Below are 57,671 nucleotides of genomic sequence, written 5' to 3'. Positions count from 1 at the left end.
TTTCAGAATTACAGGGAGTGTCTTTTCGTTTTTAGCACGTAACTCACTCACTTTCTTATAGTATTCCTGAACCTCTGCATCTTGAGGCAGCACGCTGACAGCAAACTTCATATTCCCTAAAGTGTATTCATGTGCGCAACAAATCACCGTGTCATCGGGAAGGGCGTTAATTTTACAGAAGGATTGATACATCTGCGTTGCCGTCCCTTCGAATAATCTTCCACAGCCGCCAGAGAAGAGCGTATCGCCGCAAAAAAGGTAAGGAAAACTGAAGAAACAGATATGTCCTAAAGTGTGACCTGGGGTGGCGAAGACCGAGAAATCCTCGCCTAAAACGGTGACCGTATCGCCTTCGGCCACAACCTGGGTCGTGCCCTTATGTTGTGTCTCCGCTGGCCCATAAACCACTACATCAGGGAAAGCGTCGCGCAGCGCCTGCACACCGCCGACATGATCGTTATGATGATGCGTCAGCAGAATAGCTTCGGGTTGCCACTGGTGCTCTTCAATAGCACGCAGCACCGGGGCGGCCTCGCCCGGATCGACAATCAGGCAGCGCCCCTCATCCTCACTCAACACCCAGATGTAGTTGTCCTGAAACGCGGGAATACTGTTAAGATTCATAAATTACCTCTCAAAGCGTAGCGGAAGGTTGTAATGAAGCCGGCAAGGACTCCCCGAAAATTCGTCGCGCCCGTAAATTGGGGCGCGCTCCCAAAAGGTGTTTATTACCGTCAGGCGCTGGAGGAGGAGCTCAAGCCGTGGCTGGCGAAAATGTATGGTTTTCACCTGCTTAAGATTGGCAACCTCAGCGCGGAAATCAACCTTGAAAGCTGCGCGATCTCCCACCAGGTCAATGTCTCGCTGGCAGGCGAACCGGCGCAGGTACGCGCGGATCCGCTCTCTTTACCGTTTGCGGAAAAGTCCGTCGATGCCTGCCTGCTGGCCCATACGCTGCCATGGTGCCCCGATCCTCACCGGCTGCTGCAGGAGGTCGATCGCGTGCTGATTGACGACGGCTGGCTGGTGATGAGCGGGTTTAACCCCATCAGCTTATTAGGCGCCTGCAAAGCGGTGCCGTTTGCGCGCCGCTCGTCAGCGGTCAAAAGCCGAATGTTCACTCTTACGCGACAGTTTGACTGGCTCGCGCTGCTCAATTTTGAAGTGCTTCATTATAGCCGCTTTCGCGTGTTGCCCTGGACGAAGCAGGGCGGAAAGCTGCTGAGCGCGCATCTGCCGGCGTTGGGCTGTATGCAGCTGATCGTGGCCCGTAAACGCACCATTCCGCTGACGCTCAACCCGTTAAAACAGAGTCGCTCACGGGCGCGCGTGCCGCAGGCCGTTGGCGCGACACGGCAGTCTTAAGCCAGGGTTTCCGGCTGGTAACCGACATCTTCCTGGGTGGGATTCATCGCCGCCGCGCGCGCCAGCTCATCGCAGCGTTCGTTTTCCGGATGCCCGGCGTGGCCTTTTACCCACTCCCAGCGGATTTGATGCTGGCTAAGCGCCGCATCGAGCCGCTTCCACAGGTCGACATTTTTAACCGGCTTCTTATCCGCCGTTTTCCAGCCGCGTTTTTTCCAGTTGTGGATCCACTGGGTGATACCCTGGCGCACGTACTGGCTGTCGGTGCTGAGCACCACTTCGCAGTGCTCTTTCAGCGCTTCAAGGGAGACAATCGCCGCCATCAGCTCCATGCGATTGTTGGTGGTTAAACGGTAGCCTTCGCTGAAGGTCCGTTCATGTCCGCGATAACGTAAAATGGCGCCATATCCACCCGGTCCCGGATTGCCGAGGCACGATCCGTCGGTGAAAATTTCTACCTGTTTGAGCATCTCTGGTAGACTTCCTGAGTTGAAAACGACAAGTCTGACATAAATGGCCGCTATGAGCACTGCAATTACACGACAGATCGTCCTCGATACCGAAACCACCGGTATGAACCAAATCGGTGCGCACTACGAAGGGCATAAGATCATTGAGATCGGTGCGGTAGAGGTGATAAACCGCCGCCTGACCGGCAATAACTATCACGTCTACCTGAAGCCCGATCGGCTGGTGGACCCGGAAGCGTTTGGCGTTCACGGCATCGCCGATGAGTTCCTGCTCGATAAACCGACCTTCGGCGATATTGCCGATGAGTTTATCGACTATATCCGCGGCGCGGAGTTGGTGATCCATAACGCCTCGTTTGATATCGGCTTTATGGATTATGAGTTCAGCAAGCTGAACCGTGGGATTCCGAAAACCGAGACCTTCTGCAAAATTACCGACAGCCTTGCGCTGGCGCGCAGGATGTTCCCGGGCAAGCGTAACAGCCTTGATGCGCTCTGCTCGCGTTACGAAATAGATAACAGCAAGCGAACGCTGCACGGCGCACTTCTCGACTCCCAAATTCTTGCCGACGTCTATCTGATGATGACCGGGGGCCAGACATCGATAAAATTTTCGATGGAGGGCGAGAACCAGAATCAGTCAGGCGAAGCGGGGATCCAGCGCGTTGTGCGGCAGGCAAACAAACTGCGCGTTGTTTTAGCCAGTGATGAAGAGCTGATGGCCCATGAATCGCGCCTCGATTTAGTACAGAAAAAGGGCGGAAGTTGCCTCTGGCGGGGCTAAATTCATTTATTAACCGTGAAAAATCAGCCAGTGGGCGATTTTTGCAGCAAACGATTCAAAACAAGAGAAAAAGCGTTGACGGCACCAGGCGCAATACGTAATATGCGCCTCGTTCCCTAACAGGAACACAACGCGGAGCGGTAGTTCAGTCGGTTAGAATACCTGCCTGTCACGCAGGGGGTCGCGGGTTCGAGTCCCGTCCGTTCCGCCACTATTCAGAAGGCCTGAATCAGCAATGATTCAGGCCTTCGTCGTTTCTACTCCTTCACCACCGCGCGCTGCGCGATAAATCCGCTCTCCACGCCCGCGCGCTCATGACGCGCCAGCCAGCAGTAGCAGCCCGCCCCGAGAAAGACGCCGATAAACCAGCTGAAGTTTGCCACTTCGTGCAGCGCCGGAATAAAGCTGATCACCAGGCCTACCATCACCGACGGCAGCAGCGCAGCAATCGCTTTAGGGTTAAAGCCGTTTTTGTACCAGTAACGCCCGTTCGGGGAGACGGTAAAGAGATCGTCGACAAACACCTTGCCGCGTTTAATCAGGTAGAAGTCCGCCAGCAGAATGCCAAACAGCGGGCCAATGCAGGCACCGAGCACATCCAGCGTGTAGTGGATCAACTCCGGCGACTGGAACAGGTTCCACGGCGTCAGCAGTACGGAGCCGACCGCGGCAATCATCCCCCCGGTACGGAAGCTGATCTTCTGCGGCGCGCAGTTAGAGAAATCAAACGCCGGTGAGACGAAGTTCGCCACGATATTAATGCCGATGGTGGCAGTAATCATGGTCAGCAGGCCAATCGCCATCGCCAGATCGCTGCCGACGTGGCTGACCGTTTCAATCGGGTCGGTGATCATTTTGCCAAACAGCGATTGCGTTCCCGAGACAATCACCACCGTCACAATCGAGAAGAGCAGGAAGTTAAAGGGCAGTCCCCAACGGTTGCCGCGGCGGATCGCCTGCATGCTTTTGCCGTAGCGGGAGAAGTCGCCAAAGTTGAGCAGCGGGCCGGAGAAGTAGGAGACTACCAGCGCCGTGGCGGTGATCATCTGCCACGCCTGCTCGCCCGGTGTCAGCGTTTTGCTGGCAAGGGTAAAGGAGATGCCGTCAAAACCGGTCTGGTAGAGGATCCAGCCCGCCAGCGCCATCATCACCACATAGACCGCCGGTCCGGCGACATCAATAAAGCGTTTGATCGCGCTCATTCCGTGCCAGAAAACCAGCGCCTGTAGCGCCCACATAATGCCGAAGCAGATCCAGCCCAGCGTCGACAGCCCCAGAAAGTGGCTGCTTGTCAGCGCGCCCAGCGAAGGCCAGAATTTCAGCGCCACCAGCATCAGAGCATTGGCGGCGAGATAGGTTTGAATACCGTACCAGGCAAAGGCGATAAGCCCGCGGATCACCGCCGGAATGTTGGCACCGAAGACGCCAAATGCCTGACGGCAAATCACCGCATAGGGCACGCCGGTCATCTGGCTCGGCTTCGCCACCAGGTTTGCACAGAGCTGCACAATACAGATCCCCACCAACAGGCAGAGCAGCACCTGCCAGCTGGCGAGCCCTAAGGCAAAGAAGCTGGCGGCGACCACATAGCCGCCCATGCTGTGCACATCGGACATCCAGAACGAGAAGATGTTGTACCAGGTCCAGTTTTGCTGGCGAGTCGGCGCGAGATCCTCGTTGGTCAATCTTGGGCTATAACGAGCATCGTACTGCGGTTCAGGGTTTGGCATGGATTCTGCTCCTTTAGATAGCGATAGCGTTCATAGGTCTGCTATCGGCTATTGCATTAACCAGGCCAGGTTTGGATTTTTTGTATACAAGATGGCTAAAAAACGTATACAAAAAAGGCAATGCTGCGTCACACAGGAATCAGGTTATGAACCATTACACCGGGCTACAGGCGCCTGCGGATCGGGAAGAGAGGGAGCATTTCATCTGGCAATCGCTGTTAACGGCCATTGTTGAGCACCAGTTGCCGCCGGGCAGTAAGCTGCCGGAAGAGGCGTTGGCGGAGGTATTTGGCGTCAGCCGCACCGGCATTCGCAAAGTGCTCACGCGCCTTGCAACGGTGCAAATGATCACCATCGCGCCCAGGCGCGGTGCATTTGTCGCGAATCCTGGCATCGACGAGTCAAAAGAGATCTTCGCCACGCGCAAAATGATCGAGTGTGGCAACCTGCCGCAGGTGCTGGCGCATCTGCAACCGCCGCATCTGGCGGCGCTGGAGGCGATCATTGCCGAGGAGGAGGCGGCACACCAGCAGCATGATGGCGCGGCGGCCATTCGCCACTCGGCGGCTTTCCACATTCAATTACAGGCGATATCGGGCAATGCGGTGGTGACCGACATTATCACCACTCTGACGCAGCGCTCCTCGCTGGTGATTGCCGCCTGGGGCGCGCCGTGGCAGCAGGGCTGCCGCTGTCACGATCACGATGCGTTAATCGAACTGTTACGTAACAAAGACCTGGCGGGCCTTGAGCATGCCATGGCGCACCACTTTGACCACATTGTTTCCAGCCTGCGCTTTGAGCGCAGCGGCGAAACGCTGCCCGATTTTACCCGCCTGTTTGGCACCCGAGGAGAGCCGCAATGAGTGCATTTTGTATACAAGTCATCAACCCCAACACCAGCCCGGAGATGACCGGAACCATAGCCAGCGCCGCGCGCCGCATCGCCTCGCCGGGCACAACTATCCTCGCCAGCTGCCCGACGCAGGGCGTGGAGTCGATTGAGGGGCATTTCGACGAAGCGATTGCCGCCATCGGCGTGCTGGAGCAGGTAAAGCAGGGCAAAGCACAAGGCGCGCAAGGGCACGTAATCGCCTGCTTTGGCGACCCGGGATTACTGGCGGCGCGGGAGCTGGCGAGCGGCCCGGTTATCGGCATTGCCGAAGCGGCGATGCATATGGCGACGCTGGTGGCGACGCGCTTCTCGATTGTCACCACGCTGCCGCGCACGGTGATCATCGCCCGCCATTTACTGCGCCAGTATGGCTTTGAACATCACTGCGCCGCGCTGCACGCCATCGATTTACCGGTGCTGGCTTTGGAAGATGGCACGGGTCTTGCTCAGCACAAGGTACGCGAGCGTTGTATACAAGCCAAACGCGAGGATGGAAGCGGGGCGATTGTGCTGGGGTGCGGCGGCATGGCGAATCTTGCCAGTGAGCTGACGCAGGAGTTGGGCTTCCCGGTGATCGACGGCGTAACGGCGGCGGTCAAAATGGTTGAATCCCTGCTCGCCCTCGGTTTCGGCACCAGTAAATATGGCGATCTCGCGTATCCCAATAAAAAGCCGCTTTCAGGATGCTTTGATATGCTCAGCTGAAGGCGGCCCCGGTTAAGAGGTCGAATCAGCATGCAAGCAGCAACCGAGACTCCCTTCTGGCACTTTACTGCCGACTACCCGCGCGATATGGCGGGCTACGCCGGTAAGCCGCCGCACGCACAGTGGCCGGGCGGCGCGCGCATCGCCGTGCAGTTTGTGCTGAATTTTGAAGAGGGCGGCGAGAACCATGTTCTGCACGGCGACAGCGGCTCGGAGCAGTTTCTCTCCGACATCATCGGCGCGGCCAGCTACCCGGCGCGCCATATGTCGATGGACTCCCTCTATGAATACGGTTCGCGCGCCGGTTTCTGGCGCATCCATCAGGAGTTTCAGCAGCGCAGCCTGCCGTTAACGGTGTTTGGCGTGGCGATGGCGCTGGTGCGCAATCCGGCAATCGTCGAGGCGATCAGGGCGGCGGATTATGACGTGGTGAGCCACGGCTGGCGCTGGATCCACTACCAGGATCTCGATATCCAGACCGAGCGCCAGCATATGCAGCAGGCGGTTGAGATCCTGCAAACGCTGTTCGGCAAACGCCCGCTCGGCTGGTATACCGGGCGCGACAGCCCCAACACCCGCGCGCTGGTGGTGGAGCAGGGTGATTTTCTCTATGACAGCGACTACTACGGCGACGATCTGCCCTTCTGGACTACCGTCGGCGAGAAACCGCATCTGATTGTGCCCTACACGCTGGATGCCAACGACATGCGCTTTGCCACCGCCCAGGGGTTCAACACCGCCGAGCAGTTTTATACCTATCTGAAAGATAGCTTCGATGTGCTCTATGCCGAGGGCGAAACGGCACCGAAGATGATGTCGATTGGCATGCACTGCCGTCTGCTGGGGCGACCGGGGCGGTTTCGCGCCCTGCAGCGTTTTCTTGATTACGTGCAAAGCCACGACAAGGTGTGGATCTGCCGCCGCCAGGAGATCGCCGAGCACTGGCTGAAACATCACCCCTATAAAGCGTAACCGGCCCGCTGCCCGCCTGTGCGCGGGCGAAGGTTAGCGCGTCAGGCGCAGCTGCTGCAGGTTGCCATCAAGCTGTAGATCCGTTTGCAAACGCGCCACATCCCGGCAGATAAAGGCCATCTCGCGGTGCGCCTCCAGCTTATGCCGCCACTTCTCTGGCACCTCGGCAAGATTGTCATACAGCGCTTCCAGCGTGGGAAAAGTGCTGAGCAATTGGGTGGCGCTTTTCGGCCCGATCCCGGCGACCCCTGGCACTTTTGAACTGCTGATGCCCGCCAGCCCCCAGTAATCCGGCAACTGCTGCGGCGTTACGCCATACTCCTGGTCGATAAACGGCGCATCGAGCCAGCGTTTCTGGAAGTAGTCGCGGATGCGGATGGTGGGCGAGAGCAGCTGGCAGTAGCCTTTGTCCGTCGAGACAATCGTCGCCTCTTGCCCCGCCTGCGCCATTTTTACCGCCAGCGTGGCGGCGAGATCGTCGGCTTCATTGCCCGGCGTCGCCCAGCAGCGAATGCCGCGCTGCTCAAACGCCGCGCGCAGTGCGGGCATCTCCTGATGCAGCGGCTCCGGCATCGGCGGTCTGCCCGCTTTATAGTCCGGCAGCAGCTGATGACGCCAGCCCTGATTGCGCGCTTCATCATCGAACACCGCCACTGCGTGAGTCGGCTGGCTGTGCACAATCAGCTGCTCCAGCGCGTGCAGGCAGGTCTCCGCGCAGGGTGAACCCTGCACCGCATGAATACGGCGGATAAGATTGAGTGCGTCGACAATAAGCAGATGAGCCACGGATACCCTCCTTGTAAGCGAGCGCTAAGGGTAACATTGCCCGCTTTATGAGGCTATGAAACGGTGACTATTCAGGAAGATGCCTCGCAAAACGAGGCATCTGTCACGCAGGTTAATCGCAGGTAACGACCTTCATCGCCAGCCCGCCGCGCGAGGTTTCGCGGTACTTGGCGTTCATATCTTTGCCGGTTTCGTACATCGTCTCGATCACCTTATCGAGGCAGACGCGCGGCTCGCTGGTGCGGCGCAGCGCCATACGCGCGGCGTTGACCGCTTTAACCGAGGCAATGGCATTACGCTCAATACAGGGCACCTGCACCTGGCCGGCGACGGGATCGCAGGTCAGACCGAGGTTGTGCTCCATACCGATTTCCGCCGCAATGCACACCTGCGCCGGGCTTGCGCCGAGCAGTTCAGCCAGACCGGCAGCTGCCATTGAGCAGGCGACGCCCACTTCCCCCTGGCAGCCCACTTCCGCGCCGGAAATTGAGGCGTTCATCTTATAGAGCGAGCCGATGGCGCTGGCGACCAGCAGATAGCGCGCCAGCGAGTTAGCATTCACTTCGCGGATAAACTTTTCGTAATAGGCCAATACCGCCGGGACGATGCCGCAGGCACCGTTGGTCGGTGCGGTCACTACGCGGCCACCGGCAGCGTTCTCTTCATTGACCGCCAGCGCAAACATATTGATCCAGTCGACAACCGCCATTGGATCGGTGGTGGTTTTATCACTGCTGACCAGCATGCGGCGCAGCGCGGCGGCACGACGCGGCACGCGCAGTCGGCCCGGCAGCACGCCTTCGGTGTTGATGCCACGCTCAATGCCGCCGTGCATCACTTCCCAGACACGCGCCAGGTGCTGCTCCAGCTCCTCTTTGCTGTGCAGCGCCAGCTCGTTTTTCATCATCAGGCCGGAGAGGGAAAGCCCGCTTTCCTGGCAGTGACGCTGCAAATCGGCTGCGTTTTTATAGGGGTAAGGCACCTCAACCGGCGCGCTGGTGGTCTGGCCGAAGTGCGCTTCGTCGACAATAAAGCCGCCGCCAATCGAGTAGTAGGTCTGGCTGTAGAGCACCGTTTCGCCCGCCAGCGCGGTGATGCGCATACCGTTCTCATGCAGCGAGAGGTTGTCGGCATGGAAATTCATGCAGTGATCGACCGGGAACTCCACTTCGTGCTCGCCGTTCGCCAGCAGCAGGCGGCCGTGCGTGTTCACATCCTGAATAAAGCCCGGGATCGCATCAATATCGACGCTATCCGGCAGGTTACCGGCCAGCCCCATAATAATGGCGATATCTGTATGGTGACCTTTGCCGGTCAGGGAGAGCGAGCCGTAAACGTCGACCACCACGCGGGTAACGTCGCGCAGCAGGCCGCGGGCAATCAAATCATCGGTGAACTGTTTGCCGGCTTTCATGGGGCCGACGGTGTGCGAGCTGGAGGGACCGATACCGATCTTAAAAATATCGAATACGCTGATCATAACGCGTTATCCATGACAAAGAGGGATCGCGCCGCCCGGCTGGACGGCGCGCAGAGATTAGCTGAACAGGGAGTAGAAAATCGCGGAGATAGCGATGAGACCCATAATCACAATGAAGACGTTGCTGATGTGACCGCTGTATTTACGCATCGCCGGAACACGGGCAATCGCGTACATCGGCATCAGGAAGAGGATCATGGCGATAATCGGGCCGCCCAGCGTTTCGATCATGCCGAGGATGCTCGGGTTCCAGGTCGCAACAGCCCAGGTGGTCAGCAGCATGAACAGCGCGGTAATGCGGTTCAGCTTGTTGATTTCGATGGTTTTGCCTTTGCCGCGCAGTGATTTAATCACCATACCGTTGAAACCTTCACGTGCGCCGAGGTAGTGGCCAAGGAAGGATTTAGTGATGGCGATCATCGCGATGATCGGCGCCATCCAGGCGATGACCGGCGCATTAAAGTGGTTAGCCAGGTAGGAGAGAATCGAGATGTTCTGCTCTTTCGCCGAGGCCAGATCGGCCGGTGCCAGGCTCAGCACGCAGCTGAAGACAAAGAACATCACCGTCAGCACCATCATGATGTGGGCGAAGGCCAGAATGCGTGAGCATTTACGTTCTGCTTCTGCGCCGTACTCTTCACGTTTCGCCACGGCGAAGGAGGAGATGATCGGTGAGTGGTTAAAGGAGAAGACCATTACCGGGATCGCCAGCCACAGGGTCATCCACAGGCCATTACCGGTAGCAGACGCGCTGTTGAAGGAGAGGGTTTCCAGCACCGCACCGTTCCACTGCGGGATCAGATAGACCGCGAGCAGCATCAGGGCGATAACAAACGGGAACACCAGGATGCTCATCGCTTTAACGATCATCTGCTCGCCGAAGCGCACGATGGTCATCATACCGACGATCAGAATCAGGGAGAGAATAGCGCGCGGCGGCGGCGTCATACCCAACTGGTGGGTCATGAAGCTGTCGACGGTGTTGGTGATCGCCACGCTATAGACCAGCAGAATCGGGTAGATAGCGAAGAAGTAGAGCAGGGTAATCAGTTTACCCGCGCCGATACCAAAATGTTCTTCCACCACTTCGGTGATATCTTCGCCGGGATTTTTACCGGAAAGCACAAAACGGGTCAGGCCACGGTGTGCGAAGTAGGTCATTGGGAAGGCAAGGATGGCCATGATGATCAGCGGAATCAGTCCGCCTACGCCAGCGTTGATGGGCAGGAACAGTACGCCAGCGCCAATCGCGGTACCGTAGAGGCCTAGCATCCACATGGTGTCGGTCTTACGCCATGCGCTCCGCGTTCCGGTTGAAGCCAGATTACTGGTTTGAGTCGTTTCCATTGGTAAATCTCCTGGGAAAATCAAAAAGCTGCCATTTAGACAAATCGTTTGCCATCCACGTCAGCGGTAATATTTTATCCGGTTGATTGCGGCTATTTTTATAATTTCTTACCGCAATTATTTGCGGCGGAAAGATACATGTATGTTATGACTCTATCAGTGATCAGGATCGCAATTGCAATAATCCACTTCTTAAGTGGGCATATTTAGACCATCTGTCTGCTTATCTAAAATCATCTGAGATTTATGGGCGCGAAGGCTATCACCCGCCAGATATGCGATCAAACTCACAGCGGCGAAAGACGATAAAAGCGCTGTAGATCATCCCATTAGCAGTGATTTATCGACTTTTAAGCCAACTGGAGTGGATCATTACCTTGTGCAGGGTAGGGGAATTGGAGCGCGAAAGGCGGGAAGGTATAAGGGCGGCTTATGACCGCCCGGGAAAAAGGGAGTATCAGGCGCAGATTTCGTAGCAGGGGATATAGGCCGATCCGGGGAGTTTCATACGGTGCTGGGCGACAAAGCCCTGCAACAGATCGTCCATCCGGCGCATCATGTCGCTGTCGCCATGAATTTTGTAAGGGCCGAACGTTTCAATCGCACGAATGCCGTGCTCTTTGACGTTACCCGCCACAATGCCGGAGAAGGCGCGACGCAGATCCGCCGCCAGCACTTCGACGGGTTGATCCGGGTAGAGCTTCAGGTTGGCCATATTTTCATGGGTCGGCTCGAACGGCACCTGCAGATCCGGCGCAATGCGAATCGACCAGTTGAAGCTGTAGGCATCGCCGGTTTCGCGACGATTCTCTTTCACCTGCGGCATCGCCTTTTTCATCTGGCGCGCCACTTCGGCCGCATCGTTGATGATGATGGTGTAATGACGGCGCGCGGCTTCGCCCAGCGTGTTGACGATAAACTCATCCAGCACGCGGAAGTAGTCGGCGCTCTCTTTCGGTCCGGTGAGGATCAGCGGCAGCACCTGGTTTTTGTTCGCCGGGTTCATCAGAATACCCAGCAGGTAGAGCAGCTCTTCCGCCGTACCGACGCCGCCAGGGAAGATAATGATGCCGTGGGCGATACGCACAAACGCTTCCAGACGTTTTTCAATGTCCGGCATGATAATCAGCTCGTTAACCAGCGGGTTAGGCGGCTCAGCGGCGATGATCGACGGCTCAGTCATGCCGATAAAACGCCCCTCTTTATAACGCTGCTGCGCGTGGCCGACCGCCGCGCCCTTCATCGGCGCTTCCATCGCCCCCGGCCCGCAGCCGGTGCAGATATTCAGCTCGCGCAGGCCAAGCTGGGTGCCGACGCGGCGCGCGTAGAGGTACTCGGTTTCGTTGATCGAGTGACCACCCCAGCAGACCACCATGCTCGGCGCTTCGCCGACGTGCAGCGCACGGGCGTTACGCAGAATCGAGAAGACCAGGTTGGTGATATGGGTTGAACTCTCCACATCAAGATGCTGAAAACGACTGGCGTTATGGATCTGGCCGTTCACGAACAGGATATCGCGCAGCACGGCAAAGAGGTTTGCCTGCAGCGCGCGGATCAGACGCCCGTCGACAAACGCCTCTTCCGGTGGGTTAATCAACTCCAGCTTGACGCCGCGTTCACGGCGCAAAACGTTGATATCAAAACTTTCGTTACGGGAGAGCAGCTCTTTGCTGCTATCGGTCTGGCTCCCTGAGTTCAGTACAGCGAGCGAACAGTTGCGAAACAGTTGATACAGGTCGCTGCTGGCCGTGCGTTTAAGCATATCGACTTCCAGCTGCGACAACATATCCATCGAGCCAAGCGGGCTAATATGTGTAATCAAGTGAACTCCTTACGGGACGAAAATTTTATCTTCCCTGCTGATTACAATAGCCCTGGCTTATGACGTTTAACAACCTGCCAACGCATGTTTTACTGGCGCGCCAGCCGCCCGGTTGCCGGAACGAAGTCTGTATTGCTGCGCCACGGGTTGATATCGAGGCCGCCACGTCGGGTGTAGCGCGCGTACACGCTGAGGGATTCCGGCTGGCAGAAGCGCTGAATATCCGTAAAGATCCGCTCAACGCACTGCTCGTGAAACTCATTGTGATGGCGGAACGAGACCAGATAGCGCAGCAGTTTTTCCCGGTCGATTTTCGATCCGCGATACTGGATCTGCACCGAGCCCCAGTCCGGCTGGTGGGTAATCAGGCAGTTGGATTTCAGCAGATGGCTAACCAGTGTCTCTTCCACCACGTCATCACTCGCGGCGTCGGTCAACAGCGCGGCATCAAACTCATAGTTATCAATAGCGATATCCTGATCGTCGATGCAGAGGCCAGCGAAGTGGGCAACCGGCTGGCCTTCCAGCTCATCGACGCGGTAGAGCGTGACGCTTACCGCACCCTGCGCGCAGGCGCTGAGATCGCGTTGCAAGGTGCTGCGTACTTCATCCCAACTGGCGAAACGGGTCTGGTTAAAGCTGTTGAGATAGAGTTTAAAACTTTTAGACTCCACCAGATTGAGGCTGGCGTAATCCAGTTCCACCTGGCCGACCGCAACCTGCGGCAGCCCGTTGGCATTGAGCCAGGAGAGCTCATACAGCGTCCAGATATCCGCGCCGTGAAAAGGCAAGTTATCGGCCTTCAGCCCAAGGGGATCGCGGTTGAGTGAGCGCGGCACGCCTTGCAGCAGGCTGGCGTCATAGGTGTCGCGGTAGTCGGTGGTTTTGCCCAGCGTCAGGCCCGAAAGCGCCTGGTGGTTATCATAAGAAGACATGTTTCATCGCCATTTTGCAGGTAAACTATGGCGCAAGTTTATCCTGGCTTAAGTAAAGAGAGAAATCGGTGGAAAAAGAGACGGCTCAGGCGCTGAAAGCCTTTACGGAACGTTATTGCGATGCGTGGCACGCGGCGCACGGCAGTTGGCCGCAGAGTGAAGATCTGTATGGCGTTCCTTCGCCCTGCATTATCTCCTCTACCGATGACGCCGTTTTCTGGCAGCCGCAGCCCTTTACGGCACAGCAGAACGTCCACCCCGTTGAACAGGCGATGGAGATTGTGGTACAACCGCCGATCCATGCGTTCTATACCACGCAGTTTGCCGGTGATATGGGCGCGCGGCTGGGGAATATCACCCTGACGCTGCTGCAAACCTGGAGCGAAGCGGATTTTGTCCGGGTACAGGAAAATCTGATTGGGCACCTGGTGACGCAGAAAAGGCTCAAATTATCGCCTACACTTTTTATTGCCACGCTCGAGAGCGAGCTGGATGTCATCTCGGTGTGTAACCTGAGCGGTGAGGTGATGCAGGAGACGCTCGGTACGCGTAAACGCACGCGTCTCGCCAGCGATCTGCCCGAATTCCTCACTCAGCTGCAACCCGTCGTGTAAGCCCATAGCCTACATCCCGTGTGAGAGATCTCTTACAAAGGCTGTAGGAGATCGGCTGTTCGTATTCTATAACTCACGTGAGTTATCTTTATTTAAACAATTAGAAATCATAATGTTAATACGATAATCCCTGGGGTTAATGGCCGATTACGGCATAGCTTTGTCGTTAAGTCTCCTTGTAAGACCGGCCGGAATACGTAATTCTATCTCCTGTCGACACGGAGTCTGACTAAGAGACGTACATCAGGATGATGTTGTTTCTGGACACACCGGGAAGGTGCTTCACGGACAGACTTCAGGACGAAGTAAGAGGATATCGCCAGAGTGCGTTAAAGGACACCTCCAGGACGGAGAATGAGAGCCGGTCAGGATGGACGGTAGATCAGGAGGATCCAGGACACGCTTTAAGGATAAGGCCAGGTCACATCGGGGTGGTGTGAGCATGATGCGCTGTTTAAGGATGAACGGGTCAGGAGACCGCAGGAAAAGTTTTCATGGATGAGCAGGGAGCACACGGGTAGCCGGATAGCTGCGAAACGAACCGGGAGCACTGTTTTTACAGTGCTCCCTTTTTTTATTTCTCCCGCTCTTTGCTATGCTGCGCGCCAGTCTGATTAAACGGGGGCTTTTATGACTCAACATCAACGCGTGCGCCAGCAGCTTCAGCTGATTGAAGCGCAGCTGCGCGAGCACGATCTCTGGCAAACCACTGCCCCGGCGCTGAGCGCCTTTGAAAGCACGCAACCCTTCTGCATGGACACACTTGCACCCTTTGAGTGGCTGCAGTGGGTGCTGATCCCACGTATGCACGCGCTGCTCGACAGCAAGCAGGCGCTGCCGCAGGCGTTTGCCATCGCGCCCTATTATGAAATGGCCCTTGAGGCGACACACCCCTCCCGCGATGCGATGCTGGTTCATCTCCAGCAGCTTGACGCGCTGTTTAGCGACGAAACGCACTGATGCTGGAGATAATCTACCAGGATGAGTGGCTGGTTGCCGTCAACAAACCCTCCGGCTGGCTGGTGCACCGCAGCTGGCTCGACCGCGATGAAAAAGTGGTGGTGATGCAGACCGTGCGCGACCAGATTGGTCAGCATGTCTTTACCGCCCATCGTCTCGACAGACCAACTTCTGGCGTCCTGCTGATGGGGCTCTCCAGCGAAGCGGGGCGGCGTTTATCCCAGCAGTTTGAGCAGCACCAGATGCAGAAGCGCTACCACGCGATTGTGCGCGGCTGGCTGATGGAGGAGGCGCTGCTCGACTATCCATTGGTCGAGGAGCTGGACAAAGTAGCGGATAAATTCGCCCGTACCGACAAAGATCCGCAGCCTGCCGTAACCCACTATCGCGGCCTTGCCACGACCGAATTACCGGTAGCGATCGGTAAGTTTCCCTCTACGCGCTATGGGCTGGTCGAGCTGGAGCCGAAAACCGGACGCAAACACCAGCTTCGCCGCCATCTCTCCCATCTGCGCCACCCGATTATTGGCGACAGCAAGCATGGCGATCTGCGGCAAAACCGCAGCGCGGCGGCGCATTTTGGCCTCAACCGCCTGATGCTGCACGCCAGCCAGTTAAGCCTTACACACCCCTTTACCGGCGAGGCGCTAACCCTGCGTGCCGGCTTCGATGCGGTGTGGATGCAGGCGCTGGATCAGTTCGGCTGGCGTGGCCTTCTCCCTGAGAATGAAAGGGTTGAGTTTAGCGGGCTCAGCGGTCAGGATGAGGGCAATCTGGAATCACGCAAGGAGTGATAAGCATGGCGAATATAGGCATTTTTGTCGGCACGATGTACGGCAATTCGCTGCTGGTAGCGGAAGAAGCGCAGGCGATTTTAGAAGCCCAGGGCCACACGGCAAAGGTGTATGAAGATCCCGAAGCGGCGCAGTGGGAGAGCAACAAAGGCAACTATGCGCTGGTCGTCACCTCTACCACTGGCCAGGGCGATCTGCCGGACAGCATCGCGCCGCTGTTTCACTACCTGCGCGACACCGTCGGCTACCAGCCTGAGCTGCGCTACGGCGTGATTGCGCTGGGCGACAGCACCTACAGCCACTTCTGCGGCGGCGGGAAAAAATTTGATGCGCTGTTGCAGGAGCAGGGCGCGCAGCGCATCGGCGAGGTATTGCTGATTGACGCCAGCGAAGATCCGGAGCCGGAAAGCGTCTCCAACCCGTGGGTTGAGCAGTGGGCAAGCCTGCTGAAATAAGCCCGTCTCCCTCCCGCGCGCCGGGAGGGTTAGCCTCTTTTTATTAACCGTCAAGCGACGCCATTCACACTCTTCGCACCTGACCTGCGCTTTTACCCCGCCGTTTATCGTCTGTTTCAATTTTCGTGAAATACCCCCCATCGCCCTGGGCTAATGCCCCAAACCCGCGCTGAGCTGTCGCCGAATGTTGTGTTGATGCACGGTGAGAGTTACCAGGCCGCTTTTTATACTCCTTGAGCCAGTTAATAAAGCCGCCCGCCGTGGAGTGAAAACGCGACGGGCCGCGGCATAAAAAGAGCGACAGCGTTCTGTCTTCCCCTACAGGTTGCGCCGTACAGGATGCATGTTGAAAAGAACATCTATGCTTCGGGAGTACAACCATGAGTGCATTAAGCCAGGCGGCGAGCGGCGCTGAAAAGCGCACTAACGCCCGCTACTGGATCGTGGTGATGCTATTTATCGTCACATCCTTCAACTACGGCGATCGCGCTACGCTATCGATTGCTGGCTCGGAAATGTCCAAGGCTATCGGCCTTGATCCTGTCGGTATGGGCTATGTCTTCTCCGCCTTCTCCTGGGCCTATGTCATTGGCCAGATCCCGGGCGGCTGGCTGCTTGACCGCTTCGGCTCGAAACGCGTCTACTTCTGGTCCATCTTCACCTGGTCGCTCTTTACCCTGTTGCAAGGGTTCGTCGATCTCTTCAGCGGCTTTGGCATCATCATCGCGCTCTTTACCCTGCGCTTTATGGTCGGCCTGGCAGAAGCGCCGTCGTTCCCGGGCAACAGCCGCATCGTTGCCGCCTGGTTCCCGGCGCAGGAGCGCGGCACGGCGGTCGCCATCTTCAACTCCGCGCAGTACTTTGCCACGGTGATCTTCGCGCCGATTATGGGCTGGCTGACCCATGAAGTGGGCTGGTCGCACGTCTTCTTCTTTATGGGCGGGCTTGGCATCTTCATCAGCTTCCTGTGGCTGAAGATGATCCACGAGCCGAACCAGCATCCGGGCGTCAACAAAAAGGAGCTGGAGTACATCGCCGAGGGCGGCGCGCTGATCAATATGGATCTGAAAAACAATCAGCAGAAAGTGCCCTTTGCGCAGAAGTGGGGGCAGGTCAAACAGCTGCTCGCCTCGCGCATGATGATCGGCGTTTATCTCGGGCAGTACTGCATTAACGCCTTAACCTACTTCTTTATCACCTGGTTCCCGGTCTATCTGGTGCAGGCGCGCGGCATGTCGATCCTGAAAGCGGGCTTTGTGGCCTCGATCCCGGCGATCTGCGGCTTTGTCGGCGGCGTGCTTGGTGGGGTGATCTCCGACTGGCTAATGCGCCGCTACGGATCGCTGAACGTGGCGCGTAAAACGCCCATTGTGCTGGGCATGCTGCTCTCGATGAGTATGGTGTTCTGTAACTACACCGATTCGGAAACCCTGATTATCGCCTTTATGGCGCTGGCCTTCTTCGGCAAAGGGATCGGTGCGCTCGGTTGGGCGGTGATGGCGGATACCGCGCCGAAAGAGATCAGCGGCCTGAGCGGCGGCCTGTTTAATATGTTCGGCAATATCTCCGGCATCGTCACGCCGATTGCGATTGGCTACATCGTCGGCACCACCGGCTCGTTTAACGGCGCCCTGATCTACGTTGGCGTTCATGCGCTGGTGGCGGTGCTCAGTTACCTGGTGCTGGTGGGCAATATCAAACGCATCGAACTTAAACCCGTAACAGGACGCGAATGATGAATACACAAGCCACGCCCGTCATCACCGACATGAAGGTGATCCCGGTTGCCGGGCACGACAGCATGTTGATGAATATCGGCGGCGCGCATAACGCTTACTTCACCCGCAATATCGTGGTGCTGACGGACAGCGCCGGGCAGACCGGCGTAGGTGAAGCGCCGGGTGGAGAGGTGATCTATCAAACACTGGTCGATGCCACGCCAATGGTGGTGGGACAAGAGATCGCCCGGCTGAACAAAGTGGTGCAGCGGGTGCACAAAGGCAACCAGGCGGCGGATTTCGACACCTTCGGTAACGGCGCGTGGACCTTTGAACTGCGCGTTAACGCCGTCGCGGCGCTGGAGGCGGCGCTGCTCGATCTGCTCGGCAAAACCCTGAATGTCCCGGTGTGCGAACTGCTGGGGCCGGGCAAACAGCGCGATGCCGTTACCGTGCTCGGCTACCTCTTCTATGTCGGCGATCGCACGAAAACCGATTTGCCCTATCTGGATGCGACGCCGGGCAGCCACGAGTGGTACCGGCTGCGCCATCAGGAGGCGATGAGCAGCGAAGCGGTGGTGCGCCTTGCCGAAGCCTCGCAGGATCGTTACGGTTTTAAAGATTTCAAACTGAAGGGCGGCGTGCTGCCGGGCGAGCAGGAGATCGATACCGTGCGCGCGCTGAAAAAGCGCTTCCCCGATGCGCGCATCACCGTCGATCCCAACGGCGCGTGGCTGCTCGACGAAGCGATCCGCCTCTGCAAAGGGCTGAACGATGTGCTGACCTACGCGGAAGATCCCTGCGGCGCGGAGCAGGGTTTCTCCGGGCGTGAAGTGATGGCGGAGTTTCGCCGCGCCACCGGTCTGCCGGTCGCCACCAATATGATCGCCACCAACTGGCGGGAGATGGGCCACGCGGTAATGCTCAACGCGGTCGATATTCCGCTCGCCGATCCCCACTTCTGGACGCTTTCTGGCGCGGTGCGCGTCGCGCAGTTGTGTGACGACTGGGGCTTAACCTGGGGCTGCCACTCCAACAACCATTTCGATATTTCGCTGGCGATGTTTACCCATGTCGCCGCCGCTGCACCGGGTACGCCAACGGCGATTGATACCCACTGGATCTGGCAGGAGGGCGACGCGCGCCTGACGAAGGAGCCTTTGCAGATCCGCGAGGGCAAAATCGCCGTACCGGACGCGCCGGGTCTTGGCGTTGAGCTGGACTGGGCGCAAATTGAGAAAGCGCACGCACTCTATAAAACTTTGCCGGGCGGCGCGCGCAACGACGCCGGCCCGATGCAGTACCTCATTCCTGGCTGGACGTTTGATAAAAAACGCCCCGTTTTTGGACGGCACTAAAAGAGCAAAAGGACACCATTATGAGTACTTATAGTTCCACGCCCGTTGTGGCATCGATGCAGGTTATTCCCGTTGCCGGTCACGACAGCATGTTGATGAACCTGAGCGGGGCGCACGCGCCTTTCTTCACCCGCAATATCGTGATCATTAAAGATAACGCTGGTCATACCGGGGTCGGCGAAATCCCCGGCGGGGAGAAGATCCGCCAGACGCTGGAGGAGGCCGCCGCGCTGGTGGTCGGTAAGACGCTGGGTGAGTACAAAAATGTGCTCAACAGCGTGCGCAACACCTTCGCCGATCGTGATGCCAGCGGGCGCGGGTTACAAACGTTCGATCTGCGTACCACTATTCACGTGGTTACCGGTATCGAAGCGGCGATGCTCGATCTGCTTGGTCAGCACCTTGGCGTGAACGTCGCTTCCCTGCTCGGCGAAGGCCAGCAGCGCAGCGAAGTAGAGATGCTCGGTTACCTCTTCTTTGTCGGCGATGCCAAAAAGACGCCGCTGCCGTACCAGAGCCAGCCAGATGATGCGTGCGACTGGTATCGCATTCGCCATGAAGAGGCGATGACGCCGGATCGCGTGGTGCGCCTGGCCGAAGCGGCTTATGAGAAATATGGCTTTAACGACTTCAAACTGAAGGGCGGCGTGCTGGCCGGGATGGAAGAGGCAGAAGCGATTGCCGCGCTGGCAAAACGCTTCCCGCAGGCGCGCGTCACCCTCGATCCGAACGGCGCGTGGTCGCTTGATGAAGCCATCGCCATCGGCAAGCAACTGAAAGGCGTGCTTGCCTATGCCGAAGATCCGTGCGGGGCTGAACAGGGCTTCTCCGGACGTGAAGTAATGGCGGAGTTCCGCCGCGCTACCGGGCTGCCGACCGCCACCAATATGATCGCCACCGACTGGCGGCAGATGGGCCACACCCTGTCGCTGCAATCGGTCGATATTCCGCTGGCCGACCCGCACTTCTGGACCATGCAGGGCTCGGTACGTGTGGCGCAGATGTGCCATGAGTTTGGCCTCACCTGGGGTTCGCACTCCAATAACCACTTCGATATTTCACTGGCGATGTTCACCCATGTCGCCGCCGCTGCGCCGGGCAAGATCACCGCCATCGACACCCACTGGATCTGGCAGGAGGGCAACCAGCGCCTGACCAAAGCGCCGTTTGAAATCAAAGGTGGGATGGTGCAGGTACCAACCACGCCGGGTCTTGGCGTTGAGCTGGATATGGATCAAGTGATGAAGGCTAACGAGTTGTACCAAAAGCATGGACTCGGCGCGCGCGACGATGCGATGGGCATGCAGTACCTGATCCCCGACTGGAAATTTGATAACAAGCGTCCCTGCATGGTGCGTTAATGAAATTGCCACTCCTTGCGGGGGCTGGCATTTCCCGCTGCCCGCAAGGTGTATGCTTACCGTGGTGAATATGCGTAAGGACGGCTTATGAAAATTGTCATCGCACCGGACTCCTACAAAGAGAGTTTAACGGCCCTGGAGGTGGCGACCGCCATTGAAGCGGGGTTTAGCGAGGTGTACCCCAACGCTGAGTACGTGAAAATCCCGGTGGCGGACGGCGGGGAAGGGACGGTAGAAGCGATGGTCGCCGCCACCCAGGGGCGGGTGGTGAAGGTGACGGTTAAAGGGCCGCTTGGCGAGGAGGCCGACGCTTTTTATGGCCTCTCCGGCGATGAGCAATCGGCGTTTATCGAAATGGCGGCGGCAAGCGGGCTGGAGCGCGTGCCGACGGCGAAGCGCGATCCGTTAATCACCACCTCATGGGGGACCGGGGAGCTGATCCGCCATGCGCTGGATGCGGGCGTGAAACAGATCATTATCGGCATTGGCGGCAGCGCGACCAACGATGGCGGCGCGGGGATGGTGCAGGCGCTGGGCGCAAAGCTGCTCGACGAGCAGGGGGAGCAGATCGCCGCAGGCGGCGCGGCGCTGGAGCGCCTGGCGCGCATTGATATTAGCGAGCTGGATCGTCGCCTGGCGCAGTGCCGGATCGATGTCGCCTGCGATGTTACCAATCCGCTCACCGGGAAAGAGGGGGCCTCAGCGGTGTTCGGCCCGCAAAAAGGGGCGACGCCGGAGATGATCGCGCGGCTGGATAAAGCGCTGGCGCACTACGCGCAGATTATTGCCCGCGATCTCGATTGCGATGTGTTAACGCTCTCCGGCGGTGGCGCGGCGGGTGGCATGGGCGCGGCGTTGTACGCTTTTTGCGGGGCTGAGTTGCGCCAGGGGATTGAGATTGTGACCGATGCGCTGGCGCTGGATAAGCACGTGGCCGATGCGGATCTGGTGATCACCGGCGAAGGGCGAATCGACAGCCAGACCGTGCATGGCAAAGTCCCGGTCGGCGTGGCGAAGGTCGCCAAACGGTATGATATTCCCGTAATCGGCATTGCCGGCAGCCTGACCGCCGATGTTGGCGTGGTGCACGAGCACGGTATCGATGCGGTGTTCAGCGTGATTTACACCATTTGTTCCCTCGACGAGGCATTAGCCAACGCCGGGGAGAATGTGCGCCTCACCGCCCGCAACGTGGCGGCGGTATTAAAAGCGGGGCAGAGGTTGCGGTAAGGATTGCCGGATACCTGGGGGGGCTGGTTGTGCCGGATGGCTCTTGCGCTTATCCGGCCTACGGGTGCGATATGCCTGTGGGATGTTTATGCCGGATGGCGGCTACGCCTTATCCGGCCTACGGGTGCGATATGCCTGTGGGATGGTTATGCCGGATGGCGGCTGCGCCTTATCCGGCCTACGGATACAGAGCTGCTGAAACCGCGTAGGCCGGATAAGCGTTTACGCGCCATCCGGCAATGGGATCGCGCTTAACCAATCAACCGGTGCGCTTCGCGCGCTACGTTGTCCATCTCGTCGAGCAATTCGAGAAGCTCCGGCTCCAGATCTTCGGCGGCCACGCCGCTGCGCAACTGGTGCTCAATCAAATGACAAAGCTTTTTCAGGCGCGGTACGCCGCTATAGCCACAGCTGCCGTGCAATTTATGGATCCCCTCCGCCAGCCCGCTGGGCGCTTCGCCGACTAACTGCTCTTCAACCATATTGCGGATCTCCGGCAGGAACTCGACCAGCATATGCAGCATATCGCGCGCCAAATCCGATTTCCCCGCCGCCTGACGCAAGGCTAACTGCCAGTCGAGCGTCGTTTCATCATCCACGGTAATAACCGGCGGCGTCTGCTCCGCTTCCGGCTCCAGCGGCGTCAACCATGGGCCGACGCTATGGCCGGGCTTATAGCGCAGCAGCAGGTTACGCAGCTTCTCCTCCTCAATCGGCTTCGCCAGGTAGTCATTCATCCCGGCGCTGAGCAGCTTCTCTTTCTGCCCGGCCATCGCATGGGCGGTAACGGCGACCACCGGCGTCTGCTGCTGGTGCGGCAACTGGCGGATCAATTCGCAGGCGCGAATCCCGTCCATCTCCGGCATCTGAATATCCATCAACACCAGATCGAACTGCATCTGCTTCGCCCGCTCAAGGGCCTGCTGGCCGCTTTCGCACAGCTCCACCTGCTGAACCTGATCCTCCAGCAGCGCGCCAATCAGCTTCAGGTTGGCGGGGTTATCATCCACCGCCATTACCGACATCGGCAATTTGCTTTCGTCGGGCGCGGGCAGCTCTGCCAGCCGCGTGATGCGGCAATATTCCGTTAACGCAGGCAGCAGGCGGGTCGAGGTGAGCGGTTTAAGCAGACAGGCCGCCGCGCCATCCTGTTTGAGCGATTCGGCGTCAACCTGCGCGTGGCATGGCAGCGCCAGCAGCAGATAGTCGGTCATCGCCGCGGCACGCGCCAGGCGGTCATGCTGCATACTCAGCGGCTCGCGCACGGTCACCGGGATCGCCATCAACAGCATGTCGTAGTGCGCCTGCGGCAGCGCAGAAAACGACGGGCTGTAGATCACCTCCAGCGGCGTCTCGCTCAGCACATCAAGCGTACACTGCGCCGCCGTCGCATTTGGCTCCACGTAGGCCAGGCGTTTGCCGACCAGACAGCGGGTCGGCTGCATCTCGCTGATAGCGTTCGGGTTAAGATCGAGATTGATATGGAACCAGAAGGTCGAGCCGCGATTGGGCTGGCTGTGGAAGGAGATATCGCCGCCCATCTCATTGACCAGCCGCTGGGTGATCACCAGCCCCAGCCCGGTGCCGCCGTGGCGACGCGAAATACTGGCGTCCGCCTGACGAAATGCCTGGAAGAGCCTGGACTGATCGCGCTCGGGAATGCCGATGCCGGTATCGCGGATCTGCATCTCCACCTGCACTTTGTTATTACTGATGGCACGCTTCTCCACCACCACGTCGATATTGCCGTTTTCCGTAAACTTGATCGCATTACCGACCAGATTGGTGATCACCTGCTGCAGGCGCAGCGGATCGCCAATCACGTTATCCGGCACATCGTTTTTGATACTCAATGTCAGCTCCAGCCCCTTATCGTGGGCCGAGTGCGCCAGCAGCGTCACCACCTCATCCAGCGTGCTGCGCAGCGGGAAGGGGATGCTCTCCAGAATCAGTTTGCCCGCTTCCAGTTTGGAGAAGTCGAGCACGTCATTGATAATCGCCAGCAGGTTATTGGCTGAGCGCTCAATGGTCAGCAGATGGTCACGCTGGGTAGGATTGAGCTCCGATTTCAGCGTCAGGCGGGTAAAGCCAATCACGCCATTAAGCGGCGTTCGCAGCTCGTGGGACATATTGGCGAGGAACTCGGATTTGATACGCGCCGCTTCCTGGGCGCGCTTTTTCGCCAGATCCAGTTCCACGTTCTGGATCTCCATCTGCTCCAGCGTTTCGCGCAAATCGGAGGTGGACTGGTCGATATTGTGCTGCATCTCTTCGTGATAGGCCGCCAGCGACATTGCCATCGAGTTAATGCCGTTTTTCAGCATATCCAGCTCGCCGAGCATAAAGCCTTCGACGCGGCTATCGAGCTGGCCGCGGCGAATGCGGTCGACGGTATTGACCATATTGCGAATGGGGCTGGTGACATCGCGCATCAACCGCCAGCCGAAAATCAGCGCGATACCGATACAGAAGAGGATCATCAGGCTGGAGATAAAGATCTCTTTGTACTGCTGCAAACGCACCGATTTGAGATCCAGCTCCAGCGCCACATAGCCGAGCAAGTTGCCGGTGATCTTATCCGCCGGCAGCGAGGAGCTGGCGGGCGCAAACCCTTCGGTGAGGATCGGCGTGCGCAGGATCATCACATCGCCGCGCCGGGTGACGCTCAGCTTACGCGGGAAGGGCTGATTGGCGGGCAGCTTGAGGGAGTCGCCCTCGAGTTGCAGGTTCGACGAGACGAAGAGCGCGTTCTTATTGTCGTAGATCGAGATGGCCCGCACGATATCGGAGTGGCGGCGATGCAGGACGCTAATCAGCTGGCCGATGGCGTCCTTATCCTGCAACGTCATGCTGTATTCGCTGGAGACCGCCAGCGGCTCAATAATGCTGGCACCGGCGTCTTCCAGTTGACGCTGCAAATCGTTATAGCGATGGACGACAAAAAAGACGCTGAGCAGCACACCGATAAGTACGGTGGGCGCCAGAATCAGAATCATCATGCGTGCGCGCAAGCTGTAGTTGGTCATGGAATTCCGTTATGGGAGAATGGGGCCATTGATCAGTAATTGAGATTTTTCACCGCAATGGCGCAATTCTACTCTGCAAAACGACGCGTGACGACTCGTCAAAAAATAACCGTAACAGTAAACGACCTTGACCCGTTTGGGCAGGGGGTGGCGCGTCATAATGGTAAAGCGCTGTTTATTCCCGGTTTGTTACCCGCAGAGACGGCGGAAATTATCCTTAAAGAGGAGAAGCGCCAGTTTGCCCGTGGCGAAGTGAGCCGTCGGCTGAACGACAGCCCGGAGCGCGTAGCGCCGCGCTGCCCGCACTTTGGCGTCTGCGGCGGCTGCCAGCAGCAGCATGCCAGCGTGGAGCTGCAACAGCGCAGCAAACGCGCCGCGCTGGCACGCCTGATGAAGCAGGATGTCGACGATGTGATCGCCGATGAGCCGTGGGGTTACCGCCGCCGCGCGCGCTTAAGCCTGAGCTGGCAGCCGAAAGCGCAGCGTCTGGAGATGGGTTTTCGCAAAGCGGGCGACAGCGATATCGTCAATGTCACACAATGCCCGGTGCTGGTGCCCCGTCTTGAAGCACTGCTCACGCCGCTGCGCGACTGCCTGGCGGAATTAAGCGGCGCTCGCCAACTGGGGCATGTTGAATTGGTCGACGCGGATAATGGCCCGCTGATGGTGCTGCGTCACACCGCACCGTTAAACGCCGCCGACAGAGCAAAACTGGAACGCTTTTCGCATTCCCATCATCTTGCGCTTTATCTCGCGCCGCAAAGCGATATTGTTGAGCAGATCACTGGTCAGACTCCCTGCTACGCTTCTGACGGGCTACCCTTACACTTCAGCCCGCGGGATTTTATCCAGGTCAACGATGGCGTAAATCAGCAGATGGTCGCCCGTGCGCTGGAGTGGCTTGATGTGCAGCCACAGGACCGCATTCTCGATCTCTTTTGTGGGATGGGGAACTTCACGCTGCCGCTGGCGAAACGCGCGGCGGAAGTGGTTGGCGTGGAGGGCGTTGCCGAGCTGGTGGCGAAAGGGCAGGAGAACGCGCAACAGAATGGTTTGCACAATGTGACATTCTTTCATGAAAATCTGGAGGAAGATGTTACAAAGCAGCCGTGGGCGAGCCGTGGGTTTGACAAAGTTTTACTCGACCCTGCGCGCGCGGGCGCGGCGGGTGTGATGCAGCATATTATAAAATTGTCGCCGGGCCGGGTGGTTTACGTCTCCTGTAATCCCGCCACGCTTGCACGCGACAGTGAAGCGCTGCTGAGTGCGGGATACCAGATTGAGCGGCTGGCGATGCTGGACATGTTCCCGCACACTGGTCACCTGGAATCGATGGTGTTGTTTGTGAAACACAAATGATTAATTTCGGCTTGCCGAATTCGGCAGGCCCGGTCCCTGAAAGGAGAGGACAATGGTTGCGGTACGCAGTGCGCATTTGAACAAAGCGGGTGAATTCGATCCGGCCAAATGGATCGCCAGTCTGGGCATTACCAGTCAGCCGTCGTGTGAACGCTTAACCGAAACCTGGGCTTATTGTCTGCGTCAAACTCAAGGGCATCCGCAGGCGGAGATCCTGCTCTCACGCGGTATCGAGATGGTGGAGATCCTCTCGATGCTGAGTATGGACACCGACACGCTGCGCGCCGCGCTGCTCTTCCCGCTCGCCGATGCGGAAGTGGTCAGCGAAGAGGTGCTGCGCGAAAACGTCGGGGCGGCGGTGGTTGAGCTGATCCACGGCGTGCGCGACATGGCCGCCATCCGCCAGTTAAAAGCGACCCATACTGATTCCGTCTCCTCCGAACAGGTGGATAACGTCCGCCGCATGCTGCTGGCGATGGTGGATGATTTCCGCTGTGTGGTCATCAAGCTTGCTGAACGTATCGCCCATCTGCGCGAAGTGAAAGATGCGCCTGAAGATGAGCGCGTGCTGGCGGCGAAAGAGTGTACCAACATCTATGCGCCGCTGGCGAACCGCTTAGGCATCGGCCAGCTGAAGTGGGAGCTGGAGGATTACTGCTTCCGCTACCTGCACCCGGAAGAGTACAAACGCATCGCTAAGCTGCTGCATGAGCGCCGTATCGATCGCGAACACTACATCGATGAGTTTGTTGGCCACCTGCGCGCCGAGATGAAGACCGAAGGCGTCAAAGCCGAAGTCTATGGCCGCCCGAAACATATCTACAGCATCTGGCGCAAGATGCAGAAAAAGCATCTCGCGTTCGACGAACTGTTTGATGTCCGCGCCGTGCGCATCGTTGCTGAACGGTTGCAGGATTGCTACGCCGCGCTGGGGATTGTGCATACCCACTACCGCCACCTGCCGGATGAGTTTGACGACTATGTCGCCAACCCGAAACCGAACGGCTACCAGTCTATCCATACGGTGGTGCTCGGGCCGGGCGGGAAAACCGTTGAGATCCAGATCCGTACCCGCCAGATGCACGAAGATGCCGAGCTGGGCGTCGCCGCGCACTGGAAGTACAAAGAGGGCACCGCGACGGCGACCGGCGCGCGTTCCGCCCATGAAGATCGCATTGCCTGGCTGCGTAAGCTGATTGCCTGGCAGGAAGAGATGGCGGACTCCGGCGAGATGCTCGACGAAGTGCGCAGCCAGGTCTTCGACGACCGGGTCTACGTCTTTACGCCAAAAGGCGATGTGGTGGATCTGCCCGCCGGCTCCACGCCGCTGGACTTCGCTTACCATATTCACAGCGATGTCGGTCACCGCTGCATCGGCGCGAAAATCAGCGGCCGTATCGTGCCCTTTACCTATCAGCTGCAGATGGGCGATCAGATTGAGATCATCACCCAGAAGCAGCCGAACCCGAGCCGCGACTGGCTCAACCCGAACCTCGGGTATGTCACCACCAGCCGCGGGCGTTCGAAGATCCACGCCTGGTTCCGCAAGCAGGATCGCGACAAGAACATTGTTGCCGGCCGCCAGATCCTCGACGATGAGCTGGCGCACCTCGGTATCAGCCTGAAAGAGGCGGAGAAGCACCTGCTGCCGCGCTACAACTTCAACGAGCTGGATGAGCTGCTGGCGGCGATTGGCGGTGGTGATATTCGCCTTAACCAGATGGTCAACTTCCTGCAGGCGCAGTTCAACAAGCCGAGCGCCGAAGAGCAGGATGCCGCTGCGCTCAAGCAGTTGCAGCAGAAGACCTACGCACCGCAGAACCGTAGCAAGGACAACGGGCGCGTGGTGGTCGAAGGGGTTGGCAACCTGATGCACCACATTGCGCGCTGCTGCCAGCCGATCCCGGGCGACGAAATCGTCGGCTTTATCACCCAGGGGCGCGGCATCTCGATTCACCGCGCCGACTGCGATCAGCTGGAAGAGCTGCGTAACGTCGCGCCGGAGCGCATCGTCGATGCCGTCTGGGGCGAAAGCTACTCGGCGGGCTACTCGCTGGTGGTGCGCGTCACGGCGAACGATCGCAGCGGGCTGCTGCGTGATATCACCACCATTCTCGCCAACGAAAAGGTCAACGTGCTGGGCGTTGCCAGCCGCAGCGACACCCGCGAGCAGCTGGCGACTATCGATATGAATATCGAAATCTACAACCTGCAGGTGCTGGGCCGCGTGCTTAGCAAACTGAATCAGGTGCCTGACGTTATCGACGCGCGTCGCCTGCACGGCGGCTGATCGTCTCTTCACCCGATCCTCTCATGTCTTGGGAGGATCGCTTTTTAGCAAGGATTTTTCATGACTCAAATCGAACGTCTGCTCGGGATCATGCAACGGCTGCGCGACCCGCAAACCGGCTGCCCGTGGGACAAAGAGCAGACTTACGCCACCATCGCGCCCTACACGCTGGAAGAGACTTACGAAGTGCTCGACGCGATTTCGCGCGAAGACTTCGATGACCTGCGCGGTGAGCTGGGCGATCTGCTCTTCCAGGTCGTTTTCTACGCGCAGATGGCGCAGGAAGAGGGGCGTTTTGATTTCAACGATATTTGTGCTGCCATCAGCGACAAGCTGGAGCGCCGCCATCCGCATATTTTTGGCGACGCGCAGGCGGGCAACAGCGCCGAAGTGCTTGAGCGCTGGGAGCAGATCAAAACCGCCGAGCGGGCGGAGAAAGCGCAGCACTCGGCGCTGGATGATATTCCCCACAGTCTGCCGGCGCTGATGCGCGCCCATAAAATCCAGAAGCGTTGCTCAACCGTGGGCTTTGACTGGACCACCATCGGCCCGGTGCTCGACAAAGTGTATGAAGAGATCGACGAGGTGATGGACGAAGCGAAACAGGCGGTTGTCGATCAGGCGCGCGTTGAAGAGGAGATGGGCGATCTGCTCTTTGCCACCGTTAATCTCTCTCGTCACCTGGGCGTTAAAGCGGAAGTGGCGCTGCAAAAAGCGAACCTCAAATTTGAGCGCCGCTTTCGCGAAGTCGAACGCCTGGTTCAGGAGCGCGGCCTGGAAATGACCGGCGTAGATCTGGAAACAATGGAAACTATCTGGCAGCAGGTAAAGCGCCAGGAACATGATCTTTAAGGCATTTGTGGTAACAAGCGCGATTTGTGTGATTTTTTAAATAGCAAGCGCTTGATTTGCGTCAAAAACATTTGCTGGAAAGGGGCTATTTTCACACTCATTACGTTTGTTGAAACGTTTCCGCTAACGCCGCTTCGGCTTATCCTTAGGGCTTCCGGGCGGCAACAGCACGAATCAGTAAACGTTCAGAATTGTTGTACAAGCGGCGTCAGCCAAGAGAGCTAACGCTAATGCGGCCTGAAGAGAGAAGGGGAGGGGGAATGAAAGTTTGTGGCGCAACTCATCATCCGGTATACTGCTTTCCCGTCCTGGTTATTCCACCGTCTTTTAAACCTAACTTCTCAGGTTCAGCATGACAACGAACTATATTTTTGTGACCGGCGGGGTCGTATCCTCTCTGGGTAAAGGCATTGCCGCAGCCTCCCTGGCAGCTATTCTTGAAGCCCGTGGCCTCAAGGTCACCATGATGAAACTGGATCCGTACATCAACGTCGATCCGGGCACAATGAGCCCTATCCAGCATGGTGAAGTGTTCGTTACCGAAGATGGCGCAGAAACCGATCTTGATTTGGGTCACTACGAGCGTTTCATCCGCACCAAGATGACCCGTCGCAACAACTTCACCACCGGCCGTATCTACTCCGAGGTGCTGCGTAAAGAGCGCCGCGGCGACTATCTCGGTGCGACCGTGCAGGTTATCCCCCATATCACCAACGCCATCAAAGAGCGCATTATTGCCGGCGGCGAAGGCCACGACGTTGCGCTGGTTGAGATCGGCGGTACCGTGGGTGATATCGAATCCCTGCCATTCCTCGAAGCGATCCGCCAGATGGCGGTAGAAGTGGGCCGCGAGCGCACTCTCTACATGCATCTGACGCTGGTGCCATACATGGCCGCTTCCGGTGAAGTGAAAACCAAGCCGACTCAGCACTCTGTGAAAGAGCTGCTCTCCATCGGTATTCAGCCAGATATCCTGATTTGCCGCTCCGATCGCGCCGTTCCGGCCAACGAAAGAGCCAAAATTGCTTTGTTCTGTAACGTTCCAGAAAAAGCAGTGATTTCTCTGAAAGATGTCGATTCCATTTATAAAATCCCGGGCCTGTTGAAATCTCAGGGGCTGGACGATTATATTTGTAAACGATTCAGCTTAGACTGCCCGGAAGCGAATCTCGCCGAATGGGAGCAGGTGATCTACCAGGAAGCGAATCCGTCAGGTGAAGTCACGATTGGTATGGTCGGCAAGTACATTGAGCTGCCGGACGCCTATAAATCGGTGATTGAAGCGCTGAAACATGGTGGTCTGAAAAACCGCGTAACCGTCAACATCAAGCTGATTGATTCGCAGGATGTTGAGACGCGCGGCGTTGAGATCCTAAAAGGCCTCGATGCCATTCTGATCCCGGGCGGCTTCGGCTACCGCGGCGTAGAAGGCAAGATCGCCACCGCGCGTTTTGCGCGTGAAAACAATATTCCTTACCTCGGCATCTGCCTGGGTATGCAGGTTGCGTTGATTGAGTATGCGCGCCACGTTGTCGGGATGGAGAACGCCAACTCCACGGAATTTGTGCCAGACTGTAAGTACCCGGTTGTGGCGCTGATCACCGAGTGGCGTGACGAAGAGGGCAACGTTGAGCAGCGTTCTGAGAAGAGCGATCTCGGCGGTACCATGCGCCTGGGCGCGCAGCAGTGCCAGCTTAGCGATGAGAGCCTGGTTCGCCAGCTGTATGGCTCAGAAACGATTGTTGAGCGCCATCGCCATCGCTACGAAGTCAACAATATGCTGTTGAAACAGATTGAAGCTGCGGGCCTGCGCGTTGCGGGCCGTTCCGGGGATGATCAGTTGGTCGAGATCATCGAAGTGCCGAACCATCCGTGGTTTGTTGCTTGCCAGTTCCACCCGGAGTTTACTTCTACGCCGCGTGACGGACATCCGCTGTTTGCCGGCTTTGTGAAAGCCGCCAGCGAGTATCAAAAGCGCCAGGCGAAGTAAAATATACAAAGACAGTGCACCCCGACGGGTGCATTGTTGTCTGGAGTTTTAGTTTAACTTGTACTGAGGAAAACCTAATGTCCAAAATCGTTAAAGTCATCGGTCGTGAAATCATCGACTCCCGTGGTAACCCGACTGTTGAAGCAGAAGTTCACCTGGAAGGTGGTTTCGTTGGTCTGGCTGCCGCTCCGTCAGGTGCTTCCACTGGTTCCCGCGAAGCGCTGGAACTGCGCGATGGCGACAAATCCCGTTTCCTGGGTAAAGGCGTAACCAAAGCAGTTGGCGCAGTTAACGGCCCGATTGCTCAGGCGCTGCTTGGCAAAGATGCCAAAGACCAGGCTGGCATCGATAAGATCATGATCGATCTGGACGGTACTGAGAACAAATCTAACTTCGGCGCCAACGCCATCCTCGCGGTCTCCCTGGCTGCTGCGAAAGCTGCTGCTGCCTCTAAAGGCCAGCCGCTGTACGAGCACATCGCTGAACTGAACGGCACCCCGGGCAAATACTCCATGCCGGTTCCGATGATGAACATCATCAACGGCGGCGAGCACGCTGACAACAACGTCGACATCCAGGAATTCATGATCCAGCCGGTTGGCGCTTCCAGCGTTAAAGAAGCGATCCGCATGGGTTCTGAAGTGTTCCATCACCTGGCGAAAGTGCTGAAGTCTAAAGGCATGAACACCGCTGTGGGTGACGAAGGTGGCTACGCGCCGAACCTGGGTTCCAACGCCGAAGCACTGGCTGTTATCGCTGAAGCGGTAAAAGCAGCAGGCTACGAACTGGGCAAAGACATCACTCTGGCGATGGACTGCGCAGCATCTGAATTCTACAAAGACGGCAAATATGTGCTGGCTGGCGAAGGTAACAAAGCCTTCTCTTCTGAAGAGTTCACTCACTTCCTGGAAGAGCTGACCAAACAGTACCCGATCGTCTCCATCGAAGATGGCCTGGACGAATCTGACTGGGACGGCTTTGCATACCAGACCAAAGTGCTGGGCGACAAAATCCAGCTGGTGGGCGACGACCTGTTCGTAACCAACACCAAGATCCTGAAAGAAGGTATCGACAAAGGTATCGCTAACTCCATTCTGATCAAATTCAACCAGATCGGTTCTCTGACCGAAACTCTGGCTGCAATCAAGATGGCGAAAGATGCGGGCTACACTGCCGTTATCTCTCACCGCTCTGGCGAAACTGAAGACGCAACCATCGCTGACCTGGCGGTAGGAACTGCGGCTGGCCAGATCAAAACCGGTTCCATGAGCCGTTCTGACCGCGTTGCTAAATACAACCAGCTGATTCGTATCGAAGAAGCGCTGGGCGAAAAAGCACCGTACAACGGTCGTAAAGAGATCAAAGGCCAGGCATAATCCCTGCGCGTTTGTCTTAGAGAAATGCCAGTCGAATGACTGGCATTTTTTTTTACTTAAAATCGACTTCCATCTGCTGCGGAATGGTCAAACCGCGCGTCGTCTGCACACAGCGGGCGATATAGTCGGTAAAGCGCGGCGGTTTCGGCATGCCGAGGCTCAGCAGCTTATCATTACTGAAACGCACGTTGAGCGTGGCGAAGGCACCATATAACCGCATCGCTTTCAGCATCAGCCGCTCATTGCACGGCCCGAAGATATCCTTCAGTTCGCGGCGCATCTTCACCAGCGTCTCATAGCTCACCTGCGCGTAGTTATCGGCAATCGGGGCTTTCTCCAGCGCCAGCGCCATCGCGCTGTCGATATCCGCAAAGCGCACGCTGTTCTCCTCCCCGGCAGAGATATGCACCACTTCCCCATGCGCCATCTCTTTTTCCAGCAGCATCAGCAGGGCATCAGCACAGTAATCGACCGGGATCACATCCACGCGATCCTCCAGCGAGCACATAAATTTTTGCAGCATCAGCCCCATACTGAAGACCCAGAAAATACTGGTCGACGGCTGGCAGCCGTGGCACGTGTGTCCAACCACAATGGAGGGACGGGCGATAACCAGCGGCAGCTGCGGGCAGTGCTGGCGCATCAGCTGTTCAATGGTCGATTTGGAGTGGGTATATGCCACAAGATGCTCCGCGTTTTCACGGAACTCTGCATTTTCCGCTACCAGCGAATCCGGCTCCGGAGTACACGACATCGCCGTGCCGACATGCAGGAAGCGTTGCAAGCCCGTTACCTGCGCCATCCGGCGCGCAAAGGCGAGGGTACCTTCGACGTTAACTTTCCAGATCAGCGGATTGCTGCCAAATGAGGCCACCGCCGCGCAGTTGATTACATGGGTAACCTGCTCAAGGCGCGGATCGTCGAGAAAGCTCTCCGGCTCGCCCAAATCACCGCAAAGGATCTGCCCGGCGGTGAGGGCGGCAAGCTGCGCCTCGCTGAGATTAAATTTGCGCATATTGGTGACAATGCGTGCCAGCCCGCTTTCGCGATCGGCGGCGCGCACCAGCAGTAATAAATTGACCTTTTCATTGCGCTGCAGGATCTTTTCTAATACTGCTCCGCCCAGAAAACCCGTTGCGCCCGTTATTAATAGTGTGGTCATGCTTGCTATCCCATTATGGTTGAATGGGCGGATTGTAGGAGCAGAAAAGTAAACGCCAGATAAATAAACACGCGGCGTGAAAAAGCAAAAATTAAGCTTAATTTAAGGAAAGTGTCGCGGGGGATTTTTATAGGACAGCGAAGCCGGGGAAAAAATCCAGACAAGATAAATAAATTATCTATATAGCTGATTTTATTTATTTTTAATTGCCTTTCATCAGCGTGAAATAAAAGCGTAAATTATTTCTATATGTAAAATAAATAATCTCTGCTTACATCCTTTTTCCCCTTTAAAAATCTTATTAGACGATTCGCATGCGCTAATCGCGGGCAGGCACTTTCGCTGTTAACGACAATAATAGAGATAACATTAAACAGTCAGAGGGAGGCCGACGATGTTAAAGCAAATAAAAGGCCGGCTGGTCGTTTCGTGCCAGGCGCTGGAAAATGAGCCACTGCACAGCCCGTTTATTATGGCGAGGATGGCGCTGGCGGCCGCCGAGGGTGGCGCGTCGGGAATTCGGGCTAACAGCGTGGCGGATATTGAGGCTATCAAACAGCAGGTCGCACTGCCGGTGATTGGTCTTATCAAGCGCGACTACCCTGATAGCGACGTGTTTATCACTCCAACGTTGCGCGAAGTGGAAGAGTTAGTGGCCGCCGCGCCAGAGATGATTGCGCTTGATGCCACCCAGCGCCCGCGCCCTGGTGGCGAAACCCTCGCCCAACTGGTTGCCGGGATCCGCGCCCGCTGGCCCGCGCTGTTATTAATGGCGGATATCGCAAGCGTTGAAGAGGCACTAATCGCAGAGCAGCTCGGTTTCGACTGCGTCGGCACCACGCTCTACGGTTATACGGCGCAGACAAAAGGCCATACGCTGCCGGAGAGCGATTTTGCCCTGCTCAAAGCCGTGCTGGCAGCCGTTGCCATTCCGGTGATTGCCGAAGGGAATGTTGATACCCCCGAGCGCGCGGCGCGCTGCCTGGCACTGGGTGCCCATGCGGTGGTGGTGGGCGGGGCCATTACCCGCCCGCAGCAGATCACGCGCCGTTTTACCGACGCAATAAGATCACCAGCTGTCTGACGAGCCGCCGCCGTCGCTGGAGCCACCGTCGCCGGAGCTTGAGCTGTCGCTGCTGCTGTGGCTACCGCTATCGCCGCCCGAATGGTGGTGAAGGTGGCTGGTGGTGGTCGAGGTCCAGGTTGCACTGTCATCGCGCATCGTACCGCCGCCGACAGCCAGCAAGCGCTGCGGGTAGAGCCACAGGAAGAACAATCCCGAAAAGATGCTGATAAAAGGGATGGAGAAGCTGAGCCAGACAAAAGGCATTACCCAGGAGACAAACTCAGAGGTAATAGCGAGCGCCGGGGTCAGTAACAACGAGCCAAAAAAGATCACCCGCACCGTTCTCTTTTTACGCTTGAGTATCAGTAAAAAGAGGCCGACGGCGAGAAAGGGCAAACCTTGCCAGTAAGAGAAGTTAATCAGTTTTCCGCGCACCCAGGCCCACGAGGCGGAGGCGGGCGACGGCAGGGGTTGCCCGCTTAGTAGCGCATCAATCCCTTTCAGCCCGTGCTGTAAGCCGGAGAGCAGATCCCCCTCCCTGAAGTAGGGCAGCATCTGCTCTTTGATCACCTGGCTTGCCAGCGCATCGCTGATGGTGGTTTCAAGACCGCGCCCGACTTCAACGCGCACCCGGCGATCCTGCCACGCCACAAGGATCAGCACACCGTCATTTCGCTGCGCACTGCCCAGCCGCCACGTATTAAAGGTTTGTGTGGCAAACGTTTCGAGGTTCTCTCCCTCAAGGGAGGGCAGCACCAGCACCGCGACCTGCGCGCCGGTTCGCCTGTTAATCTCCGCAACCTCGCTAATAAGCGACAACTTATCCTCGGTCGCAAACAGGGCGTGCGGATCGTTGACGAAGCCGCGCATCGACGGAACCGGGAGCGCATGAGCCTGAAACGTCAGGCTCACGAGCAGCAGCAATAAGGTGACTACGCGTGCCATAAAGCAACTTCCTTGCAGGGCTGGGGTAGATTCGCCACATCATAGCGGCACTCTTTCACCGCTGACAATTCGCCATAAATGGCGTACTGCCCGCCGGAGATGTTGCGGCAAAGCGCAAATGGCACATGATCGGCGGCGGGTTATCTGCAATAATCCCTTTTTTCACTTCGATAAAGAGCCAGCATGCAGTACCCGATTAACGAGATGTTCCAGACCCTGCAAGGCGAGGGTTACTTCACCGGCGTTCCCGCCATTTTTGTTCGTTTACAGGGATGCCCGGTTGGTTGCGCCTGGTGCGACACCAAACACACCTGGGATAAGCTCGCGGATCGGGAGGTGTCGCTCTACAGCATTCTTGGCAAGACCAAAGAGAGCGACAAGTGGGGCGCGGCCAGCAGCGAAGATCTGCTCGCCATTATTGAGCGCCAGGGCTGGACGGCACGCCACGTGGTGATCACCGGCGGCGAACCCTGCATTCACGACCTTATTCCGCTCACCGCACTGCTGGAGAAGCATGGCTTTAGCTGCCAGATCGAAACCAGCGGCACCCACGAAGTGCGCACTTCCCACTCCACCTGGGTGACGGTTTCGCCGAAGGTGAATATGCGCGGCGGGTATGATGTGCTGCAGCAGGCGCTGGAGCGCGCCGATGAGATCAAGCACCCGGTCGGGCGCATGCGCGATATCGAAGCGCTGGATGAACTGCTGGCGCAGCTGCACGATCAGAAGCAGCGGGTTATCGCCCTGCAACCGATCAGCCAGAAAGAGGACGCCACGCGTCTGTGTATTGAAACCTGCATTGCGCGCAACTGGCGGCTGTCGATGCAGACGCACAAATATCTCAACATCGCCTAAAAAACAAAACCCGCCAGCGGCGGGTTTGTTGTTTTACGCAGAGGATCAGCCGCGGTAGACGCATCCGGCGGTGCAGGTCTCTTTCACCATCACCGCGCTCAGCAGCGGCACAACCGGCTTCATCTGATCCCAAATCCATTTCGCCAGCACTTCGCTGGTCGGGTTTTCCAGCCCCGGGATCTCATTCAGATAGTAGTGATCCAGTCTGTCGTAGAGCGGTTTAAACGCCGCTTTCAGCTCGGCGAAATCCATAATCCAGCCGGTATAAGGGTCCACCTCGCCGGTGATCTCCAGGCGCACCATAAAGGAGTGGCCATGCAGGCGGCCGCATTTATGTCCCTCAGGAACATGGGGCAGGTGGTGCGCGGCTTCGAAGGTGAAATCTTTAAACAAGGTGGTCGACATAATGCACTCTCAGGCTACAAAAACCGCCGAATGGTAGCGGAAATGACCTTTTTTAGCATTAACTAAAACCGCTAAAAACGATTACCGCCGCGCGCGCTTAACCATGTAGGCGATTTATCAATAAAATTCAGTGACTTATTCAACCTGTTTTACTGTTAAGGATGATAGCTAAAACAGGTTAGTCCTTTTGGTTATTTATTATTTCCAACCTTTCTTTAATTGTTATTATCCCCGCCGTTAACCTTACTTTCTCTTCTGTTTTTCAAAACATAAAAACAGCTTTGCTACTGGAACATAACGACGCATGACAACCCAGGCCCCATCTTCCGCGTTGCTCCCGTTAAACCCGGAGCAACTGGCGCGCCTCCAGGCGGCCACCACCGATTTGACTCCCACCCAGCTCGCCTGGGTTTCCGGCTATTTCTGGGGCGTGCTCAATCAGCAGCCCGGCGCGGCGGCCGTTGCCACCGCTGCACCCGTTGCCGAAACCCCATCGATTACCCTGATCTCCGCCTCGCAGACCGGCAATGCGCGCCGCGTCGCTGAAGCGCTGCGCGACGATCTGCTGGCGGCGAAACTGAGCGTCAATCTGGTCAACGCGGGCGACTATAAATTCAAACAGATTGCCAACGAGAAGCTGCTGGTAATTGTCGCCTCGACGCAGGGCGAGGGGGATGCGCCGGAAGAAGCGGTAGCACTGCATAAATTCCTCTTTTCGAAAAAAGCGCCGAAATTTACCGACACCGCCTTTGCGGTGTTTGGCCTCGGCGACAGCTCCTATGAGTTCTTCTGCCAGGCGGGGAAAGATTTCGACAGCAAGCTGGCAGAGCTGGGCGCCGAGCGTCTGCTCGATCGCGTTGATGCCGATGTTGAGTACCAGGCCGCCGCCGCCGAGTGGCGTGCGCGCGTCGTCGAGGTGCTGAAAGCCCGCGCCCCGGCCGCCACGCCTGCGCAGACCGCAGCCAGCGCCAGCGGCGCGGTGAATGAAGTCACCTCCAGCCCCTACACTAAAGAAGCACCGCTCGCCGCGACGCTCTCCGTTAATCAGAAAATCACCGGCCGTAACTCGGAAAAAGATGTTCGCCATATCGAAATCGATCTTGGCGACTCTGGCCTGCGCTACCAGCCTGGCGATGCGCTCGGTGTCTGGTACCAGAACGATCCGGCGCTGGTGAAAGAGCTGGTGGAGCTGCTGTGGCTGAAGGGCGACGAGCCGGTCACCGTTGACGGTAAAACCCTGCCGCTGGCTGAAGCTTTACAGTGGTATTTCGAGCTGACCGTTAACACCGCCAATATCGTTGAGAACTACGCCACTCTGACGCGCAGCGAATCCCTACTGCCGCTGGTGGGTGATAAGGCGAAGTTGCAGCACTACGCCGCGACCACGCCTATTGTTGATATGGTGCGCTTCTCCCCGGCGCAACTGGATGCTGATGCGCTGATTGGCCTGCTGCGCCCGCTGACGCCGCGTCTCTACTCCATCGCCTCTGCGCAGGCAGAAGTGGAGAGTGAAGTGCACGTCACCGTCGGCGTGGTGCGTTACGAGATTGAAGGCCGTCCGCGTGCCGGTGGTGCGTCCAGCTTCCTCGCCGATCGCGTGGAAGAGGAGGGCGAAGTGCGCGTCTTTATCGAGCATAACGACCACTTCCGCCTGCCGGCCAACCCGGAAACGCCGGTCATTATGATTGGTCCTGGCACCGGCATTGCGCCGTTCCGCGCCTTTATGCAGCAGCGCGCCGCCGATGAAGCGCCGGGCAAAAACTGGCTCTTCTTTGGCAACCCGCACTTTACCGAGGATTTCCTCTACCAGGTGGAGTGGCAGCGCTATGTGAAAGAGGGCGTGCTGAGCCGTATCGATCTCGCCTGGTCGCGGGATCAAAAAGAGAAAATATACGTACAAGACAAACTGCGCGAACAGGGCGCAGAGCTGTGGCGCTGGATCAATGAGGGTGCCCACATTTATGTCTGCGGCGACGCCAATCGCATGGCGAAAGACGTTGAGCAGGCTTTACTGGACGTGATTGCCGAATTCGGTGGCATGGATACCGAAGCGGCGGATGAATTTTTAAGTGAGCTGCGCGTTGAGCGCCGTTATCAGCGAGATGTCTACTAATGAGCGAAAAACATCCCGGCCCTCTGGTGGTCGAAGGCAAACTGGCCGATGCCGAGCGCATGAAGCTTGAGAGTAACTATCTGCGCGGCACCATCGCCGAAGATTTAAATAACGGTCTGACCGGTGGCTTCACCGGCGACAACTTCCTGCTGATCCGTTTTCACGGCATGTACCAGCAGGATGACCGCGACATTCGCGCCGAGCGCGCCGAGCAGAAGCTCGAACCGCGCCACGCAATGCTGCTGCGCTGCCGCCTGCCGGGCGGTGTTATCACCACCAAACAGTGGCAGGCGATCGATAAGTTCGCCCATGACAACACCATTTACGGCAGCATCCGTCTGACTAACCGCCAGACCTTCCAGTTTCACGGCATTCTGAAGAAGAACGTGAAGCCGGTGCACCAGATGCTGCACTCCGTAGGTCTTGATGCGCTGGCGACCGCCAACGACATGAACCGTAACGTGCTCTGCACCTCGAACCCGTTCGAATCGCAGCTGCACGCCGAAGCGTACGAGTGGGCGAAGAAGATCTCCGAGCACCTGCTGCCGCGTACCCGCGCCTATGCGGAGATCTGGCTCGATCAGGAGAAGGTGGCCACCACCGATGAAGAGCCGATCCTCGGCCAGACCTATCTGCCGCGTAAGTTCAAAACTACGGTGGTGATCCCGCCGCAGAACGATATCGATCTGCACGCTAACGACATGAACTTTGTGGCGATTGCCGAGAATGGCAAGCTGGTCGGCTTTAACCTGCTGGTCGGCGGCGGGCTCTCTATTGAGCACGGCAATAAGAAAACTTACGCCCGCACGGCGAGCGAGTTTGGCTACCTGCCGCTGGAGCATACGCTGGCAGTGGCGGAAGCGGTGGTCACTACCCAGCGCGACTGGGGCAACCGTACCGATCGTAAAAACGCCAAAACCAAATACACCCTTGAGCGCGTCGGCGTTGAGACCTTTAAAGCGGAAGTGGAACGCCGCGCGGGGATCACGTTTGAGCCGATCCGCCCGTATGAGTTTACCGGGCGCGGCGATCGCATCGGCTGGGTTAAAGGGATCGACAACAACTGGCACCTGACGCTGTTTATTGAAAACGGCCGCATCCTCGATTATCCGGGACGCCCGCTGAAAACTGGCCTGCTGGAGATCGCGAAGATCCACCAGGGCGAGTTCCGCATCACTGCCAACCAGAATCTGATCATTGCCAGCGTGCCGGAGAGCCAGAAAGCGGCGATCGAGCAGCTGGCGCGTAGCCACGGTCTGATGGATGCGGTGACGCCGCAGCGTGAAAACTCGATGGCCTGCGTCTCCTTCCCGACCTGCCCGCTGGCGATGGCGGAAGCGGAGCGTTTCCTGCCATCCTTCGTCGACAAAGTGGAGGCGCTGATGGTGAAACATGGCGTCGGCGATGAGCATATCGTGCTGCGCGTCACCGGCTGTCCGAACGGCTGTGGCCGCGCGATGCTGGCGGAGATTGGCCTGGTAGGTAAAGCGCCGGGTCGCTACAACCTGCATCTGGGCGGCAACCGCAGCGGCACGCGTATTCCGCGCATGTACCGTGAAAACATTACCGAGCCGGAGATCTTAGGCGAGATCGACACCCTCGTCGGTCGCTGGGCGCAGGAGCGCGAAGCGGGTGAAGGCTTCGGCGATTTCACCGTGCGCAGCGGCATTATCCGTCCGGTATTAGATCCGGCGCGCGATTTTTGGGAATAAGCGTTGCAGGCCGGATAAGGCAAAGCCGCCATCCGGCACTGAACACGCCACCCGGCAATAAAACTGTGAGGAACCTATGTCCATACTCGATCTGAACGCGCTCAACGCGCTGGCGAAAGAGGAACGCGACCAGCAACTGGCCGACACCAACGCCCAGCTTGAAACCTTCACCGCCGAAGCGCGCGTGGCGTGGGCGCTGGAAAACCTGCCGGGTGAGTATGTGCTCTCATCCAGCTTTGGTATTCAGGCGGCGGTCAGCCTGCACCTGGTCAACCAGGTCTGCCCGAATATCCCGGTGATCCTGACCGACACCGGCTATCTCTTCCCGGAGACCTACCAGTTTATTGATGAGCTGACGGAGAAGCTCAACTTAAACCTCAAGGTCTATCGCGCCGAGCAGAGCCCGGCCTGGCAGGAAGCGCGCTACGGCAAGCTGTGGGAGCAGGGCGTGGAAGGGATTGAGAAGTACAACCAGATCAACAAAGTCGAGCCGATGAACCGAGCGCTGGCGGATCTCAATGCACAAACCTGGTTTGCCGGGCTGCGTCGCGAGCAGTCCGGTAGCCGCGCGGCGCTGCCGGTGCTGGGTATTCAGCGCGGCGTGTTCAAAGTGCTGCCGATCATCGACTGGGATAACCGCACGGTGTACCAGTATCTGCAAAAGCAGGGGCTTAAGTACCATCCGCTGTGGGATCAGGGTTATCTGTCAGTCGGCGACACCCACACCACCCGCAAATGGGAGCCGGGTATGGCAGAGGAGGAGACGCGCTTCTTCGGCCTGAAACGCGAATGCGGGCTGCACGAAGGGTAACTCTTCCGCCGTTGCCGGATGGCCACCGCGATTTTGCCGGTGTTGTAGGCCGGATAAGGCGCAGCCGCCATCCGGCAAACAGACCGCACTGACTTACGGCATCACACTGCCGGATGGCGCTAACGCTTATCCGGCCTACGAATAACGACTGCGGTTTTGTAACACTCCTACTGCATCACACTCACATGGGCGGCGACAATCCGCCATCCGAACGGGAACTTCACCCACGTCTGCATCTGGCGGCCGATGCGCTCGCTGTTTTCGCGGGTAAACTCGGTGCTCGCCACCGCCATCTCATCGCCGAAGGTGGTGATGGTGGTATTGCGTAACACTCTTTCTAACCCGGCTGACGGCCGCGCCTGGCGAAAATCGCGGATTGCCGCCATGCCGTAAAGGTTTTCCGTCGCCCCGTAGCGCACCGTACGCCCGTCATCCCAGAACAGCTCATCCAGCACCGCCACATCATTACTGATCAACGCCTGCTCATAACGATAAAACGCCGCCGTCACCTCATTGAGGATCAGCGGGCGGTCAATATTGTCCCGATTCATGCCCCCTCCTGCGGATAAAGAAGCCCGGCCTGCTCCAGCCGCCATGCTGCCTGTAAACAGCGCGCCTCCTGCCACGGCGCGCCAATAATCTGTACGCCAATCGGCAGCCCGCGCTCGCTCTTCAGCGCCACGGTCACCACCGGCAGGCCGAGAAACGAAATCGGCTGCGTCAGCATCCCCATGCTCGCTTTCACCGGCAGGTCGCAGCCGTTAATGCGCATTGTCGCGTCCCCGATCTGCGTGGCGCTGCACGGCGTGGCGGGAGCGAGCAGCAGATCGACATCCTTAAACAGCGCCAGCGTCTCATCACGAAACCAGGCGCGGAAGCGCTGCGCCTGCGTATACCACGCCGACGGCGTCATCGCCCCCGCCAGCAGGCGTTCGCGCGAGTTCGGCTCAAACTTATCCGCCGCCGTGCGTAGGGCGGGCAGGTACGCATTTCCCCCTTCGGCCGCGGTCAGCACAAACGCCGCCGAACGTGCCAGCTCCGCCTGCGGCAGCGTAATAGCGCGATCCGCTGCCAGCGCGCGTGCCACCTGGCTTAAGGCATCGCGGGCATCGTTATCGCACCAGGTGGTGAAGAACCCCTCCAGCACCGCACAGCGCAGCGGATCGTCGCGGGTAATCTGCGTAAGCGCTCGCTCAAGCGGGCGATCCGCCTGGGCGCGATCGTCCGGATCGTGCCCCTGCATGGCGTCATACACCCGCGTCAGATCGTCGACGGTGCGCGCCAGCGGGCCGATATGATCGAGGCTCGGCACAAAGGGGTGGCTGCCGCTGCGCGACAAACGCCCGAAGGTTGGTTTCAGGCCATTCACACCGCAGAGAGAAGCAGGCACGCGGATCGAGCCGTTGGTGTCGGTGCCGAGAGCGAAACTGACCATCCCCGCCGCGACCGCTGCCGCCGAGCCGCCAGAGGAGCCGCCCGCCACGCGGGTGCGATCGCGCGGGTTGCGCGTCGCGCCGTAGTGGCTGTTCTCAGTGGTGAAACCATAGGCATAGGCGTCCATATTGAGCGCCCCGGCCAGCAGCGCTCCGGCGCGATGAAGCTGGCGCAGGGCAAAGGCATCCTGCGCGGCGGGCGGATCGTTGCTGAACAACTCCGCACCAGCCAGCGTTGTCACGCCCGCAATATCAAACAGGTTTTTCACCGCAAACGGCACCCCCGCCAGCGGCGGCAGCGTTTCACCTCCGGCGATCTGGCGGTCAATTTGCGCCGCCTCCGCAAGCAGGCGCGGAGCGGTGACTTCAGTAAAAGCATTAATGCCGGGGTTAAGCTGATCGATGCGCGATAACGTCTGCTGCGCCAGTTCGTGCGCGCTGAACCACTTCTCGCGCAGCCCGCGCTGAATATCCTCAATCGACAGATTCATAAGCGGTACTCTCCCGCGCCTTCCTGACGAGGGGACAGGGGAAACTGCATTAACGGCTGCGCCATCGCCGCGATGCGCGCCAGCTGCACCTCAAGCTCCGCGCGGCGCGCGTCATCAAGCGGCACCTCAAGTATCTGCTCCATCAGCCGGATCCACGCCGGCCAGTCTGTTGCGTCGTTGTTCATCATCGCTCCTTAGAAACCCGCCGCGCTGCCGTTGCTGCGCGGATCAAACGCCCCCTCCAGCATGCCGTTGGCATGGCGCACAATCGCACCGGCATGGCCGGTCGCTTCGCTTAAGCCGGGCAGCCACTCCACCTCATGGCCCATGGCGCGCAGTGCCTGCGCCGTCTCTTCGCTAAAGCGGCTCTCCAGCTTCAGGCTGTCGGAGGTCTGCCCCCAGGTGCGCCCGAGCAGCCAGCGCGGGGCACAGACCGCCTCCTGCAATCCCATTCCCTGCAACACATGGCGGGTAAAGATCGCCGCCTGAGTCTGCGGCTGCCCGTCGCCGCCCATCGTGCCGTAGACCATGGTGCGCCCATCATTAAGCCGCGCCGCCGCCGGGTTTAAGGTGTGGAACGGCTGTTTGCCCGGCATCAGCGCCAGCAGATGTTCCGGGTCGAGGCTGAAGGCCGCGCCGCGGTTTTGCAGCAGCACGCCGCTCTCCGGCAGCACCACGCCGCTGCCAAACTCGTGATAGATGCTCTGGATAAACGACACCGCCAGCCCGTTTTTATCCACCACGCCCATCCACACCGTATCCCCCGGCCCTTTGCCTGAGCCCCAGGGGGCGGCGCGCTGCTCATCGATGCTGGCGGCGAGCTGTTCCAGCGGTGCCTGCTCCAGCAGGCTCTGCACCGGCAGCGTGACGTGGCGCGGATCGGTGATATAGCGGTCGCGCAGGCCAAAGGCTTTTTTGGTCGCTTCGACAATTCGGTGGATGGTCTGCACTTCGCTGGCCTGTTCCATCGCCAGGTGGTCGGTAATGCCGAGGATCGCCAGCGACACCAGCCCCTGAGTGGGCGGCGTCATGTTGAACACCTTGCCCTGGCTGTGCGCGAGCCGCAGCGGCACGCGGCGCTGGGCGCGATGAGCGGCGAGATCCTGCGCGGTCACCGGCAGGCCTAAAGCCGCCATTTCAGCGGCGATAATCGTTGCCAGCGGGCCGCGATAAAAACTACTCAGCCCCTCAGTGGCAAGCCGGGTTAAGGTGCGCGCCAGTTTCGGCTGGCAAAAGCGGCTCCCCGCCAAAGGCGCACTGCCCTCTGGTAAAAAGGTGTCGGCAAAACCGGGGACATCGACCAGTTCAGCGTACTTCGCCTGGGTGGCGCTGGCCTGCGACTGGGTGACGGGAATGCCGTCGGCGGCGTAGCGAATGGCATCTGCCAGCAGGCGCGAAAGCGGAAGCTGCCCGCCGCCGAGTGAGGTGGAGAACGCCAGCGCCTCCTCCCAGCCGCTCAATGTGCCGGGCACGGTTAACGCCGCCAGCGGTCCGCGATGGGGAATATGCGCATGCCCGTTATAAAAGGCGGTGGTCGCGTGCTGGCCCGCCGCGCCGCTGGCATCGATCGCCAGCGGTTCGCCGTTCGGCGGCACGATCAGCCAGAAGCCGTCCCCGCCAATGCCGTTCATATGCGGATAGACCACCGCAATGGTGGCCGCCGCCGCGACCATCGCTTCAATCGCATCACCGCCGTGGCGCAGCACCGAGAGCGCCGACTCGCTGGCAAGGTGGTGGGGCGTTACCGCCATACCGGAGGGGGCCATATTACTCTGCATCGTCACGCTTCCTTTTTTGCGGGTATAGCAGAGTGCTAAGCAAGAGCTGTTCCAGATTGACGCGATACGTTTCACTGTGTCAGCTTTAGCTGAAACAAAAGTTGCAGGAGGCGTTATGCAGCAGCTCGATATGCGCTTACGCGCGTGTTACGACCACCTCTCGCCGCAGGAGCAGCGGGTGGCCGCCTTTATTCTCGACCACTTCGACGACCTGGTGAGCTACAACAGCGCGGAGCTTGCCCGCTTAAGCGGCGTGTCGAAAGCGACCGTCAGCCGCCTGTTTCGCCGGCTCGGTTACGACAACTTCAAAGCGATGCGCGATGAGCTGCGCACCCTGCGCCAGAGCGGGATGCCGCTGGCGGAAAGCCGCGAGGCGGTGCAGGGCAACACGCTGCTGGCGCGCCACTATAAGCAGGAGATGGCGAACCTGACCCAGTGGATCAACAGCCTTGATGCGGAGCAGTTTGCCGCCATTAACGCTGCCCTGAGCGCTGCCCGGCGGGTGGTGATTATCGGCTTTCGCAACAGCGCGCCGGTGGCGCTGCATCTGCGCCAGCAGTTATTGCAAAGCCGCGGGCAGGTGGCGGTGATGCCGCAGCCGGGGCAGACGCTGGCAGAAGAGATTGTCGATCTCACCGGGGAGGATATGGTGGTGATGGTGGCGTTTCGCCGTCGTCCGCGCGGCGTGCGTCCGCTGCTGGAGACGCTGCAAAGCCGCGGCGTGCCGGTGCTGGTGCTGAGTGAAGCGCAGGCCAGCGGGCTGAAAGCCGTTAGCCGCTGGCATATCGGCCTGCCGCTGGAGAGCGTCTCGGCCTTCGACAGCTACAGCAGCGCCATGAGCCTGGTGAACTTGCTCGCTAACGCGCTGCTGCACACCACGCTTAGCGAAGGGCGCCAGCGCATTCACACTATCGCTGCGCTCTATCAGGATCTCGACGAACTCGAACCGCGCTGATGCACTTTTTTGGTGCTTTCGCACCACGTTGATGACACCTCACGGGGCACGCTGTGCCCCCGATTTTGTGGTTTACCCCGCAGTCCCGTCCCCTCCGTCCATGGCACATTAGTTGCAGAAATAGCAAATAAGAACCTTTTGTTTCATTGACCGGATGAAGGACGTGCCAATGTTTGATCTCTCCCACAGTTCACAAATCAACCCGCCTCAACGCCTGCTGATGGGGCCGGGGCCGATCAATGCCGATCCGCGCGTGCTGCGTGCGATGGCGAGCCAGCTTATCGGCCAGTACGATCCGGTGATGACCGGCTACATGAATGAGGTGATGGCGCTCTATCGCGGCGTCTTTCGCACTGAAAACCGCTGGACGATGCTGGTGGATGGCACCTCGCGCGCCGGTATTGAGGCGATCCTCGTCTCTGCCATTCGCCCCGGCGACCGCGTACTGGTGCCGGTGTTTGGCCGCTTCGGTCACCTGCTCTGTGAAATCGCCCGCCGCTGCCGCGCTGAGGTGCATACCATCGAGGTGCCGTGGGGCGAAGTCTTCACCCCGGATCAGATTGAAGAGGCGATCAAGCGCGTTAAGCCGCGCCTGCTGCTGACGGTGCAGGGCGACACCTCGACAACGATGCTGCAACCCCTCGATCAACTGGGCGAGATCTGCCGCCGCCACGATGTGCTGTTCTACACCGATGCCACGGCGTCACTTGGCGGCAACGCGCTGGAGAGCGATGCCTGGGGGCTGGATGCGGTCTCTGCCGGGTTGCAGAAGTGCCTTGGCGGGCCGTCCGGCAGCGCGCCGATCACCTTAAGCCCGCGCATGGAGGCGGCGATCCGCGCCCGCCGCTGCGTTGAGCAGGGGATCCGCACCGAGGCCCACGAGGATGGCAGCGAGGAGATGATCTACTCCAACTATTTCGATCTCGGCATGGTGATGGATTACTGGGGGCCGGAGCGCCTTAATCACCATACGGAAGCCACCAGCATGCTTTTCGCCGCCCGCGAATGCGCGCGCATTATGCTGGAGGAGGGGATGGATAACCTGATTGCCCGCCACGAACTGCACGGCCGCGCGCTGCTCGCCGGTATCCAGGGAATGGGGCTGGGCGTGTTTGGCGACATCCGCCACAAGATGAATAACGTGCTCGGGGTGGTGATCCCGCCTGAGGTGCACGGTGAAGAGGTGCGCCAGCGCCTGCTGAACGATTTCCATATTGAGATTGGTACCTCCTTCGGCCCGCTACAGGGCAAGATCTGGCGCATCGGCACCATGGGCTATAACGCGCGCAAAGATTGCGTCCTGCAAACCCTCACCGCGCTGGAAGCGGTGCTCAATCGCCTCGGTTTTCGCACCGTGCAGGGCGCGGCGATGCAGGCAGCCTGGGATGTGTATGAAGGAGCGCGCGCATGATAAGTCAGGAGGAGGCCGCCTGCGCCGCCGGTCGGGTAATGGCGCGCTGCGACGCGCTGGCGCAATTAAGCGAAAGCACAGAGGGGCTGACCCGCGTTTATCTCTCGTCGGAGCATTTGCAGGCCAACGCGCTGGTCGCGCAGTGGATGCAGCAGGCGGGTATGAACACCTGGCAGGATGCGGTCGGCAATATCTGCGGGCGCTATGAGGCCGCGCAGCCGGGTGCGCAGGCGCTGCTGCTCGGCTCCCATCTCGACACGGTGCGCAACGCCGGGCGTTACGACGGCATGCTCGGCGTGCTGGCAGCAATTGAAGTGGTGGATGCGCTGAACCGTGCCGGGCTGCGCGGGGCGCAGGCAATTGAGATTATCGGTTTTGCTGATGAGGAGGGGACGCGCTTTAACATCGCCCTGCTCGGCAGCCGCGGCCTGACCGGCAGCTGGCCCGCCTCGTGGCTCGCCTGCGAAGATGCGCAGGGGGTCAGCGTGGCGCAGGCGTTAGCCCTTGCCGGGCTGAGCGCCGATGCGATTTTTGCCGCCCAGCGCCCGGCGGCGGATTTCTCGGCCTACCTCGAGTTGCATATTGAGCAGGGGCCGGTGCTGGAGCAGGAGGATCTCGCCCTTGGCGTAGTGAGCGCAATTAATGGCGCGCACCGTCTGCACGCCCGCTTTACTGGCGAAGCAGGCCATGCCGGGACGGTGCCGATGCGCCATCGCCGCGATGCGCTGGCCGCCGCCGCCGAATGGCTGCTGTTTATTGAGCAGACCACCCAGGCCTTCGCGCCGGATATTGTCGCCACCGTTGGTACCTTGCAGTGCGAGCCCGGCGCGGTGAATGTCATCCCGGGCGCGGTAAGCCTGACGCTCGATATTCGCAGCCCGCAGGATGAAGCGCGCGACGCGCTGCTGCAACGCCTGCTGGCACAGGCGGAGGTGATTGCGACGCGGCGCGGCGTGAGTTTTAGCCATGAGATTTTTTATACCATCGCCGCCACGCCCTGCGATGAAGCTCTGCGTGCGCAGTTAAGCGACGCGGTGCGGGAAGTGCAGGGGCGCACGATGTTGTTGCCGAGCGGTGCCGGGCACGACGCGATTGCCATTGCCGAACGCTGGCCGTCGGCGATGCTCTTTGTGCGCTGTGCGGGCGGGATCAGCCACCATCCGGCGGAGAGCGTGACAGAGGATGATGTCGCCCAGGCGCTGCGCGCCTTCAGCCTTGCGGTCGGGCAGCTTACCGCGCACCCGTCAGCCATTGCCTGATGGCGGCTGCGCCTTATCAGGCCTACAACACCCGGCTCACCCACGCATCGAAACCGTAGGCCCGATAAGCGTAGCGCCATCGGGCAATACACACCCGGCTCACTCAGGCATCGAACCCGTAGGCCCGATAAGCGCAGCGCCATCGGGCAATACAAACCCCCAGCTCACCCAGGCACCGCAGCCGTAGGCCCGATAAGCGCAGCGCCATCGGGCAATACACACCCGGCTCACCCAGGCATCGCACCCGTAGGCCCGATAAGCGCAGCGCCATCGGGCAGTACAAACCCCACATCTCTCTCAGGCACCGCACCCGTAGGCCCGATAAGCGCAGCGCCATCGGGCAATACAAACCCCTCATCTCTTTCAGGCACCGCCCCATCTGGCGGTGCATTTGTGAACGTTTTGCTCTTTTTTGGTGCGCATGTTGCACAAAAACTGTGCATTCGCCGTTTTTCATCCTCTGAAGCGCTGCTTTTCCCGCCACTGCTGGCAAAAAATAAACATCTTTAAATCAATGTATTAACAAATATTTCAAAAATATAACTGAACCAATGATCTATTGGTTCGCAAATTGCTTAATAAACCCTGAGTGGCAGCAGGCATAAAAACTATAACTTGCTGTTATGAAATAAAAAGATAACGCAAAACGCGGATGAACCAATATGGAAAAACCCTCACGCTATCTGGCGAACTCCAGCACAGCGCTTGAACAGCTTCGTGGCCTTATCCACCAGTATGAGTCAACACCAGGGACTCCTCTGCCGACAGAGCGCGAGCTGGCTGAAATGTTTGGCGTCGGGCGGCGCGAGATCCGCCGCGCCCTCGACGTGCTGGAGGAGGAGGGGCGCATCTGGCGCAAGCAGGGCAAAGGGACCTTTACCGGCCCCACCGCGCCTGCCTCGCCCGTTGCGCTACAGGGGCTGGTTCAGCAGACCAATATGCTGGAAGTGATGGAGTCGCGCTTACAGATTGAGCCAGGCCTGGCGCGGCTGGCGGCACTGCGGGCAAGCCCGGAGCAGCTGGCGCTGATGCAGCGCATGCTTGAGCGTATCGATAACGTCAGTGCCGAAGATCCCGATCTCAATGAACTGTGGGACAGCGCCTTTCACCGGGCGATTGCCGAAGCGGCGGGTAACCGCCTGCTGCTTGGCCTGTTCGACACCCTCGACGCCGTGCGCCGCGAACCCGCCTGGCACCACCTGCGCGAGCTGGCGCGTACCCCGGCGAAGGTCGACCGCTATAACGATCATCATCACCGCATTATGCAGGCGATCCGCGATCGCAAGCCGGCCGCGGCCGCCATGGCGATGCGCGAGCACCTGCTCGATCTGCAATACGCCCTGATCCAGGCCATCCACATTGAGGACGATATGCCATGACGACGATCCCGTTTCACGATCCCGCGCCGGTGCTGCGGATAACCAACCTGAAGGTGCAGTTTGCCGGATCGCCGGTCAGCGTATTAGATGGCATCTCTCTGAGCGTAAAACGCGGTGAGACGCTGGCGCTGGTGGGCGAATCGGGCTGCGGGAAAAGTATTACTTCGCTGGCGTTAATGGGGCTGCTGCCCACCAGCGCGCAGATTGTCAGCGGCGAGATGCACTTTCGCGACCAGGATCTGCGCCAGCTTGCTCCGCGTGACTATGCCGACCTGCGCGGCAACGCGCTGGCGATGATTTTTCAGGAGCCGATGACCTCCCTTAACCCGGCGTTCACGTTAGGCGATCAGCTCAGTGAAGCGGTGATGCGCCACCAGAACGTCTCGCGCAGTGAGGCGATGGCAGCGGCGCTACAAACACTCGAAAAAGTCCAGATTCCCGCCCCGGAGATGCGCCTTAAAGCCTACCCGCACCAGCTCTCCGGCGGTATGCGCCAGCGCGTGATGATCGCCATGGCGCTGATTAATAACCCCCGGCTGCTGATTGCCGACGAACCGACCACCGCGCTGGATGTCACCATCCAGGCGCAGATCCTCGCCCTGCTCAACACCCTGAAGGCCGAGACCGGCACGGCAGTGTTGATGATCACGCACGATCTCGGCGTGGTGGCAGAAGTGGCGCAGCAGGTGGCGGTGATGTACGCCGGTCAGGTGGTGGAGCAGGGGAGCGTCGAGGCGATTTTTGCCGATCCGCAGCACCCCTACACCATTGGCCTGATGGGCTCGATCCCCTCCCTCGGCGCACGCAAAGGCCCGCTCTCCACTATTCCCGGCGCGGTGCCACTGCCGGAAGCAATGCCGAAAGGGTGCCGCTTCGCCACCCGTTGTCCCTTTGCGCAGACGCGCTGCCATCAGGAAAAACCGACCTTACAGCCGCAGGGGCCAGGTCACCTGGTGGCCTGTTTCCGCGCGCCCCTTGAACAGCATATCGCGCTGGGAGAAACCGCATGAGCACACCGATTCTTGAAGCCCACGATCTCAGCAAACGCTTTGCCGGGCCGTCGCGCCTCTTTGCACCAAAACGGTATGTCACCGCCGTCGATCGCGTCTCGCTGACGGTTTATCCCGGCGAAACGCTGGCGATTGTCGGCGAATCCGGCTCCGGTAAATCGACCCTCGGCCGCCTGTTGCTGCGCCTGCTCGCCGCCTCCGAAGGCGAGGTTTATTACCAGGGCGAGGCGATCACCCATGCCAGCGGCGCGCGCGTTAACCAGCTGCGCCGCGAACTGCAAATTATCTTTCAGGACCCCTTTGCCTCTCTTAACCCGCGCATGACCGTTGAGCAGATCGTCGGCGAGCCGCTGTGGCTGCACCAGAAGATGGGCAAAAGCGATCGCCAGCTGCGCGTGGCGGAACTGCTCTCCACCGTCGGGCTGCCCGCCGCCTGGGCGCGTCGCTACCCCCATGAGTTTTCCGGCGGCCAGCGCCAGCGTATCGGCATTGCCCGCGCGCTGGCTTCGGGGCCGAAACTGCTGCTCGGCGATGAGCCGGTGTCGGCGCTCGATGTCTCGGTGCAGGCGCAGGTGGTCAACCTGCTGGAGAACCTCAAGCAGCAGTTTGGCCTGACGATGATTATCGTCGCCCACGGTCTGGCGGTGATCCGCCATATGAGTGACCGCGTGGCAGTGATGTATCTCGGGCAGATTGTCGAGATGGCAACGGTTGAAGAGATTTTCGATGCACCGCTGCACCCCTACACCCAGGCACTGATCGCCTCCGCGCCGCAGACGCAGCCGGGTCTTGAGCGGCAAACGCCGCTGTTGCAGGGCGATCTGCCTAACCCGGCCAACCCGCCGCAGGGCTGCCGTTTTCACACCCGCTGCCCCTATGTCAGCGATGAGTGCCGCCAGCTTGAGCCGATTAACCAGCTACTCGACGGTGGCCGCCAGGTGGCCTGCCATCGCTGGCAGGAGATTAACCGCGATCGCAGCGTTATCCAGATTGCTCCACCTTCCGCCGCCTTCCTGCGCCGCCGCGCGCTGTTTGAACAGGCAGCCTCTCACTCGTCCCGTTAAAGGAAACAATAATGATTGTGCGAAATTCTCTGTTGACCGTTCTGGGAAGCGTTATGTTGCTGGGCGCGGCGCTGCCGACCCACGCTGAAAGTGTGCTGAAAGTGGGCCTCGGCGCCGATCCCGATATGCTCGATCCGCATCTGGCGCGCACCTACTACGGGCGTTTTGTCTTTGCCTCGCTCTGCGACCGGCTGGTGGATGTCGACGCCAACCTGAAGGTGGTGCCGGGCCTCGCCACAGCGTGGACATGGAGTGAAGATGGCAAAACCCTGACCATGACTCTGCGCGAAGGGGCCACCTTCCATGACGGCGAGAAGTTTGACGCCGCGGCGGCAAAATTCAGCCTCGACCGCGCTCTGACGCTGCCAGGCTCGCTGCGCAAAAGCGAACTTTCGTCGGTGGAGTCTGTTGAAGTGACCGGGCCGATGCAGATCGCTCTGCACCTGAAAACGCCGGACTCGGCGCTGCTGATGCAGCTCACCGACCGCGCTGGCGCGATGCTGGCACCAGAGGCGGCGAAGAAAGCCAATTTCGCCGCGCACCCGGTCTGCTCTGGCCCCTATAAATTCGACAGCCGCGTCGCGCAGGATCGCATTGTGCTGACCCGCTTCGATAACTACTGGAACAAAGGCGCGTACCACTTCGACAAAGTGGTCTATCTGCCGATCCCGGATGCCTCCGTGCGGCTGGCGAACCTGCGTGCGGGCGATCTCGATCTGACGGAAGGCGTTGCTGCCAGCGATGTGAAAACTGTGCAGGGCGACAGCAAGCTGCAACTGGCGAAGGTGACCGGCCTCGGTTATCAGGGCATCACGTTTAATATCAATAACGGCAAAGTGCCGGCCAACGATCCGTTTAAAGATGCGCGCGTGCGCGAAGCCTTCTCGCTGGCTATCGACCGCGAGGCGCTCAACCAGGTGGTATTCGAGGGGCTTTATACCCCGGCAAACCAGGCCTTCTCGCCGGTCAGCCCGTATCACGTCAAGCTACCTGTTGCGCCGCGCGATGTGGAGAAAGCAAAAGCGCTGTTGCAGGCCGCCGGGGTGAAAACGCCGCTGACCGTCTCGCTGCTGGTGCCGAATAACCCGACCTCGCAGCAGGTGGGCCAGGTGCTGCAAGCGATGACCGCCGAAGCGGGCTTTAACATCAACCTGCAAATGACGGAATTCGCCACCCTGCTCGACAGACAGCAGAGCGGTGATTATCAGCTCAGCTTCTCCGGCTGGTCCGGCCGCCCGGATCCTGATGGCAGTATCTTTGGCTTTGTGCACAGCAAAGGTGCGCTCAACGATGGCCGTTACAGCAATGCTCAGGTTGACACATGGCTGACCGAGGCGCGGACGCAGAACGATCCCGCCACCCGCCAGGCGCTGTACGAAAAAGTGGTGAAACAGCTGCAAACGGATATGCCGATTGCCTATCTCTACTTTGAGCCGCGCCTGTTCGGGCTGAACAAAAAAGTGCAGGGCTTTACCCCTTACCCGGACGGCATTGTGCGTCTGGCGGGTCTGAGCTTCGCCAAATAACCCGTCAGCCGTAAGGAGATACCATGCTGGAACTGATTTGCAAACGCCTGATGCTCGCGGTGCCAACCCTGCTGCTGGTGAGCATGATGGTGTTCGGGTTGCAGAAGCTGCTGCCCGGCGATCCGATCACCGCCATGCTCGGCGAGGAGCGCGATCCGGCGGTAATCGCTCATCTGCGTGCGGAGCTGAACCTGGATGCGCCGATTCCGGTGCAGTATTTCCACTGGTTGACCCGCGCGTTGCAGGGGGATCTGGGCGTCTCTTTACGCACGCAGGAGCCGGTGACCCATCTGATTGCCGCCAAGCTGCCGGTGACGCTGGAGATGTCGCTGCTGGCGATGATCATCGCGCTGCTGGTCGGCATCAGCATGGGCATCCTTGCGGCGGTGAATAAGAACAGCTGGATCGATCACGGCACCAACTTTGTCGCCATCTCGGGGATCTCGGTGCCGCACTTCTGGCTGGGGATTTTGTTAATCCTTATCTTCTCGGTCAATTTGCAGTGGCTGCCCGCTTCCGGCTTTGTGCCCTTTGCGGAGGATCCGCTGCAAAACCTGCGCACGCTGCTGCTGCCGTCGCTGGTACTCGGCACCGGCCTTGCGGCGACGCTGATGCGCCACACCCGCGCGTCGATGATTGCGGTGCTGAAAGCCGATTACATCCGCACCGCCCGCGCCAAAGGGCTGCTGCCGAAAGCGGTGATCATGAAGCACGCTTTTCGTAATGCGCTGGTGCCGGTGATCACCCTGACAACGCTGCTGTTCGGCGAATTACTCGGCGGCGCAGTGCTCACCGAGCAGGTGTTTACCATTCCCGGCTTCGGCAAGATGATTGTCGATTCCGTCTTCAACCGCGACTACGCGGTGGTGCAGGGCGTGGTGCTGGTGGTGGCGATCGGTTTTCTCGCCCTCAACCTGCTGGCCGACGTGCTGTATGTGTTAATCAACCCGAAAATGCGGAGCGAATAATGGCGGAACTCACCTCTGTCGGTGCGGCGGCTACGCTGCCGCGCAATGAAAACCGGGTGCTGAAGAAATTTCTCGCCAACAAAAGCGCGGTGCTTGGCGCGGTGATTGTCGGCATCTTTGTGCTTATCGCGCTGCTGGCACCGTGGATCGCACCCTTTGATCCGGTCAAAGCCGATTTTATGGCGGTGCGTAAAGCCCCCTCGGTGCTCCACTGGTTCGGCACCGATGAGCTGGGGCGCGATATTCTCTCGCGCATGGTGTGGGGCGCGCGCACCTCGCTGCTGGCGGGCTGTGTCTCGGTGGTGATCGCCGTGGTGATTGGCGTGCCGCTCGGCCTGCTGGCCGGTTATTTTCAGGGGATGTGGGATGGGGTGATTTCGCGCTTTATCGAAGCGCTGCTCGCCTGCCCGTTTCTGATTATGGCGATTGCCCTCGGCGCGTTTCTCGGCCCAAGCCTGACCAACGCGATGATCGCCATTGGCCTCTCGGCGATGCCGATCTTTGCCCGCCTGACGCGCGGCCAGGTGATCGCCATTCGTAATGAAGAGTATATCGACGGCGCGCGGGCCATCGGCCTGCCGGACCGCTGGATCATCGTGCGCTATGTGCTGCCCAACGTGATGTCGCCGATTCTGGTGCAGGCCACCCTTGCCATCGCCTCGGCGATCATTACCGAAGCGAGCCTCTCGTTTCTCGGCCTCGGGCAGCAGCCGCCATACCCCTCCTGGGGCGCCATGCTTAACACGGCAAAAGGGTTCCTCGAGCAGGCGCCGTGGATGTCGATTTTTCCCGGTGTGGCGATCTTCCTCACCGTGCAGGGATTCAATTTACTCGGCGACGGGCTGCGCGACGCGCTCGATCCGCGCCACGACTAAGGAGTTTGCATGACTAAAGCGATTGATTTTAGCGTCGGTTACGCCTCACGCCGCGCGCCGATGATTGGCCAAAACGCGGTGGCAACGTCGCAGCCGCTGGCGGCGCAGGCCGGAATGCGGATGTTGCAGCAGGGCGGTAATGCGGTGGATGCGGCGATTGCTGCGGCGATGGCGTTAACAGTGGTCGAGCCGACCGGCTGCGGCATCGGCAGCGATGCGTTTGCCATCATCTGGGATGGCAAAGAGCTGCACGGGCTGAACGCCTCTGGCCGCTCGCCCGCCAGCTGGCATGCGGATCTCTTTGCCGGGCTTGATGCGGTGCCCGAAATTGGCTGGGACGCAGTGACGGTGCCCGGCGCGGTTTCCGGCTGGGTGGCGCTGGCGGAGCGCTTCGGCACGCTGCCGCTCACCACGCTCGCGCAACCGGCGATTGAGTATGCCCGTAACGGTTTTCCCGTCTCGCCGCTGATTGGCCATCTCTGGCAGCGCGGCTATGACAAGCTGAAAGATCAGCCGGGCTTTAGCGAGTGCTTTGCCCCTGAAGGCCGTGCGCCGAAAGTCGGCGAGATCTTCCGTAACCCGGCGCAGGCGCGCACGCTGGAGCTGATTGCCGAGACCAACGGTGAAGCCTTCTATCGCGGCGAGCTGGCGCAGAAGATCGCCGCCTTTGCAAAGCAGCACGGCGCGCACCTGAGCGAAGCGGATCTGGCGAATCATGAAGCCAACTGGGTCTCGCTGCTGTCGCGCGACTTTGCCGGTGGATCGGTGCAGGAGCTGCCGCCAAACGGGCAGGGGATTGCGACGCTGATTGCCCTCGGTATTCTCGAACAGTGCGATATTGGCCGTTACGATCCCGATTCGGTGCAGTCGCTGCACCTGTCGATCGAGGCAATGAAGCTGGCGCTGGCGGATCTCGATCGCTATATCGCCGATGAAGATCACCTTGAGTTCGCCGCTGATCTGCTGCTCAGCGACAGCTACCTGAAAACCCGCGCGGCGCTGATCGACCCCGATAAAGCCTCTGACTTTGTCTACGGTTCGCCGACGCAGAGCGGCACGGTCTATCTCTCAACGGCGGATGCCAGCGGCATGATGGTGTCGTTTATTCAGTCCAACTTTATGGGCTTTGGCTCGGGCGTGGTGGTGCCGGAGACCGGAATCAGCCTGCAAAACCGTGGCTGCGGCTTTGTGCTCGATCCGAAACACCCGAATGCGCTGGCGGGCAGTAAGCGTCCGTTCCACACCATTATTCCCGGCTTTGCGATGGGGGCAGACGGCAAGCCGCTGATGTCCTTTGGCGTGATGGGCGGGCCGATGCAGGCGCAGGGGCATATGCAGATGGCGCTGCGCATTATGCAGCACGGGCAGAACCCGCAGGCGGCGATTGACGCTCCGCGCTGGCGCGTGGTGCGCGGGCGGGAGGTGATTGTTGAGTCGACCTTCTCGCACAATGTGATCGCTGCGCTGCGCGATCGCGGGCATCAGATTACCGTTGAGGATCCGCAGGCGGGGTACAATTTCGGCGGCGCGCAGGTGATTTACCGGATGCCGGAGGGGCAGTATGTTGCCGCCACCGAGAGCCGCAAAGATGGGCAGGCATTGGTGAGTTAAGGGAGCTCCGCTCCCGTAGGCCGGATAAGCGTGTAACGCGCCATCCGGCAATGGGCCTGGCATATGGCATGGGTGGAAGGGTTCCGTTCACCATGCGTTGGAGAGTTTCATTGACCTCTTATGCGGTGAACGGGACAAGGGAAGCGGCCGCGCTCCCCTTGTCAATCC

General features: G+C 59.1%; 49 protein-coding genes and 1 tRNA gene (1 of these 50 running past the window's edge). 34 read left to right on the top strand and 16 right to left on the bottom strand.

What is annotated here, in order from left to right; translation table 11 throughout:
- Positions 1-624 carry the 5' portion of a hydroxyacylglutathione hydrolase gene (gene gloB, locus IAE48_RS22005; RefSeq protein ID WP_200135587.1) on the bottom strand. Its footprint begins 132 nt before the window's first position, so the window shows 624 of its 756 coding nt (coding positions 1-624); the start codon lies at positions 622-624; its stop codon lies off the left edge, out of view.
- Positions 625-657: 33 nt separating this feature from the next.
- Between gloB and IAE48_RS22000 the strand changes: the two genes are divergently transcribed.
- Positions 658-1,365, top strand: coding sequence for a class I SAM-dependent methyltransferase (locus IAE48_RS22000; RefSeq protein ID WP_094419405.1), 708 nt, complete (start codon positions 658-660; stop codon positions 1,363-1,365).
- Here IAE48_RS22000 and rnhA read toward each other — a convergent pair.
- On the bottom strand, positions 1,362-1,934 hold the full coding sequence (gene rnhA, locus IAE48_RS21995) for a ribonuclease HI (RefSeq protein WP_161629337.1): 573 nt from the start codon (positions 1,932-1,934) through the stop codon (positions 1,362-1,364). The genes IAE48_RS22000 and rnhA overlap by 4 nt on opposite strands.
- On the opposite strand from rnhA, the gene dnaQ reads away from it, so the two are divergent.
- Both dnaQ and IAE48_RS21985 read left to right on the top strand, forming a co-directional pair.
- Positions 1,888-2,619, top strand: a complete 732-nt coding sequence (gene dnaQ, locus IAE48_RS21990) for a DNA polymerase III subunit epsilon (protein ID WP_042712390.1) — start codon at positions 1,888-1,890, stop codon at positions 2,617-2,619. The two genes, rnhA and dnaQ, sit on opposite strands and share 47 nt — an antisense overlap.
- 134 nt (positions 2,620-2,753) lie before the next feature.
- Positions 2,754-2,830: transfer RNA gene (locus IAE48_RS21985), tRNA-Asp, on the top strand.
- 46 nt (positions 2,831-2,876) lie between these two features.
- On the opposite strand, the gene IAE48_RS21980 is transcribed toward IAE48_RS21985, so the two are convergent.
- A complete protein-coding gene (locus IAE48_RS21980; protein WP_094419406.1) occupies positions 2,877-4,349 on the bottom strand; it encodes an NCS1 family nucleobase:cation symporter-1 in 1,473 nt (490 codons plus the stop codon).
- 146 nt (positions 4,350-4,495) lie between these two features.
- Between IAE48_RS21980 and IAE48_RS21975 the strand changes: the two genes are divergently transcribed.
- Genes IAE48_RS21975 through puuE form a run of 3 tightly spaced genes read left to right on the top strand, consistent with a single transcriptional unit; the run spans position 4,496 to position 6,921 of the window.
- Positions 4,496-5,215, top strand: coding sequence for a GntR family transcriptional regulator (locus IAE48_RS21975; RefSeq protein WP_200135586.1), 720 nt, complete (start codon positions 4,496-4,498; stop codon positions 5,213-5,215).
- Positions 5,212-5,949 carry an aspartate/glutamate racemase family protein gene (locus IAE48_RS21970; RefSeq protein WP_200135585.1) on the top strand — a complete coding sequence of 246 codons (738 nt, stop codon included), beginning with the start codon at positions 5,212-5,214 and terminating at the stop codon, positions 5,947-5,949. The genes IAE48_RS21975 and IAE48_RS21970 overlap by 4 nt, the downstream gene beginning before the upstream one ends.
- A 30-nt stretch (positions 5,950-5,979) precedes the next feature.
- Positions 5,980-6,921, top strand: a complete 942-nt coding sequence (gene puuE, locus IAE48_RS21965; protein ID WP_200135584.1) for an allantoinase PuuE — start codon at positions 5,980-5,982, stop codon at positions 6,919-6,921.
- 33 nt (positions 6,922-6,954) lie between these two features.
- Here puuE and xni read toward each other — a convergent pair whose 3' ends face one another.
- The 5 genes from xni to queF all read right to left on the bottom strand — a co-directional run bounded on the left by xni (position 6,955) and on the right by queF (position 13,291).
- A complete protein-coding gene (gene xni, locus IAE48_RS21960; protein WP_200135583.1) occupies positions 6,955-7,707 on the bottom strand; it encodes a flap endonuclease Xni in 753 nt (250 codons plus the stop codon).
- Positions 7,708-7,819: 112 nt separating this feature from the next.
- Positions 7,820-9,187 carry an L-serine ammonia-lyase gene (locus tag IAE48_RS21955; RefSeq protein ID WP_200135582.1) on the bottom strand — a complete coding sequence of 456 codons (1,368 nt, stop codon included), beginning with the start codon at positions 9,185-9,187 and terminating at the stop codon, positions 7,820-7,822.
- Between the two features lie 57 nt (positions 9,188-9,244).
- Positions 9,245-10,534: an HAAAP family serine/threonine permease gene (locus IAE48_RS21950; RefSeq protein ID WP_023479482.1), complete on the bottom strand. Its 1,290-nt coding sequence runs from the start codon at positions 10,532-10,534 to the stop codon at positions 9,245-9,247.
- 457 nt (positions 10,535-10,991) lie between these two features.
- Positions 10,992-12,356, bottom strand: a complete 1,365-nt coding sequence (ppnN, locus tag IAE48_RS21945) for a nucleotide 5'-monophosphate nucleosidase PpnN (protein WP_042712755.1) — start codon at positions 12,354-12,356, stop codon at positions 10,992-10,994.
- An 89-nt stretch (positions 12,357-12,445) separates the two neighbouring features.
- Entirely contained in the window at positions 12,446-13,291 is an 846-nt protein-coding gene (gene queF / locus IAE48_RS21940; protein WP_200135581.1) for an NADPH-dependent 7-cyano-7-deazaguanine reductase QueF, read from the bottom strand.
- Between the two features lie 68 nt (positions 13,292-13,359).
- On the opposite strand from queF, the gene syd reads away from it, so the two are divergent.
- The 8 genes from syd (at position 13,360) to IAE48_RS21900 (ending at position 21,781) form a co-directional block, all read left to right on the top strand.
- The gene (syd, locus tag IAE48_RS21935) at positions 13,360-13,905 is read left to right on the top strand and encodes a SecY-interacting protein (RefSeq protein ID WP_094419412.1); all 546 of its coding nucleotides are present in this window, start codon (positions 13,360-13,362) and stop codon (positions 13,903-13,905) included.
- A 630-nt stretch (positions 13,906-14,535) separates the two neighbouring features.
- Positions 14,536-14,865, top strand: a complete 330-nt coding sequence (locus tag IAE48_RS21930) for a YqcC family protein (RefSeq protein ID WP_042712751.1) — start codon at positions 14,536-14,538, stop codon at positions 14,863-14,865.
- Positions 14,865-15,659 (top strand): tRNA pseudouridine(65) synthase TruC, encoded by a 795-nt coding sequence (gene truC / locus IAE48_RS21925; RefSeq protein ID WP_200135580.1) that lies wholly within the window; start codon positions 14,865-14,867, stop codon positions 15,657-15,659. The genes IAE48_RS21930 and truC overlap by 1 nt, the downstream gene beginning before the upstream one ends.
- A 5-nt stretch (positions 15,660-15,664) precedes the next feature.
- Positions 15,665-16,114: a flavodoxin gene (locus IAE48_RS21920; RefSeq protein WP_023479490.1), complete on the top strand. Its 450-nt coding sequence runs from the start codon at positions 15,665-15,667 to the stop codon at positions 16,112-16,114.
- Positions 16,115-16,494: 380 nt separating this feature from the next.
- Positions 16,495-17,850, top strand: coding sequence for an MFS transporter (locus IAE48_RS21915; RefSeq protein ID WP_094419414.1), 1,356 nt, complete (start codon positions 16,495-16,497; stop codon positions 17,848-17,850).
- Positions 17,850-19,190, top strand: a complete 1,341-nt coding sequence (locus IAE48_RS21910; protein ID WP_128484105.1) for an enolase C-terminal domain-like protein — start codon at positions 17,850-17,852, stop codon at positions 19,188-19,190. Before IAE48_RS21915 ends, IAE48_RS21910 begins: the two co-directional genes overlap by 1 nt.
- A gap of 20 nt (positions 19,191-19,210) precedes the next feature.
- The gene (gene gudD, locus IAE48_RS21905; protein WP_054804278.1) at positions 19,211-20,551 is read left to right on the top strand and encodes a glucarate dehydratase; all 1,341 of its coding nucleotides are present in this window, start codon (positions 19,211-19,213) and stop codon (positions 20,549-20,551) included.
- Positions 20,552-20,638: 87 nt separating this feature from the next.
- Positions 20,639-21,781, top strand: a complete 1,143-nt coding sequence (locus IAE48_RS21900; RefSeq protein WP_200135579.1) for a glycerate kinase — start codon at positions 20,639-20,641, stop codon at positions 21,779-21,781.
- A gap of 251 nt (positions 21,782-22,032) precedes the next feature.
- Here IAE48_RS21900 and barA read toward each other — a convergent pair whose 3' ends face one another.
- Positions 22,033-24,807, bottom strand: coding sequence for a two-component sensor histidine kinase BarA (gene barA / locus IAE48_RS21895; RefSeq protein WP_200135578.1), 2,775 nt, complete (start codon positions 24,805-24,807; stop codon positions 22,033-22,035).
- A 57-nt stretch (positions 24,808-24,864) separates the two neighbouring features.
- Here barA and rlmD point away from each other — a divergent pair, with 57 nt between their 5' ends.
- The 5 genes from rlmD to eno all read left to right on the top strand — a co-directional run bounded on the left by rlmD (position 24,865) and on the right by eno (position 32,674).
- Positions 24,865-26,166, top strand: a complete 1,302-nt coding sequence (gene rlmD / locus IAE48_RS21890; RefSeq protein WP_200135577.1) for a 23S rRNA (uracil(1939)-C(5))-methyltransferase RlmD — start codon at positions 24,865-24,867, stop codon at positions 26,164-26,166.
- Positions 26,167-26,218: 52 nt separating this feature from the next.
- Positions 26,219-28,456: a GTP diphosphokinase gene (relA, locus tag IAE48_RS21885; protein WP_094419419.1), complete on the top strand. Its 2,238-nt coding sequence runs from the start codon at positions 26,219-26,221 to the stop codon at positions 28,454-28,456.
- A gap of 60 nt (positions 28,457-28,516) precedes the next feature.
- Entirely contained in the window at positions 28,517-29,308 is a 792-nt protein-coding gene (mazG, locus tag IAE48_RS21880) for a nucleoside triphosphate pyrophosphohydrolase (RefSeq protein ID WP_054804281.1), read from the top strand.
- A 352-nt stretch (positions 29,309-29,660) separates the two neighbouring features.
- Positions 29,661-31,298, top strand: a complete 1,638-nt coding sequence (pyrG, locus tag IAE48_RS21875; RefSeq protein ID WP_023479487.1) for a glutamine hydrolyzing CTP synthase — start codon at positions 29,661-29,663, stop codon at positions 31,296-31,298.
- Between the two features lie 77 nt (positions 31,299-31,375).
- The gene (gene eno, locus IAE48_RS21870; RefSeq protein ID WP_023479467.1) at positions 31,376-32,674 is read left to right on the top strand and encodes a phosphopyruvate hydratase; all 1,299 of its coding nucleotides are present in this window, start codon (positions 31,376-31,378) and stop codon (positions 32,672-32,674) included.
- Between the two features lie 52 nt (positions 32,675-32,726).
- Here eno and IAE48_RS21865 read toward each other — a convergent pair whose 3' ends face one another.
- On the bottom strand, positions 32,727-33,836 hold the full coding sequence (locus IAE48_RS21865; protein ID WP_200135576.1) for an SDR family oxidoreductase: 1,110 nt from the start codon (positions 33,834-33,836) through the stop codon (positions 32,727-32,729).
- Between the two features lie 394 nt (positions 33,837-34,230).
- Between IAE48_RS21865 and IAE48_RS21860 the strand changes: the two genes are divergently transcribed.
- Positions 34,231-34,920, top strand: coding sequence for an N-acetylmannosamine-6-phosphate 2-epimerase (locus IAE48_RS21860; RefSeq protein WP_200135575.1), 690 nt, complete (start codon positions 34,231-34,233; stop codon positions 34,918-34,920).
- Here IAE48_RS21860 and IAE48_RS21855 read toward each other — a convergent pair.
- Positions 34,906-35,847 carry a YgcG family protein gene (locus tag IAE48_RS21855; protein WP_200135574.1) on the bottom strand — a complete coding sequence of 314 codons (942 nt, stop codon included), beginning with the start codon at positions 35,845-35,847 and terminating at the stop codon, positions 34,906-34,908. The genes IAE48_RS21860 and IAE48_RS21855 overlap by 15 nt on opposite strands.
- A 183-nt stretch (positions 35,848-36,030) precedes the next feature.
- On the opposite strand from IAE48_RS21855, the gene queE reads away from it, so the two are divergent.
- On the top strand, positions 36,031-36,702 hold the full coding sequence (gene queE, locus IAE48_RS21850; protein ID WP_042717647.1) for a 7-carboxy-7-deazaguanine synthase QueE: 672 nt from the start codon (positions 36,031-36,033) through the stop codon (positions 36,700-36,702).
- Positions 36,703-36,747: 45 nt separating this feature from the next.
- Here queE and queD read toward each other — a convergent pair whose 3' ends face one another.
- Complete coding sequence (queD, locus tag IAE48_RS21845; protein WP_023479478.1) at positions 36,748-37,107, bottom strand: 6-carboxytetrahydropterin synthase QueD; 360 nt, start codon at positions 37,105-37,107, stop codon at positions 36,748-36,750.
- Between the two features lie 304 nt (positions 37,108-37,411).
- Between queD and cysJ the strand changes: the two genes are divergently transcribed.
- From cysJ to cysH, 3 genes are all read left to right on the top strand, one after another.
- Positions 37,412-39,220, top strand: coding sequence for an NADPH-dependent assimilatory sulfite reductase flavoprotein subunit (cysJ, locus tag IAE48_RS21840; RefSeq protein ID WP_200135573.1), 1,809 nt, complete (start codon positions 37,412-37,414; stop codon positions 39,218-39,220).
- A complete protein-coding gene (cysI, locus tag IAE48_RS21835) occupies positions 39,220-40,932 on the top strand; it encodes an assimilatory sulfite reductase (NADPH) hemoprotein subunit (protein ID WP_094419425.1) in 1,713 nt (570 codons plus the stop codon). The genes cysJ and cysI overlap by 1 nt, the downstream gene beginning before the upstream one ends.
- Before the next feature lie 76 nt (positions 40,933-41,008).
- Complete coding sequence (gene cysH / locus IAE48_RS21830) at positions 41,009-41,743, top strand: phosphoadenosine phosphosulfate reductase (protein WP_094419426.1); 735 nt, start codon at positions 41,009-41,011, stop codon at positions 41,741-41,743.
- Between the two features lie 167 nt (positions 41,744-41,910).
- Here cysH and hpxZ read toward each other — a convergent pair whose 3' ends face one another.
- From hpxZ to IAE48_RS21810, 4 genes are read right to left on the bottom strand one after another with little or no spacing between them, the layout of a single operon-like run.
- Positions 41,911-42,294 carry an oxalurate catabolism protein HpxZ gene (gene hpxZ, locus IAE48_RS21825; protein ID WP_094419427.1) on the bottom strand — a complete coding sequence of 128 codons (384 nt, stop codon included), beginning with the start codon at positions 42,292-42,294 and terminating at the stop codon, positions 41,911-41,913.
- Positions 42,291-43,667, bottom strand: coding sequence for an AtzE family amidohydrolase (locus tag IAE48_RS21820; protein WP_200135572.1), 1,377 nt, complete (start codon positions 43,665-43,667; stop codon positions 42,291-42,293). The genes hpxZ and IAE48_RS21820 overlap by 4 nt, the downstream gene beginning before the upstream one ends.
- Positions 43,664-43,855 carry an oxalurate catabolism protein HpxX gene (hpxX, locus tag IAE48_RS21815; RefSeq protein ID WP_200135571.1) on the bottom strand — a complete coding sequence of 64 codons (192 nt, stop codon included), beginning with the start codon at positions 43,853-43,855 and terminating at the stop codon, positions 43,664-43,666. Before hpxX ends, IAE48_RS21820 begins: the two co-directional genes overlap by 4 nt.
- Before the next feature lie 6 nt (positions 43,856-43,861).
- Entirely contained in the window at positions 43,862-45,445 is a 1,584-nt protein-coding gene (locus tag IAE48_RS21810; protein WP_200135570.1) for a gamma-glutamyltransferase family protein, read from the bottom strand.
- Between the two features lie 115 nt (positions 45,446-45,560).
- Between IAE48_RS21810 and IAE48_RS21805 the strand changes: the two genes are divergently transcribed.
- From IAE48_RS21805 to IAE48_RS21760, 10 genes are all read left to right on the top strand, one after another.
- Positions 45,561-46,400, top strand: a complete 840-nt coding sequence (locus IAE48_RS21805) for a MurR/RpiR family transcriptional regulator (protein WP_200135569.1) — start codon at positions 45,561-45,563, stop codon at positions 46,398-46,400.
- A gap of 169 nt (positions 46,401-46,569) precedes the next feature.
- A complete protein-coding gene (locus IAE48_RS21800) occupies positions 46,570-47,811 on the top strand; it encodes an alanine--glyoxylate aminotransferase family protein (protein WP_128483587.1) in 1,242 nt (413 codons plus the stop codon).
- The gene (hpxK, locus tag IAE48_RS21795) at positions 47,808-49,070 is read left to right on the top strand and encodes an allantoate amidohydrolase (protein WP_200135568.1); all 1,263 of its coding nucleotides are present in this window, start codon (positions 47,808-47,810) and stop codon (positions 49,068-49,070) included. Before IAE48_RS21800 ends, hpxK begins: the two co-directional genes overlap by 4 nt.
- A 662-nt stretch (positions 49,071-49,732) precedes the next feature.
- Positions 49,733-50,449: a FadR/GntR family transcriptional regulator gene (locus IAE48_RS21790; protein WP_023479491.1), complete on the top strand. Its 717-nt coding sequence runs from the start codon at positions 49,733-49,735 to the stop codon at positions 50,447-50,449.
- The gene (locus IAE48_RS21785) at positions 50,446-51,459 is read left to right on the top strand and encodes an ABC transporter ATP-binding protein (RefSeq protein WP_200135567.1); all 1,014 of its coding nucleotides are present in this window, start codon (positions 50,446-50,448) and stop codon (positions 51,457-51,459) included. Before IAE48_RS21790 ends, IAE48_RS21785 begins: the two co-directional genes overlap by 4 nt.
- Complete coding sequence (locus tag IAE48_RS21780; RefSeq protein WP_023479459.1) at positions 51,456-52,523, top strand: ABC transporter ATP-binding protein; 1,068 nt, start codon at positions 51,456-51,458, stop codon at positions 52,521-52,523. Before IAE48_RS21785 ends, IAE48_RS21780 begins: the two co-directional genes overlap by 4 nt.
- An 11-nt stretch (positions 52,524-52,534) precedes the next feature.
- The gene (locus IAE48_RS21775) at positions 52,535-54,049 is read left to right on the top strand and encodes an ABC transporter substrate-binding protein (RefSeq protein ID WP_200135566.1); all 1,515 of its coding nucleotides are present in this window, start codon (positions 52,535-52,537) and stop codon (positions 54,047-54,049) included.
- 23 nt (positions 54,050-54,072) lie between these two features.
- Complete coding sequence (locus tag IAE48_RS21770) at positions 54,073-55,017, top strand: ABC transporter permease (protein ID WP_023479449.1); 945 nt, start codon at positions 54,073-54,075, stop codon at positions 55,015-55,017.
- Positions 55,017-55,892: an ABC transporter permease gene (locus IAE48_RS21765; RefSeq protein WP_200135565.1), complete on the top strand. Its 876-nt coding sequence runs from the start codon at positions 55,017-55,019 to the stop codon at positions 55,890-55,892. The genes IAE48_RS21770 and IAE48_RS21765 overlap by 1 nt, the downstream gene beginning before the upstream one ends.
- Positions 55,893-55,901: 9 nt before the next feature.
- Complete coding sequence (locus IAE48_RS21760; RefSeq protein ID WP_200135564.1) at positions 55,902-57,503, top strand: gamma-glutamyltransferase family protein; 1,602 nt, start codon at positions 55,902-55,904, stop codon at positions 57,501-57,503.
- Positions 57,504-57,671: the final 168 nt, after the last annotated feature.

It is taken from the genome of Kosakonia sp. S57, from assembly GCF_016516575.1.
GTDB classification, from domain to species: Bacteria; Pseudomonadota; Gammaproteobacteria; order Enterobacterales; family Enterobacteriaceae; genus Kosakonia; species Kosakonia cowanii.
This window is presented reverse-complemented; position numbering and strand designations above follow the sequence as displayed.

Excerpts from the sequence above, each read along its gene's own strand:
- IAE48_RS21775 (WP_200135566.1), top strand. The coding sequence starts at position 52,535 with ATGATTGTGCGAAATTCTCTGTTGACCGTTCTGGGAAGCGTTATGTTG.
- IAE48_RS21785 (WP_200135567.1), top strand. The coding sequence starts at position 50,446 with ATGACGACGATCCCGTTTCACGATCCCGCGCCGGTGCTGCGGATAACC.
- hpxZ (WP_094419427.1), bottom strand. The coding sequence starts at position 42,294 with ATGAATCGGGACAATATTGACCGCCCGCTGATCCTCAATGAGGTGACG.
- IAE48_RS21920 (WP_023479490.1), top strand. The coding sequence starts at position 15,665 with ATGGCGAATATAGGCATTTTTGTCGGCACGATGTACGGCAATTCGCTG.
- puuE (WP_200135584.1), top strand. The coding sequence starts at position 5,980 with ATGCAAGCAGCAACCGAGACTCCCTTCTGGCACTTTACTGCCGACTAC.
- IAE48_RS21800 (WP_128483587.1), top strand. The coding sequence starts at position 46,570 with ATGTTTGATCTCTCCCACAGTTCACAAATCAACCCGCCTCAACGCCTG.
- IAE48_RS21975 (WP_200135586.1), top strand. The coding sequence starts at position 4,496 with ATGAACCATTACACCGGGCTACAGGCGCCTGCGGATCGGGAAGAGAGG.
- IAE48_RS21770 (WP_023479449.1), top strand. The coding sequence starts at position 54,073 with ATGCTGGAACTGATTTGCAAACGCCTGATGCTCGCGGTGCCAACCCTG.
- queE (WP_042717647.1), top strand. The coding sequence starts at position 36,031 with ATGCAGTACCCGATTAACGAGATGTTCCAGACCCTGCAAGGCGAGGGT.
- IAE48_RS21955 (WP_200135582.1), bottom strand. The coding sequence starts at position 9,187 with ATGATCAGCGTATTCGATATTTTTAAGATCGGTATCGGTCCCTCCAGC.
- pyrG (WP_023479487.1), top strand. The coding sequence starts at position 29,661 with ATGACAACGAACTATATTTTTGTGACCGGCGGGGTCGTATCCTCTCTG.
- IAE48_RS21900 (WP_200135579.1), top strand. The coding sequence starts at position 20,639 with ATGAAAATTGTCATCGCACCGGACTCCTACAAAGAGAGTTTAACGGCC.
- IAE48_RS21760 (WP_200135564.1), top strand. The coding sequence starts at position 55,902 with ATGACTAAAGCGATTGATTTTAGCGTCGGTTACGCCTCACGCCGCGCG.
- IAE48_RS21915 (WP_094419414.1), top strand. The coding sequence starts at position 16,495 with ATGAGTGCATTAAGCCAGGCGGCGAGCGGCGCTGAAAAGCGCACTAAC.
- gudD (WP_054804278.1), top strand. The coding sequence starts at position 19,211 with ATGAGTACTTATAGTTCCACGCCCGTTGTGGCATCGATGCAGGTTATT.
- relA (WP_094419419.1), top strand. The coding sequence starts at position 26,219 with ATGGTTGCGGTACGCAGTGCGCATTTGAACAAAGCGGGTGAATTCGAT.
- IAE48_RS21910 (WP_128484105.1), top strand. The coding sequence starts at position 17,850 with ATGAATACACAAGCCACGCCCGTCATCACCGACATGAAGGTGATCCCG.
- IAE48_RS21950 (WP_023479482.1), bottom strand. The coding sequence starts at position 10,534 with ATGGAAACGACTCAAACCAGTAATCTGGCTTCAACCGGAACGCGGAGC.
- mazG (WP_054804281.1), top strand. The coding sequence starts at position 28,517 with ATGACTCAAATCGAACGTCTGCTCGGGATCATGCAACGGCTGCGCGAC.
- IAE48_RS21765 (WP_200135565.1), top strand. The coding sequence starts at position 55,017 with ATGGCGGAACTCACCTCTGTCGGTGCGGCGGCTACGCTGCCGCGCAAT.
- IAE48_RS21930 (WP_042712751.1), top strand. The coding sequence starts at position 14,536 with ATGACTCAACATCAACGCGTGCGCCAGCAGCTTCAGCTGATTGAAGCG.
- IAE48_RS21865 (WP_200135576.1), bottom strand. The coding sequence starts at position 33,836 with ATGACCACACTATTAATAACGGGCGCAACGGGTTTTCTGGGCGGAGCA.
- dnaQ (WP_042712390.1), top strand. The coding sequence starts at position 1,888 with ATGAGCACTGCAATTACACGACAGATCGTCCTCGATACCGAAACCACC.
- IAE48_RS21780 (WP_023479459.1), top strand. The coding sequence starts at position 51,456 with ATGAGCACACCGATTCTTGAAGCCCACGATCTCAGCAAACGCTTTGCC.
- IAE48_RS21805 (WP_200135569.1), top strand. The coding sequence starts at position 45,561 with ATGCAGCAGCTCGATATGCGCTTACGCGCGTGTTACGACCACCTCTCG.
- hpxX (WP_200135571.1), bottom strand. The coding sequence starts at position 43,855 with ATGATGAACAACGACGCAACAGACTGGCCGGCGTGGATCCGGCTGATG.
- IAE48_RS22000 (WP_094419405.1), top strand. The coding sequence starts at position 658 with ATGAAGCCGGCAAGGACTCCCCGAAAATTCGTCGCGCCCGTAAATTGG.
- rlmD (WP_200135577.1), top strand. The coding sequence starts at position 24,865 with ATGGCGCAATTCTACTCTGCAAAACGACGCGTGACGACTCGTCAAAAA.
- eno (WP_023479467.1), top strand. The coding sequence starts at position 31,376 with ATGTCCAAAATCGTTAAAGTCATCGGTCGTGAAATCATCGACTCCCGT.
- queD (WP_023479478.1), bottom strand. The coding sequence starts at position 37,107 with ATGTCGACCACCTTGTTTAAAGATTTCACCTTCGAAGCCGCGCACCAC.
- IAE48_RS21855 (WP_200135574.1), bottom strand. The coding sequence starts at position 35,847 with ATGGCACGCGTAGTCACCTTATTGCTGCTGCTCGTGAGCCTGACGTTT.
- IAE48_RS21820 (WP_200135572.1), bottom strand. The coding sequence starts at position 43,667 with ATGAATCTGTCGATTGAGGATATTCAGCGCGGGCTGCGCGAGAAGTGG.
- IAE48_RS21860 (WP_200135575.1), top strand. The coding sequence starts at position 34,231 with ATGTTAAAGCAAATAAAAGGCCGGCTGGTCGTTTCGTGCCAGGCGCTG.
- cysJ (WP_200135573.1), top strand. The coding sequence starts at position 37,412 with ATGACAACCCAGGCCCCATCTTCCGCGTTGCTCCCGTTAAACCCGGAG.
- IAE48_RS21810 (WP_200135570.1), bottom strand. The coding sequence starts at position 45,445 with ATGCAGAGTAATATGGCCCCCTCCGGTATGGCGGTAACGCCCCACCAC.
- IAE48_RS21980 (WP_094419406.1), bottom strand. The coding sequence starts at position 4,349 with ATGCCAAACCCTGAACCGCAGTACGATGCTCGTTATAGCCCAAGATTG.
- truC (WP_200135580.1), top strand. The coding sequence starts at position 14,865 with ATGCTGGAGATAATCTACCAGGATGAGTGGCTGGTTGCCGTCAACAAA.
- barA (WP_200135578.1), bottom strand. The coding sequence starts at position 24,807 with ATGACCAACTACAGCTTGCGCGCACGCATGATGATTCTGATTCTGGCG.
- queF (WP_200135581.1), bottom strand. The coding sequence starts at position 13,291 with ATGTCTTCTTATGATAACCACCAGGCGCTTTCGGGCCTGACGCTGGGC.
- cysI (WP_094419425.1), top strand. The coding sequence starts at position 39,220 with ATGAGCGAAAAACATCCCGGCCCTCTGGTGGTCGAAGGCAAACTGGCC.
- cysH (WP_094419426.1), top strand. The coding sequence starts at position 41,009 with ATGTCCATACTCGATCTGAACGCGCTCAACGCGCTGGCGAAAGAGGAA.
- IAE48_RS21970 (WP_200135585.1), top strand. The coding sequence starts at position 5,212 with ATGAGTGCATTTTGTATACAAGTCATCAACCCCAACACCAGCCCGGAG.
- hpxK (WP_200135568.1), top strand. The coding sequence starts at position 47,808 with ATGATAAGTCAGGAGGAGGCCGCCTGCGCCGCCGGTCGGGTAATGGCG.
- IAE48_RS21790 (WP_023479491.1), top strand. The coding sequence starts at position 49,733 with ATGGAAAAACCCTCACGCTATCTGGCGAACTCCAGCACAGCGCTTGAA.